Raw genomic sequence first — 55,611 nt, 5'->3', positions numbered from 1 at the left:
TCTCTTACGAGGTGAGCCGCTCGCTGTCTGCGTGCGAGGGCGCACTGCTCGTCGTTGACGCGTCGCAGGGTGTGGAAGCGCAGACCGTTGCCAACTGCTACACCGCGCTGGACCTCGGTGTGGAAGTGGTGCCTGTCCTCAACAAGATGGACCTGCCCAACGCCGATCCGGACAACGCGAAGGCCGAGGTCGAGGACGTGATCGGCATTGATGCGACCGATGCCATTCCCTGCTCGGCCAAGACCGGCATGGGCATCGACGAGATCCTCGAAGCCATCGTGGCCAAGGTGCCCGCTCCGCGCGGCAACGCCGATGGTCCGCTGCGCGCGATGATCATCGACAGCTGGTTCGACAGCTACGTCGGCGTGGTGATGCTGGTGCGCGTCGTCGATGGCCGCCTTCTCAAGGGCGAGCGCATCAAGATGATGGCCACGGGGGCTGTGTACAACGCGGACAACCTGGGTGTTTTCACCCCCGCCAACGAGCCGCGCAATTCGCTCGATGCAGGCCAGGTGGGCTACATCATCGCCGGCATCAAGGAGCTGCAGGCCGCCAAGGTGGGCGACACCATCACGCTCGAAAAGAAGCTGCCCAACAATGCCGGCCCTGCCGACGAAGCGCTGCCGGGCTTCAAGGAAATCCAGCCCCAGGTGTTCGCCGGCCTGTATCCGACGGAAGCCAGCGAGTACGACTCGCTGCGTGACGCGCTGGAAAAGCTCAAGCTCAACGATGCCTCGCTGCACTATGAGCCCGAGGTCAGCCAGGCGCTGGGCTTCGGCTTCCGCTGCGGCTTTCTGGGCCTTTTGCACATGGAGATCGTGCAGGAGCGGCTGGAGCGCGAGTTCGACCAGGACCTGATCACCACCGCGCCGAGCGTGGTCTACCAGGTGGTCCGGGCGGACGGCGAGATCCTCATGGTCGAGAACCCTTCGAAGATGCCCGACCAGGGCCGGCTGGAGGAAATCCGCGAGCCCATCGTCACGGTGCACCTGTACATGCCCCAGGACTACGTGGGCCCGGTGATGACGCTGGCCAACCAGAAGCGCGGCGTGCAGATCAACATGGCCTACCATGGCCGCCAGGTCATGCTGACCTATGAGATGCCGCTCGGCGAGATCGTGCTCGACTTCTTCGACAAGCTCAAGTCCGTCTCGCGCGGCTACGCCTCCATGGACTACGAGTTCAAGGAGTACCGTGCGTCCGACGTGGTCAAGGTGGACATCCTGCTCAATGGTGAGAAGGTCGACGCGCTGTCCATCATCGTGCACCGCTCGCAGTCGCAGTACCGCGGCCGGGCCGTGGTCGGCAAGATGCGCGAGATCATCAGCCGCCAGATGTACGACGTGGCCATCCAGGCCGCCATCGGTGCCAACATCATCGCGCGCGAGACCATCAAGGCGCTGCGCAAGAACGTGCTGGCCAAGTGCTATGGCGGCGACATCACGCGCAAGCGCAAGCTCCTGGAAAAGCAGAAGGCGGGCAAGAAGCGGATGAAGCAGATCGGTTCGGTCGAGGTGCCGCAGGAGGCTTTCCTCGCCATTTTGCAGGTGGAAGATTGATGCGGTTCATGGAAATTTTGACAGCTGCCGTCCTGGCGGCGTTCTTGGGCTATGTCGGTGCCTGGTACTTTGGTGCCATCGAGGGCAATTTCGCGCTGCTGATGTTCCTGGCCACCGTGGTCACGGGCGCTTACTGGCTCGCGGAACGCCTGTACTTTCTGCCCCGGCGCCGCCGCGCGGCCCAGGCCATCGAAGACGCGGCCGTGCAGCGGCGGGCCGAACTGGACCGCATGGGCATCCAGAAGGTGGATGTGGACGTGCAGGAGGCCCAGGGGCGCCTGCTGATGCAGCCCTGGTGGCTGGATTGGACGGCAGGGCTGTTTCCGGTGATTGCGGCGGTGTTCCTGCTGCGCTCCTTCCTGTTCGAGCCCTTCAAGATTCCTTCGGGCTCGATGATTCCGACGCTGCTGGTGGGCGACCTGATCCTGGTCAACAAATTCACCTATGGCGTGCGCCTGCCGGTGATCAACACGAAGATCATCGAGGGCAACAAGCCGGTGCGCGGCGATGTCATGGTGTTCCGCTACCCGCCCCAGCCCAACCTCGACTACATCAAGCGCGTGATCGGTGTGCCGGGCGACGAAGTGGCCTATTTGAACAAGCGCCTCACGATCAATGGACAGGCAGTGCCCACCACCAACGCCCCGGATTTCTTCGAGGAAGACACCATGCGCTACTTCAAGCAGCTGGAGGAGCAGGTGGACGGCAAGCCCCACCGGCTGTTGAACAATCCCGAGGTCCCCGCTTTCATCCAGGGTGCGAGCAATTTTGCCTACCGCGAGAACTGCCGCTACAGTGTCGAAGGGGTGGTCTGCAAGGTGCCCGAGGGCCACTATTTCATGATGGGGGACAACCGCGACAATTCGCTGGATTCCCGCTACTGGGGTTTTGTGCCGGACGCCAATATTGTCGGCAAGGCCTTTTTTGTCTGGATGAATTTCGGTAATCTCAAGCGCATCGGGCCTTTTCATTGACCGATAGCCCATTTCCATCAACACCGAGAGGGGAGAGCATGCATAACCATCGTTTCGCCAGCCGCTCGCGCCAGCGTGGCCTGTCGTTCATCGGCGTGATTTTCATCGGCCTGATCTGCGTGGCCGCGTTTGCCATCGGCGGCCAGTCCGTACCCATCTTCATCGAGTACCAGGCGATCAACAAGGCCGCCGCGAAGGCTGCCAGGGAAGAGACGACGGTTGCAGGCATCCGGGGTGCGTTTGACCGTGCCGGCGCCATCGACGACATCAGTTCCATCAAGGGCAAGGACCTGGAAATCACCAAGCGCGGCGACAAGAACATCGTGAGTTTCAAGTATTCGCGCGAGATCGCACTGGCGGGTCCGGCCTATCTTGTCTACCGCCTTGAGGGACAGACCAAGTAGTGCCTCCGAGTCTCCAAGCGCTGCAGGATCGCCTGCAGCACCCTTTTTCCGATGCTTCCCTGCTGCAACGCGCCGTCACGCACCGCAGCTTTTCGGCCGACCACAATGAGCGGCTGGAGTTTCTCGGGGACTCCGTCCTGAACCTGGCAGTGGCCAGCCTGCTGTACCAGCGCCTGGGGTCCCTGCCCGAGGGCGATCTCTCGCGCGTGCGGGCCAACCTGGTCAAGCAGGACACGCTGCACCAACTGGCGCTGCGCCTGCGCGTGTCCGAGGTGCTGCGCCTGGGTGAAGGCGAGTCCAAATCCGGCGGCCACCAGCGACCCTCGATCCTCGCCGATGCACTGGAGGCGCTGATCGGTGCGGTGTACCTCGATGCCGGGTATGGCAAGGCCGAGGCCCTGGTGCACCGCCTGTTCCAGGGAGTGGAGATCAACCCGCAGATGCAGGCCGCGTCCAAGGACGCCAAGACCGCGTTGCAGGAGTGGCTCCAGGGCCGCAAAATGAAGCTTCCGCAGTATGCCGTCGTGGCCACCGTGGGGGCGGCGCACCGCCAGACCTTTGACGTCGAGTGCGATATTCCCGAACTGGGCCTGACCGAGCGTGGCATCGGCGGTTCCCGCCGTGCCGGCGAGCAGGCCGCTGCGGCCGCCATGCTGGCTACACTGAAAGCAAAGAACCTATGAACGACGACGCCACCAACGAACCGGCCGGCGATGCCAGCCAGCCGCCAACGGGCGCCCAGTCGCCTGCCGACCTGGAGGCGATGCTGGCCGGGGCGCGCGTGCCGGCCGCCGTCGAGGGCCAGCGCTGTGGTGTGATCGCCATCGTCGGCAAGCCCAATGTGGGCAAGTCCACGTTGCTCAATGCCCTGGTGGGCCAGAAGATCAGCATCACCTCGCGCAAGGCGCAGACCACGCGCCACCGCATCACCGGTATCCGCACGCGCGAGCAGACCCAATTCGTCTTCGTCGATACCCCGGGTTTCCAGACCCGCCATGCCACGGCGCTCAACAAGTCGCTCAACAAGACCGTCATGGGCGCCATCGGCGACGTGGACCTGATCCTCTTTGTCGTCGAAGCCGGCAACTTCACGCTGGCAGACGCCAAGGTGCTGTCCCTGTTCAAGCCCGGCATTCCCACGCTGCTGGTGGCCAACAAGCTCGACATGGTCAACCGCCGCGCCGAACTCGCGCCCTGGCTCAAGAGCATGCAGGAGCGCCACCCATTTGCCGAGTTCGTGCCCATGTCGGCCAAGAACAAGGGCGACATCGACAGGCTGTTCGGCATCTGTGCCAAGTACCTGCCCGAGCAGGGCTGGTGGTACGGCGAGGATGAACTCACCGACCGCAGCGAGAAATTCCTGGCCGGCGAGACCGTGCGCGAAAAGCTGTTCCGCTTCACGGGCGACGAACTGCCTTACACCTCCACGGTGGTCATCGACAAGTTCGACGAAGAAGCCAGCAAGCAGCACAAACGCCTGGTCAAGATCGCCGCCACCATCGTGGTCGAGCGCGACAACCACAAGATGATGGTCATCGGCGACAAGGGCGAGCGCTTGAAGCGCATCGGCACCGAGGCGCGCCAGGAGCTCGAGAAGCTCATGGACGCCAAGGTCTTCCTGGAACTCTGGGTCAAGGTGCGCTCGGGCTGGGCCGACGACGAGGCGCGCGTGCGCTCGTTCGGCTACGAGTGAGGATGGCCGCCGCCCCGGTTCTCGGTGCGCCTGCGGCCTGACGAAAGCCGCCCGTGGCCGTTGCCAAGCGCGTTTCCGATGAACCCGCCTTCGTGCTGCACAGCTACGACTGGAGCGAGTCGAGCCTGATCCTGGAGGTGTTCTGCCGCCGCCAGGGCCGCGTGGCCCTGGTCGCCAAGGGTGCCAAGAAGCCGACCTCCAACTTCCGCCCGGTGCTGCTGCCCCTGCAGCCGCTCTTGCTCACCTACACGCTCTCGGGCGATGGCTCGGCCGACATCCACACCCTCAAGGGCGCCGAGTGGGTGGGCGGGCATGTCATGCCCACGGGCGATGCCCTGCTGTCGGGCATGTACCTCAACGAACTGCTGCTGCGCCTGCTTGCGCGGGCCGATGCGCATGCCGCGCTCTTTGACGCCTATGCCGGTGTGGTGCGCGTGCTGGCCAGCGAGCATGGCGATGCGCTCGAACCGGTGCTGCGCAGCTTCGAGCTGCTGCTGCTGCGCGAGATCGGCCTCTTGCCCAGCCTGGACGCTGAGACCATGACCTTCGAGCCCCTGCAGGCGGCCATGCGTTACACCCTGGTGGCCGAAGGCGGGCTGCGCAGGGCCTCGGCGGGCGATCGCGTTGCCTTGCCTGCAAGCCAGTGGACGGGCTTACAGGCCGCGCTCGACACCGGCTACACCGCCACCCTGCGCGCCTGCGCGCCCGTGGCCGCCGAGCTCAAACCCCAGCTCAGGGCGCTCTTGCAATACCATTGCGGCAGTCCCGTGCTGCGCACCCGCCAGCTCATGATGGATCTGCAGGCCCTCTGATCTCCCTTTGATCTCCACCTCCTCCATGGCACAACACCGCACCGCCCTGTCCGTCAACGTCAACAAGGTCGCCCTGGTGCGCAACACGCGCCACCTGGGCATTCCCAGCGTCACGCGTGCCGCGCAGCTGTGCCTTGAAGCGGGTGCCCGGGGCATCACCGTGCACCCCCGCCCGGACGAACGCCACATCCGCAGCCATGACGTCTACGAGCTGGCCGAGCTCATGAAGGCCTGGCCCGACCGCGAATACAACATCGAGGGCAACCCGTCGCAGAACCTCATGGACTTCATCCGCCAGGTGCGCCCGCACCAGGCGACCTTCGTGCCCGACAGCGAAGACCAGTTCACCAGCGACCACGGCTGGAGCTTTCCGCAGGACGCCGAGCGCCTGGCCCCTTTGATTGCCGAATGCAAGGCCCTGGGTGTGCGAGTCAGCCTGTTCATGGACCCGACACCCGAGGCCATGGCCGCTGCCAAGGCCGTGGGCGCCGACCGCATCGAGCTCTATACCGAGCCCTATGCCGCCGCCTGGGGCACTCCAGACCAGCCCGTGCAGCTGGAGCGCTACCGCGCTGCCGCCCAGTCTGCCCTGGATGCCGGGCTGGGCGTCAATGCCGGCCATGACCTCAACCGCGACAACCTCGGGGCCTTCGTGCGCGGTGTGCCCGGCGTGCTCGAGGTCTCCATCGGTCATGCCCTGATCGCCGATGCGCTGGAGCTGGGCTACGCCGCCACCGTGCAGGCGTACAACGCCTGCATCGATGCTGCTGCCTGAGCGCTGCACGCCATGATCTACGGTATCGGCACCGACATCTGCGACGTGCGCCGCATCAAGGCCAGCCTGGAGCGCCACGGCGACCGGTTTGCCGAGAAGGTGCTGTCCGAGGGCGAGCTCGCCACCTGGCGCGCCCGCACCGCCCGCTGGCCCGACCGCGGCCTGCGCTACCTGGCCACCCGCTTTTCCGCCAAGGAGGCCTTCAGCAAGGCCATCGGCCTGGGAATGCGCATGCCCATGACCTGGCGCCACTGCGAAGTCGCCAAGCTCGCCTCGGGCCAGCCCGTGATCGTGCTGCATGGCGCACTCAAGGTGTGGTTCGAGGAGCGCGGCCTGCAGGCCCACCTGAGCGTGACCGACGAGACGGACTATGCCGCCAGCTTCTGCGTGGTCGAAAAAACGCCTTGATCTGTGCGCGCATGCGTACCCTGCGCGTCTGCAACCCATCTTCTTTCTGATTTCCCCACGCCCATGACCGAACACGCACCCGTCATCCTCGATGTGGCCGGCACCTCCCTGAGTGCCGATGACCGCCGCCGCCTGGCCCACCCGCTCACCGGCGGCGTCATTCTGTTCGCCCGCAACTGGGAAAACCGGGCCCAGCTGCTGGGCCTGACCAGCGCCATCAAGGCCGTGCGCGACGACCTCCTGATCTGCGTGGACCACGAAGGTGGTCGCGTGCAGCGCTTTCGCACCGATGGCTTCACCCACCTGCCGCCCATGCGCGCCTTGGGCGCGATGTGGATGGACGATGGCAAGGGCGCCAAGGCCATGCCCGGCAGCGGTGCCCTGCGCGCCACCAATGCGGCTACAGCCGCGGGCTATGTGCTGGGCGCCGAACTGCGCGCCTGCGGCGTGGATTTCTCGTTCACCCCGGTGCTCGACCTCGACTGGCAGGACGTGGCCACTTCGCGCAGTGGCGTGATCGGCGACCGGGCCTTCCACCGCGACCCGCGCGTCGTGGCGCTGCTGGCCAAGGGCCTCATGCACGGCCTGCTCCAGGCCGGCATGGCCAACTGCGGCAAGCATTTTCCCGGCCATGGTTTCGTCAAGGCCGATTCGCACACCGAAGTCCCGGTGGACACGCGCAGCCTCAAGGCCATCCTGGCCGACGACGCTGCCCCGTACCCCTGGCTCAGCAGCACGCTCACCAGCGTCATGCCGGCCCATGTGATCTACCCCAAGGTGGACAGCCGCCCGGCAGGATTTTCAAGGCGCTGGCTGCAGGACATCCTGCGCCGCGAGATGCGCTTCGATGGCGCCATCTTCAGCGACGACCTGAGCATGGAAGGCGCACGCCGGCTCGACGGCCAACTGGTCAGTTACACCAAGGGGGCGCTGGCAGCCTTGGAGGCCGGTTGTGACCTGGTGCTGCTGTGCAACCAGAGCGTGGGTGATGGCAAGGCGGTGGACGAATTGCTCGACGGCCTGGCCGATGCCCTGGCCCAGGGCCGCTGGCAGCCCAGTGCGGACAGCGAGTCACGCCGAATTGCACTGCTGCCTGAGACCATCCCCCAGGCCTGGGACGATCTCATGTACCAGCCAGCCTACCTGCAGGCGCTCGATCTGCTGCCCTGATGGCTCGGCGCTGCCGCCCCGTCAGGGAGCGGTAGTGGTGAGGGGCGATTCCTGCACCGCCGCGGCAACTGCGGGCGGAGCAGGCGCCGCAGCCTCTGCGGGGGGCGGCCCCCGCCAGCGCCGCACCACGCGCTGAAAGATCAGTGCATTGGGTATTTGCAGCCAGGTGCCTTCGGGTCCCGCATGGTGGTGGTCCTCCAGGGTGGTGTACAGCAGGTTGATGTCCACCACCCGGCCCTTGGCGCCGGGCTTCTCGGCCGTGTCCAGCACCTCGATGTAGTCGCCCACGCGAAACGGCCGCACCGTGAAGATCAGCAGTGCGCAAAACAGGTTGGACAGCACGCTCCAGGCCGCGAAGAAGGCCACCGCGCCCACCGTGGCAAAGCCCGTCAGCGCCGTCCACAGCACCGTGGCCGACACCCCCATGCGCTCCAGCACCAGCAGGAAGGCGCTGGCCACGAGGATCCAGCGTATCAAGCCCTTGATGGGCACCAGCAGCTCGTCCGGCAGTTGGTAGTGGGCGGCGGCACGGGCGACCAGGCGGCGCAGCAAGCGCTGCAGCATCCAGGCGACGAAAATGATCAGCAGGATCTGCAGGCCGGGCACGATCACCTCCAGCCAGTCCTGCACCCAGGTGGGCAGATATGTCTTCAAAGCATGCAGACCAGTGGTGGCCATGGGAGAAGAGCGCAAGGCTCCAGAACAGAAAGAATCGCCATCAGCCGCGCAACTGCTCCACCGTGTCCATTTGCATCTCGAAGCTGAAGAAGCGGTTGCGGCCCTGGGCCTTGGCGGCGTACAGGGCCTGGTCGGCACGCATGATCATGCTTTCGGCATTGGTGCTGTCGTCGGGCACGCAGGTGGTGATGCCGCCCGAGAGCGTAAGCGCGTCGCCCAGGGGCGAATCCGGGTGTGCAATGCCGCGCACCTTGAGCAATTGGCCCAGGGCGCGCGCAAAGGTCATGGCGCCGGAGCGCGGGGTGTTGGGCAGGATGAGCGCGAATTCCTCGCCGCCATAGCGCGACGCCACGTCGCGCGGCCGCACGCACACCTCGCGCAGCAGCCGGCCCACTTCCTTGAGGCAGGCATCGCCCTGCACATGGCCGCTGGCATCGTTGAACAGCTTGAAATGGTCCAGGTCGCACAGCATCAGCGTGAGCGGTGTGCCATCGCGCCGCGCCGACAGGATCTCGTTGTGCAGCATGCGGTCGAAGCCCCGGCGGTTCACCAGGCCCGTGAGCGCGTCCACCTCCACCATCTCATTGAGGCGCTGGTTGGCCACATGCAGTTCGGCCGACACCGACACCAGCCGCCGGCGCATGTCCAAGAGGCGCTGCATGGCGCGCAGCTTGGCCATCAGCACGATGGGCCTGACCGGCTTGACCAGGTAGTCATCGCCCCCGACCTCGATGCCGCGCCACACGTCGAGCTCGTTGTCCAGACCCGACAGGAAGATGATGGGCGTCCAGTCGCCGGCTTCGCTCTCGCGCATCTGCTGCGCCACCCAGTAGCCGTCCTTGCCGGGCAGCTTGATGTCCAGCAGCACCAGGTCCGGACGCTGCGCCTTGAACAGGTGCAGCGCCGCCGTGCCCTCGGGGGCCTCGAAGATCTCCGCGATCCCAGCCTGGCGCAGTTCGGCCACGAGGGCCGCCCGCACGGAATTCTGGTCCTCTACCACCAGCACTGAAAAGCGGTTGCGGGACGAGGACCCGCTGGCCGTGGCGGGGTAGGGCGCGCTGCTGGGAGTGAATGGCACGGTGACTCCTTGGTGCGAAGCTCAGGAGGTGGGCAGCAGCCAGCCGCTCAGGATTCCCGTCGCAGTGCCGGGAACAGTATCACGTCGCGGATGCTGGGGCTATCGGTCAATAGCATCATCAGGCGGTCGATGCCGATACCGCAGCCACCCGTGGGAGGCATGCCGTACTCCAGGGCGCGCACGAAGTCGTGGTCGTAGAACATGGCCTCGTCGTCACCGCTGTCCTTGGCCGCTACCTGGGCATGGAAGCGCGCAGCCTGGTCCTCGGCGTCGTTGAGCTCGCTGAAACCATTGCCGAACTCGCGCCCGGTGATGTACAGCTCGAAGCGCTCGGTCACTTCGGGGCGGGTGTCGTTGGCGCGCGCCAGCGGCGAGATCTCGGTCGGGTGCTCCATGATGAAGGTGGGCAGCCACAGCTTGTCCTCCACCGTCTCCTCGAAGTACAGCACCTGCAGGCTGGCCAGCGAGCGCGTTGACAGCTTGTCCTTTTCTTCATTCAGGCCCAGCTTCTTCAAGGCGCTGGTCAGCCAGGCGGCGTCGTCCACATGGGCGCCGGCCTCGGTGTACTGGAAGATCGCTTCGCGGATGGTCAGGCGCGCGAACGGCTGCGACAGGTCCACGGCGCGGCCCTGGTAGCTCAGTTGCAGCGAGCCCGTGGCCTTGAGCGCCACCTCGCGGATCAGCGTCTCGGTGAAGTCCATCAGATCCAGGTAGTTCCAGTACGCCGCATAGAACTCCATCATGGTGAACTCGGGGTTGTGGCGCACCGAGATACCTTCATTGCGGTAGCTGCGATTGATTTCGAACACGCGCTCGAAGCCGCCCACGATCAGGCGCTTGAGGTACAGCTCCGGCGCGATGCGCAGGTACATCTCCTGCTCCAGCGCGTTGTGGTGCGTCACAAAAGGCTTGGCATTGGCGCCGCCCGGGATCGGGTGCAGCATGGGCGTCTCGACTTCGAGGAAGCCGTGCTCCACCATGAACTCGCGCAGGCCGCTCACGGCCTTGCTGCGCGCGATGAAGCGCTTGCGCGCCTGCTCGTCGGTGATCAGGTCCACATAGCGCTGGCGGTACTTCTGCTCCTGGTCGGCCATGCCGTGGAACTTGTCGGGCAGCGGGCGCAGGCTCTTGGTCAAGAGGCGCAGGCGCGTGACCTTGATCGAAAGCTCGCCGGTCTTGGTCTTGAAGGTCGTGCCCTCGGCACCCACGATGTCGCCCAGGTCCCAGTGCTTGAAAGCCGCGTAGGCTTCCTCGCCCAGCGCATCGCGGGTCACGTACAGCTGGATCTGGCCGCCGGTGTCGCCCAGCGAGCCGTCCTGCACCGTGGCGAAGCTGGCCTTGCCCATCACGCGCTTGAGCATCATGCGGCCGGCCACGCTCACCGTTGCGGGGCTGGCTTCCAGGGCCTCGGCGTCCACGGCGCCAAAAGTGGCGTGCAGCTCGGCCGCCTTGTTGGCCGGCTTGAAGTTGTTGGGGAAGGCCACGCCGCCGCCCTGGGCCTGAACTTCGCGCAAGGCGCGGAGCTTCTCACGGCGTTCGGCCATGAGCTTGTTGTCGTCCTGGGGCACTGGAGGGGTGTTCTGTTCAGACATAGGTGCGGTCAATGCGGTGCGCGCGTGTGCGTCGTGGTATGGGGGCTGCCGTGGCGGTCCACGGTGGCGAACCTGCCATTTTATCGGCTTGGCGCACGCTGCACGGTTTTTGCCCATGCAGCCGCGTATTCAATGCTTCAGCGGGGCTGGCCGGCGCCTCTGCCGGGCGCCCGGGACGGCCGCAGGACGGCGTCGACCGTGCGCGCGATGATCACCAGGTCCTGCCAGAGTCCATGGTTCTGCGCATAGCGGGCCGCATAGTCCAGTTTGGCGGGCAGGATCTCCTCCACATAGGTTCGCTCGGGGTCGGCGCTCTGCGCGAGCAGCGTGCTCTCGTTGCGGAAGGCGATGGAGGCCAGGTCCGTGATGCCCGGTCGCACGCTCAGCACCAGGTCATGCAGCTCCGGTGGGTACATCGCGACGTAGTACGGTACTTCGGGCCGCGGGCCCACCAGGCTCATGTCGCCCACGAGCACGTTGAACAGCTGCGGCAGCTCGTCGAGCTTGCTGTGGCGCAGCCAGTGCCCCGCGCGCGTGATGCGCGCATCCTCGCCCACCGTGATGGCCGGCCCCGAGCGGTCCGCGCCGGTGCGCATGGTGCGGAACTTGTAGATCGTGAAATGCCGCCCGTGCCGGCCCACCCGCTCCTGGCGGAAGAATGCGCCGCCCGCCGAATCGCAGCGCACCCACAGCGCAATGGCCAGCAGCGCCGGGCCCAGCACCAGCAGGGCGCTGCCCGCAACCACGATGTCCAGCAGGCGCTTGAGCATCAGCCGAGCAACTGGTGCAGGGCCGCGATCACGCGGTCCTGGTCGGCATCGCTCATTGCCGTGAACAGGGGAATGCTCACCATGGCCTGGTAGGCCGCGTCGGCTTGCGGGAACATCTGGGGCGTGAGTGCATAACGGTCGCGCCAGTAGGGGTGGCGGTGCAGCGGCACATAGTGCACGCTGGTGCCGATGCCCCTGTCCGACAGGCCCTGCACCAGCGCATCGCGCGACAGGCGTGCGCCTTCTGCGAGGCGGATGACGTACAAGTGCCAGGCGTGCACGTCGCCCGCAGGCGCTTCGGCCGGCAGCACCAGCGGCAAGTCTCTAAGGCCTGCGTGGTAGCGCTGCGCCAGGTACTGGCGCCGCTGCACGAAGGCGGGCAGGCGCGCGAGTTGCTGCACGCCCATGGCGGCCGCCACATCGGTCATGTTGTACTTGAAGCCCGGGGCCACCACCTCGTAGTACCAGGCCGGTGTCTTCGAGGTGAAGCGGTCGAAGGCATCGCGGTTCATGCCATGCAGGCGCATCACGCGCATGCGCTTGGCCAGCTCCGGGTCGCGCGTCACGGCCATGCCGCCTTCGCCCGTGGTGATGGTCTTGTTGGCATAGAAGCTGAACACCGTCACGTCGGACGCCAACTGCCCCACCAGCGTGCCCTTCCAGGTCGTGGGCAGGGCGTGTGCGGCGTCTTCCACCACCTTGAGCCCGTGCTCCTTCGCAATGACCAGGATGGCATCCATGTCGCAGGCCAGGCCGCCGTAGTGCACTGGCATGATGGCCTTGGTGCGCGGCGTGATCGCAGCGCGCACCCGGGCCGGGTCCATGTTCAGCGTCACCGGGTCCACGTCCACCAGCACCGGGTCGGCGCCCAGGTAGCGCACCACCTCGGTCGTGGCCGTAAAGGTCAGCGTGGGTGCGATCACTTCGTCGCCCGGGCCGATGCCCAGGGCTTCCAGGGCCAGGTGCAGGCCGGCGGTGGCCGAGTTCACGGCCAGGCTGTCCACGCCGCCGCCCAAGTAGTCGGTGAAGGCTTGCTCGAAGGACTTGGTCTGGGGTCCCGTGGTGACCCAGCCCGAGCGCATGGCTTCGGCGACGGCGCTCACTTCGGCATCGCCGATGTCGGGGCGCGCGAAGGGCAGAAAGGGCAGGGCGGCGGTGTCAGCGTTCGGCATGGTCAGGCGGCAAAGGGGTGGACGGGGCTGCGCCACGGCCTATGGCGTGGTATTGCAGCCCTGCGGCGTGCAGCTCGGCGGGCTCGAAAAGATTGCGGCCATCGAACACCACGCGTTCACGCAGCGTGGCGGCCAGGTGGGCAAAGTCCGGGCTGCGGAACTCCTTCCACTCGGTGGCGATGACGAGCGCGTCCGCCCCCACCAGCGCCGCGTCGGCCTGCTCCACGAAGGACAGGCCGGCGCGCCGGCCTAGCGCCAGGCGCGCCTGGTCCATGGCCTGCGGGTCGTAGGCCACCACATCGGCGCCCAGGGCCAGCAGCCGATCGATGATGGCCAGGCTCGGCGCCTCGCGCATGTCGTCGGTGCCGGGCTTGAAGGCCAGGCCCCACAGGGCGAAGCGCCGGCCCGTGAGGTCGGGGCCGAAGCGCGCGGTGATCTTGCCGGTCAGCACCTGCTTCTGGCGCTCGTTCACGGCCTGCACGGCGGGCAGGATATGGAACTCCTGCCCCGCGTCCTGCGCGGTCTTGATGAGCGCGCGCACGTCCTTGGGAAAGCACGACCCGCCATAGCCTGTGCCCGCGTACAGGAAATGCGTGCCGATGCGCGGGTCCATGCCGATGCCCGTTCGCACGTTCTCGATGTCGGCGCCCAGCTTCTCGGCCAGCAGCGCCAGCTCGTTCATGAAGCTGATGCGCGTGGCCAGCATGGCATTGGCCGCGTACTTGGTGAACTCGGCGCTGCGCACATCCATCACCACCAGCCGGTCGCGGTTGCGCATGAAGGGCGCGTACACGGTGCGCATGAGCTCGGTGGCACGCTCGTTGTCGCTGCCTACGATCACACGGTCCGGCCGCATGAAGTCCTGCACCGCGCTGCCTTCCTTGAGGAACTCGGGGTTGGACACCACGGCGAAGTCCGCCGGCAGGCTGCGCTCTGCCAGCACGCCGGCCACCGTATCGCGCACCCGGTCGGCCGTGCCCACGGGCACCGTGCTCTTGTTGACGATGAGCTTGTAGCCCGCCATGCGCTCGGCAATTGATCGCGCGGCAGCCAGCACATGCTGCAGATCAGCCGAACCATCTTCGTTCGGCGGCGTGCCCACGGAGATGAACTGCAGCAGGCCATGCGCCACGGCATGGTCGGTGTCGGTGGTGAACTCCAGGCGGCCGGCGCGCGCATTGCGCAGCACCACGTCGAGCAGGCCGGGCTCATGGATGGGCATGTGCCCCTGGTTCAGCGAGGCGATGCGGCGCACATCCAGGTCCAGGCACACCACGTGGTTGCCCATCTCCGAGAGACAGGCCCCGGTGACAAGGCCCACATAGCCGGTGCCGATGACGGTGATTTTCATGGAGCGAGATTCAGTGCGGCTTGGACAGCCAGGTCAGGCGGTGGGTGCGCAGCGGGTACAGCAGCGCGGATGCCGGCGCGAGGCAGGCGGCAGGCAGGCGGCGCGCCAGCGGGGGCGCCAGCGTGATCCGCCGCGACTGCACCTGCGCCTGGGGAAACAGCTGGTGCAGTTCAGCCAGCGGTATGCCACGCACATCCGGGTTGTTGGGATTGTCTACCACGAAGTCGTAGACCAGCACGCCGCCGCCCGGTGCCGCCCAGCGCCACAGGGTCTCTGCCATGTGGCGCCGGAAGGCCGGGTCCAGCAGCGAGCTGAACAGGGTGAAGGCCAGCACCGCCTGCTGGCTACCTTCAGCTACCGGCGCCAGCGTGGCATCGCCCTCCACAATGCGCACGGCAGCGGGCAGCGCGTCACGCGCCTGCACGGCACGCTCGGCGATCAGTTCCAGCCCCTGCAGGCGTGCGGGGCTGGCACCCAGGCGCAGCAGGTCCTGCAGGTTGCCGCCCGTGCCGCAGCCCACTTCGGTGATGGCCAGGTCCGCCAGGCTGCTCCAGCCATGGGCGTTCCACAATGTCACCAGGGCGCGCAGGCGCTCCTGCTGCGCCTGCAAGGCCGACGGGCTGGCCATCAGCTGGTAGCGCAGGGCATCCTGCGCGCCATCGCGGCGCGCGTAGCGCGCCTGCACCGCCTGGGGTTCGGTGCCATGGCTCATCGCGTGATCCGGGCGAATTGGCTGTCCGGTGCGCGCGCGCGCAGCACGTCCCACAGGCCACGCCAGGTGCCCAGGCCATAGGCCAGATGGTAGGCGGCAATCACCACCGGCAGGCGCACCAGCAGGCCCCACTGGCCCGCACCGTGCGCGGCCGAGACGGATGCCCAGCCCACATAGGCGGCATAGACCGCCACCAGCGCCGCCAGCGGCAGCACCGTCCAGGGCGTGCACAGCGCGAACAGCGCGAGCGCCGCGACGAAGGCCGCAGGAACCAGCTGGCGCACCGAACCGGGCTGCCCGTGCTTGCGCATCACGAAGGGGCGCCAGTAGCCGTACTGCCGCTGCTGCGCGAACAAATGGCGCAGCGAGTTGCGCGGGTGGTAGAGCGAGTGGATCTGCGGGCTCTGCCAGATGCGTCCGCCCGCCAGGCGCAGGCGCAGGTTGTGCTCGTCGTCCTGGTTGCGCACCAGGGCCTCGTCGAATCCACCGATGCGCTCGAACACGGCGCGCGGCCAGCAGCCCAGGTAGACCGTGTCCACTTCGCCGTCGTACCTGGTGTCGCGCGAACGTGCACCGCCCACCACCCAGCGGCATTGGAAGGCGGCCGCCACGGCGCAGCCCATGGGCCCCGTGCCCTCGGCCACCCAGGGGCCGCCCACGTTGTCGGCGCCAGTGCGTGCCAGCGTTTCGATACAGCGCGCCACGTAGTCGGGCGCAAAGCGGGTGTGGATATCCAGCCGCACGATGACCTCGCCGCGCGCGCGGGCGATGCAGGCATTGAGCCCGGTGGAGACGATGCGCCCCGGGTTGTCCACCCACTGCAGCCGAGTGTCCGCTGTGCTGCGCGCAACCAGCAGCTCGCGCGTGCCGTCGTCGCTGCAGCCATCGGCCACCAGCACTTCCATCTGCCAACCCGCAGGCAGCACCTGCGCCAGCGCACTGTCGCAGAAGGCGGCAATGTGCGCTGCCTCGTTGCGGCAGGGCGCGATCACGCTGACCCAGCGCAGGTCCTGTGCCGGGATGTCCTGGGGCACGTTCATGGGGTGCCCATCCGTTCTCGGTAAAGTCGGTCCATTGTGTCCATCTGCACGGCGCGGTCACCATCGCGCGCGATCCGCCGCACATTTTCCTGTCCATGGCGCTGCATGCGCGCATCGTCCGTGGCCAGTGCCTCCAGGCAGCGCGCCAGCGCGGCCGCATCGCGCGGGGGTACCAGTACGCTGGCATCGAGCCAGGCGCGGTTGGCGTCCAGGTCGCTGGCCACTACCGTGAGGCCGCAGGCCATGCTTTCGAGCACCGAGACCGAGGTCGCATCGCTCGTGGGTACCGAGACCGAGAGCTTGCACTGTGCCAGCACCCGTGCCATGCCCGCGTCGTCCAGGCGGCCGTGGAACAGCACGCGCTGCTGCAGGCCGCGAGCGGCTACCAGCGCGCGCAGCGCCGCCTCCATCGAGCCGCCACCCAGCAGGTGCAACTGCACGCCCGCCTCGGGCTGGCGTGCCGCCAGGGTGGCCACGGCCTCCACGATGGTGTCGATGTTGTAGTTGGGCTCCCACGACCGCAGGCTCACGATCTGCAGGCCGGTCTTGCCGGCCCAGGGGGCGGGCGCGAAGCGCGCGAGGTCCACGCCCCAGTGGATCTCCTGCACGGGGCAGGCGGGGCCGTAGCTGCGTGCGGCATCCAGCAGGCTTTGCGAATCCCCGGTGATGAGGTCGGCGCGGCGCAGGGTCCAGCCCGTGAGCCAGCGCATCAGCGCGCTTTGGTGCGGCGTCACCAGCAGGTCGCTGCCCCAGGCCGTCATCACCAGCGGGTGGCGCCCGCAGCGCGCGCCCAGGTAGCCGTACGAGGTGGTGTAGTGCGCATGCACGATGTCGGGCGCCAGGGCCTGCACATAGCGCCGGGCCTGCCCCGCGCGCAGCAGCCAGTCGGTCGAGCGGCGCACGGGCGCCAGCACCTTCTGCTCCACGCCCTCGACGGGAGCCGGGCGCGCCGTGACCAGCGACACGCGGTAGCCGCGCGCACGCATCTCCGCCGCCCAGCGCTGGATGTGCGGGCTGGTGGCGTCGCCCAGCAGGCACAGGTGTTTCGGTACCTCAGCCATGGGCACCGGCCTCCGTCGATTGCGGCAGATCGCCCGCCCAGGCACGGTAGTGCTCGGCCCATTCGGGGTACTGCGCCAGCAGGGCCGCATCGGCCGTGCGCACGTCGCCCACCTGGCGCGCCGGGGCACCGGCCATGATGGCGAAGTCGGGCACCTCGCCGCGCACCTGCGAATAGGCGCAGACCAGCGCGCCGCGGCCGATGCGCGTGCCGGCCTCGATCAGGCTGTGCGGCCCGACGAAGGTATAGGCGCCGATGTGCACAGCGCCCTTCACGTAGCCGGGCACCTCGTTGCCCGTGTGGGTGGCATAGCCGCGCCCCAACAGCCGGATGGAGCGGTGCGAGCTGTGCGTGACGATGCTCACGAAATTGGTGATCTGCACGCCTTCGCCGATGTGAAGGCCCGCAGTAGCGTCGAGAAAATTGAACTGCCCGATGAACACATGGTCGGCCAGCACAAGGCCTTGCTCGCCTTCGATGCAAGTGCTGGGTGCGATGCGTGTGTGCGCCAGCAGCGTACCGCCGGGCGCACGCTCGCCAAACACCATGCGGAACAGCAGCGCCCGCCAGAGCTTGCGCCGCACGCGGTTAAGCCAGGCTTTCATCGGGGATGTTTTTCCACTGGGCAAGGGTGAGAAAGTAGTAGGCGAAGTAAGGCAGCATGGAAGCCGAAATGCCCCAGGCTGCACCTTCCAGGCCCCCCAGGGCCAGGCCGGCCAGCAGCCCGGCAAAGAAGGCCAATTGTCCCACCAGCGCGAGCCGCAGGGCCCAGCCCTGCGCACGCCAGGCCAGCGTGGTCACCGACAGCGGCGAGGCGATGAAGTGCAGGGCGATATAGGGGGCAATGGCGCGCACCAGCGGACCGGCCTCGCTCCACTGCGGGCCGAACGCGGTGGTGAACAGCAAGGGCCCCCAGAGCATGAGCACCGCCATCATCGGCAGGGCGATGGCGGCCAGCGCCAGCATGCTCTTGCGCACCAGGGCGCGGGCCTCGCCTGCAGTGCGGGCCTGCAGCAACTGTGGGTACAGCGCCTGCGACAGCGCACCGCCCAGCAGGGTGGCCGGTGCCTTGAGGTAGCGCAGCGACAGGGCCCACAGGCCGGCCGCTGCACCGCCTGCCCAGGCCGCCACCGCCACCAGCGTCAGCGTGTCCTGCAGCGCCCCCATGAAGGCATGCGGTGTGTTGAGCAGTGGGAAGTCCCGGTGCTTCGCAGCCATGGACCGCAGCGATGCAAAGGGAGCGCGCCACAGCACCGCCCAGCCCCCGGCAGGTGCCGGCCGTGCCAGGGCGGCGGCGGCCACCAGCCCCGCCGCCACGGCACCGGCCAGCAGGCCCGTCGCGCCGATCTTGAGCAGGCCCAGCGCCAGTTGCAGAACCGCGCCGCCGCCGTGCTGTACCAGCCGCGCCAGGGACAACAGGCCAAAGCGCTGCGAGCGCGTGGCCCACAGCGTGAGCCACTGCGTTGCCGCGATGGACAGCACGGCCAGCGGCAGTGCCCAGGCCAGCGGCATGTCCTGCACAGCCGCGACCACGCTGCCTGCCACCACGGCGCAGGCCGTGACCGCCAGCAGCACGCGGGCACACAGGGCCATGAGTTCGGCAGCATCGGCGTCGTCCTTTTCCAGCGGCAGCGCGAATTCGTAGCGCGCGCAGCCGACCACGGCCAGGTTGGTGGCAATGGCCCACAGCAGGGCAAACTGGCCGAATTCGGCTGGCGTGTACAGGCGCGTCAGCGCCGGACCCAGCAGCAGGGGCAGCGCATGGGCCACCACGCTGCCGGTCAGCAGGGTGGCCGTGGCGCTCAGCAGCCTGGCGCTCATGGCAGGGCCTGGGGCTCCTGGTGGAACCCTGGCACCAGCTCGTGCAGCAAGGACATCATGGTCGCGATGTCGCCCTGGTGGATGGCCTGCTCCAGGGCCTGCAGCCGGCCTTGCAGCACGTCCCAGGCGAGGTACTCCTCATGGGCGCGCAGGATGCGCGGGTGCGCCGTGGGCTGTGCGCCATCGCCGATCAGCAGCTCCTCGTAGAGTTTTTCTCCGGGGCGCAGGCCGGTAAAGACGATCTCGATGTCCCCCTCGGGATGGTCCGGGGCCTTCACGCTCAGGCCCGACAGCGCAACCATGCGCTGGGCCAGGTCCAGGATGGGGATGGGCTCGCCCATGTCGAGCACGAAGACCTCGCCGCCCTGGGCCATGGCGCCGGCCTGCAGCACCAGTTGCGCGGCCTCCGGGATGGTCATGAAATAGCGCATCACCTCCGGGTGCGTCACCGTGATGGGACCGCCAGCAGCGATCTGGGCGCGGAACAGCGGGATCACGCTGCCGCTGGAGCCCAGCACATTGCCAAAGCGCACCATGGAAAAGCGGGTCTGCACCGCTCCGGGCTGGCTTGCGCACGATGCCACGGCCTGCAGCACCAGTTCGGCCACGCGCTTGCTCGCGCCCATCACATTCGTGGGGCGCACGGCCTTGTCGGTGGAGACGAGGACGAAGTTCTCCACGCCGCCCGCGATGGCGGCGCGCACCATGTGCAGGGTGCCGAAGGCATTGTTGCGGATGCCTTCGCCCGCATTGGCCTCCACCATGGGCACGTGCTTGTAGGCCGCCGCGTGGTAGATGGTGCGGGGACGCTGTGCCCGGCACAGGTCCAGCATGTGCTGCGCATGGGCCACGCTGGTCAGCAGCGGCACCAGCTCGCAGGCCAGGGCCTCTTGTTGCACGATGGACTGCAGCTCCTGGTGGATGCTGTAGAGCGCGAACTCGCTGTGGTCCACCAGCAGCAGGCGCGCTGCGCCCTGGCGTGTGATCTGGCGGCACAACTCGCTGCCGATGCTGCCGCCCGCGCCCGTGACCATCACCACCTGGCCGCGGATGTGGCGGCCCAGCAGCGCAGGGTCGGGGGCCACGGGGTCGCGGCCCAGCAGATCTTCGAGGTCCAGGTCCTGGAAATCGGTCACCGTGACACGGCCGCTGGCCAGGTCCGTGAGGCCCGGGATGGTGCGTATGCGCACCGGCAGGTCGCGCAGGTTCTGGATGATCTGGTTGCGGCGCTGGCGCGACACGCTGGGCAGCGCCAGCAGCACGTCGGTGATACGCAGGCGCCGGACCACCTCGGCCAGCGCGATCGGGGCATACACGCGCACGCCGTTGATGCTGCGGCCCACCTTGGCCCGGTCGTCGTCGGCAAAGGCCTCGAGCACATAGTTGCGTGCGCTCACCAGGCCGGCCGCCGTCTGGGCGCCCGCCGAGCCGGCGCCATAGATGAGCAGGCGGTGCGGGGCCTTGGTGTTCTGCCCTGCCAGCCACAGCCAGCCCAGCGAGCGGCTGGCGCCCACCAGCAGCAGAAAGATCACCGGCTGCAGGATGCCCACGCTGCGCGGGATGCCCGTCCACTTCCCCAGCATCAGGATGGCGAACAGCAGCGCGCCATAGATGGCCACTGCCTTGCCCGTGGTGATGAGCGCCGTGATGCCGGTGTAACGGAAGATGGCGCGGTACAGCCCCAGGTTCACGAAGATCGGGAAGGCCAGGGCCGGCGCCAGCACGTAGGCCAGCCACTGCATGCCTTCGTCGGGCCAGTGCAGGACATCCAGGCGCAGCGTGAAGGCCAGCCACATGGCGAACAGGCCCATGGCGATGTCCAGCGCCACCACCACCAGCCGCTTGACCGGGCGGGGCCACTCCAGGACGTTGTTCAGCACGTAAGCCCCACCTTCGGCAGGGCGCTCACTGCGCGATGCCCGTGCGCTCAAGCACGTCGCCCACGAGTTCCAGGCGCACCAGGGGGTTGTCGAGTTCCATCAGCCGCTGCTTGAGCTCCAGCGGCACCGGCAGCAGCTCGCACCAGCGGTTGGCCACCCAGCCGCAGTCGTCGAGCTGGGCCGCCGTGGGTACCAGGGCTGTGGGGCTGTCGGGGTCGCGCTGCTGCAAGGTGGTGAGTACCTGGGCCAGGGCCTGCGAGGCCTTCTTCAGGTCGTCGGGCACGGGCACCGGCATGTCGGGGGCAAGGTGATCCACGTCGGCTATCCACAGCCCGTGAACCAGGTGGCTGCGTTGCACGATGCGAAAACGCTGGCTGCCGCGGCACTGCAGGGTGATGAGCCCGGGCTGCGGCGTGTCCAGTTGCTCGATCACGGCCAGGGTGCCGATTTCGCTGAACTGTTCCTCGGGGGCTCCCGCCTGGCGCACTTCGTGGCCCTGGGTGAGCGACACCACGCCGAAGGGCGCGCCCATCTGGTGGCATTTGCGCACCATGTCCAGGTAGCGCACCTCGAACACGCGCAGCGCCAGCAGGCCTTCGGGAAAGAGGATGGAGCCCAGCGGAAACAGCGGCAGGGACGACAGGGAGAGGGGTTGAGTCATGGGAGAAGACCTTGGCCCGCTATCATCCCATGGCGCGGGCTGCTTTCGCACCGCCCGCTTTCCTTTTTGCCCCTCCCATGTTCTTCCAGATCGCTTCGTTCCTGCTTGATGTCGTCGGTGGCCTGCTCACGGGGGCCTGCCTGTTGCGCCTGTACATGCAATGGCAGCGCGTGCCGTTTGGCAACCCCATTGGCGGGCTGGTCTTTGCGCTCACGGACTGGCTCATCCTGCCGCTGCGCAAGCTGATCCCGCCCGTAGGCAAATGGGACCTGTCGAGCCTGGTGGCGGCCCTCCTGTTCCAGGTGCTGCAGTATGTGCTGCTGCTGGTGCTCATCGGCGCGGCGGCCGCCTGGGCTTGGCTGCCCTGGCTGGTGCTGTTCGGCCTGGCCAAGGTGGCGGTGTCGGGGCTCATGGGCCTGCTCATCGTGCATGCCGTGATGTCCTGGATTGCGGCCCGTTCCCCGCTGTCCGACGTGGTGTGGCGGCTGTGTGCCCCTGTGCTGCGGCCGTTCCAGAAAGTGATTCCGTTGCTCGGTGGGATAGATCTGTCGCCGCTGGTGGTGCTGGTGCTGCTGCAGGTGGTGATGATCGTGCTGGGTCACCTGCAGGCCGGTGTCATGCGCTGAAACACCGGGCCCCAAACAAAAGCGCCTGTCGGAGACAGGCGCTTTTTTGGATGGGCCAGCGTTCGTTCAGAGTACGGCGTCGGCCGGCAGGCGCTGCAGCATGGCCAGGCTGCTGGCCACGGTGTTGCGCAGCTCGCGGCGGTCGCAGATGAAGTCGACCGCGCCCTTGGTCTGCAGGAATTCGGCACGCTGGAAGCCTTCGGGCAGGGTCACGCGCACGGTGGACTCGATCACGCGCGGGCCGGCAAAGCCGATCAAGGCCTTGGGTTCGGCGATCACGATATCACCCACGAAGGCGAAGCCGGCGCTCACGCCGCCCATGGTCGGGTCGGTCAGCACGCTGATGTAGGGCAGGCCCTTCTTGGCCAGGCGCGTGAGCGCCGCATTGGTCTTGGCCATCTGCATCAGCGACAGCAGGCCTTCCTGCATGCGCGCACCGCCCGTGGCGGTAAAGCAGATGAAGGGCACCTTCTGCTCGATGGCGGTTTCCACGCCGCGCACGAAGCGCTCGCCCACCACGGAGCCCATGGAGCCGCCCATGAAGTCGAACTCGAAGCAGGCGACCACCACGTTGACGCTCTTGACCGCGCCACCCATCACGATCAGGGCATCGGTCTCGCCGGTGTTTTCCAGGGCTTCCTTGAGGCGCTCGGGGTACTTGCGGCTGTCCTTGAACTTCAGCGCGTCCACGGGCAGCACTTCCTGGCCGATCTCGTAGCGGCCTTCGGGGTCCAGGAAGGCGTCCAGGCGTGCCCGCGCACCGATGCGGTGGTGGTGGCTGCAGTGCGGGCAGACGTTCTGGTTGTGCTCCAGATCGGACTTGTAGAGCACCGTTTCGCAGCTCGGGCACTTGATCCACAGGCCTTCGGGCACCTGGCGGCGCTCGGTCGGGTCGGTTTGCTGGATTTTGGCGGGCAGGAGTTTTTCGAGCCAGGACATGGTGCTTTCCTCTTCAAAGACAGGGCCTTGGCGCATGGCAAAACCCTGTGTAAAACAGCAGTGGGCGCCCACCGGTGGGTGGGCGCCAGGGCTGCATTATGCGTCGAGTGCCTTGCGGATGCCGCGCAGGAAGTCGACCGTGATCGCAACCACCTTCTCGTGCGGCTGGTCCTCGATCAGCTGGATGATGCGCGTGCCGATCACCACGGCGTCGGCCACCTTGCCGATGGCCTGTGCCGTCGCCGCATCGCGGATGCCGAAGCCCACGCCCACGGGGATCTGCACATGCTGGCGGATGCGCGGCAGCATCTGCTCCACGGCCGAGGTGTCGAGCGCGCCCGAACCGGTCACGCCCTTGAGCGACACGTAGTACACGTAGCCGCTGGCCACGCGCGCCACCTGGGCCATGCGCTCATCGGTGCTGGTCGGGGCCAGCAGGAAGATCAGGTCCATGCCGTGCGCGCGCAGGCTGGCGGCAAAGGCCTCGCATTCCTCGGGCGGGTAGTCGACCACGAGCACGCCGTCCACGCCGGCCGCGGCCGCATCGCGCACGAAGGCGCCGGCGCCGTGCACCTGGTCATAGCGCTCCACCGGGTTGGCATAGCCCATGAGCACCACCGGGGTGGTGGTGTTGCGCTTGCGGAAGTCGCGCACATGGTCGAGCACCTGGGCCATGCCGATGCCGAGGGCCAGGGCCTTCTCGCCCGCCTTCTGGATCACCGGGCCGTCGGCCATGGGGTCGGAGAAGGGCACGCCCAGCTCGATCACGTCGGCGCCTGCTTCCACCATGCCGTGCATGAGGGCCGGGGTGATGTCGGCGAACGGGAAACCGGCGGTGACGTAGGGCACAAGGGCTTTGCGGCCCTGCGCCTTCAACTGGTCGAAAGTGGTGCTGATGCGGTTCATGCCTTGGTCTCCGCGCCTTTGACGGTCAGTCCGCGCATGGAAGGGCGGTCATAGAAATCCTCGCCCGACAGGTCGGCCACGGTGCCGATGTCCTTGTCGCCCCGGCCCGAGAGGTTGACCAGGATGGACTGGTCCGGGCGCATGGTTTGGGCGAGCTTCATGGCATAGGCCACGGCGTGGCTCGATTCGAGCGCGGGGATGATGCCCTCGGCGCGGCACAGGTGGTGGAAAGCCGCTAGGGCCTCCTTGTCGGTGATGCCGACGTACTCGGCGCGGCCGATCTCCTGCAACCAGGCGTGCTCGGGGCCCACGCCGGGGTAATCGAGGCCCGCGCTGATGCTGTGCGTCTCGGTGATCTGGCCATTGGCGTCCTGCAGGATGAAGGTGCGGTTGCCATGCAGCACACCCGAGCTGCCACGCTGCAGCGAGGCCGAGTGCTTGCCGCTATCGAGGCCCTCGCCGGCCGCCTCCACGCCGATCAGGCGCGTTTTCTCGAACGGGATGTAGGGGTGGAAGATGCCCATGGCATTGCTGCCGCCGCCCACGCAGGCGACCACGGCATCGGGCTGTTCGGCGGGCACCTTCTGCTCCACCAGCAGTGCGGGCATCTGTTCCAGGCACTCGTTGCCGATCACGCTCTGGAAGTCGCGCACCATCATCGGATAGGGGTGCGGGCCGGCCACCGTGCCGATGATGTAGAAGGTGTTGTCCACATTGGCCACCCAGTCGCGCATGGCCTCGTTGAGCGCGTCCTTCAGGGTTTTGCTGCCCGACTCCACGGGCACCACGGTGGCGCCCAGCAGCTTCATGCGGTAGACATTGGGGCTCTGGCGCTTGACGTCCTCCGAGCCCATGTAGACCACGCATTCCAGGCCATAGCGCGCACAGATCGTGGCCGTGGCCACGCCGTGCTGACCGGCGCCGGTCTCTGCAATGATGCGCGGCTTGCCCATGCGGCGCGCCAGCATGGCCTGGCCGATCACGTTGTTGATCTTGTGCGCGCCGGTGTGGTTGAGGTCCTCGCGCTTCAAGTAGATCTGCGCGCCGCCGAGCTCGCGGCTGGTGCGGGCTGCGTGGTACACGGGCGAGGGGCGGCCCACGAAGTGCTTGAGCTCGTACTCGAATTCGGCCAGGAACTCGGGGTCGTTCTGGTAGCGGGCGTAGGCCTCGCGCAGTTCGTTGATCGCGTGGGTCAGAGTTTCGCTGACGAAGCTGCCGCCATAGGAGCCGAAATGGCCCGAGGGATCAGGTTGCTGATAGGAATTCATGGGGGTTCTTTGCAAGTTGTGCATCGGCCGCGCGCACGGCGGCTACGAAGCGTTGGATCTTGTCGGCGTCCTTGGTGCCCCGCAGGGGCTTGCCATCGGGCCCCAGGGGCTCGACGCCGGAACTGACATCAACCGCCAGCGTGGTGCAACGCGGGCGCACTTGCAAAATGCCATCGGTCACGTTTGCAGGCGTGAGTCCACCAGACAAAACGAGGTGAGAGCCGACGCTTGGTGGAAGGAGTGACCAATTGAATGCCTTGCCGCCGCCGCCGTACCCCTCGACATGGGCGTCGAGCAGGATGGCCTGGGCGTTTGAAAAATCGTGTGCGTATTTTACGAGATCGAATTGTGCCGCATCCGGGCCCAGGGGTATCCGGGCCGCCCGCAGCCAGGGGCGGGCGCCGCCGCCGGTGGCATCCAGGCAGTCCTGCGGCGTCTCGTCTCCATGGAACTGCACGGTGGCGCCGGCGATCAGCGCGGTGGCAGCCATCACCTCTTGTGCGCTGGCGTTCACGAACAGCAGCACCGGCGTGACAAAGGGCGGCAGGCGGCGCGCCAGTTCGGCGGCGCGCTCGGCCGTCACTGCGCGCCCGCTGCTCTTGGCATAGAGCACAAAGCCGACGGCATCGGCCCCAGCGGCCACGGCGGCATCCACGTCCTGCTCGCGGGTCAGTCCGCAGATCTTGATGCGGGTGCGGCTGGCAGGGAACGGGGTGCGGGAGGAGGGGATGTTCGGGCTCATGGGAGCCAATCATACGCAGCCGTGCGCTGGGGCAGGCCCCACGCGGCGTCGTAGACCGGTCCCTGGAAGTACAGGCCATCGGGCGAGAAGGTGGGCGCCGCAGCGTCGCGCGAGCGCGCCTGCAGCACTTCCTGGATCCACTCGGGTGGGTGGTCACCCCGGCCGATCGCGATCAGGCAGCCCATGAGGTTGCGGATCATGTGGTGCAAGAACGCATTCGCCTCGAACTCGAAGCGCCAGTAGCACGGGCTCCAGCCGAGTTGGGGGTGGGGGTCACCCGGTGCGCTTCGATGGATGTCGATGCGCGTGAGTGTCTTGACCGGTGACTTGGCCTGGCAGGCCGAGGCGCGGAAGGACGTGAAGTCGTGCTCGCCCAGCAGGTGGTCGGCCGCCTGGCGCATGGCCGCATGGTCCAGGGGATGGTAGACCCAGCCCACGCGCCCGGCATCCACGCTCGGGCGCACGGGTGACTGCAGCAGCACATAGGCGTAGCGGCGCGCCACGGCGCTGGAGCGGCAGTGGAAGCTGTCCGGCACGGGCTGGGCCCATTGCACGGCGATGTCGGACGGCAGGAAGGTGTTGGTGCCGCGTACCCAGGAAGACGCGGGGCGGTTCAGCGGGGTATCGAAGTGAACCACCTGCATCAGGCCGTGCACCCCCGCATCCGTGCGGCCGGCGCACAGCGTGCTCACGGGGTGCGTGGCAAAGCGCTCCAGGGCCGTTTCCAGCTTGTCCTGGATGGTGTTGCCCGAGAGCTGGCTTTGCCAGCCGCTGTAGGGCTGGCCGTTGTAGCTGACACCCAGGGCCACCCTCATGGGCGGGCCTGGGCAAGGGTGGAGGACCGGGTTGCGGGAGCCGGCCGCATCAGCCCAGTTCGACCAGCATGCGCTGGGCGCGGGTCCTCAGGGCACCGCTCGATTCGGCCACGACCTCTTCGATCAGCGTGCGCGCACCATCGGTGTCGCCAATGGCGTTGAACTCTTCGGCCAGTGCCAGCTTGGTGGCCAGCGGGTCGTCCTGGGCAGCGGCCGATCCATCGTCATCCGAGATGGGCACGGCTGCCGTCGGGATTTCCACGGACGGTGCGGCACGGGCAGCCATGGGCTTGGGGGGGGCAGTCAGGTCCAGCGACAGCTCGCCCAGGTCGAAGTCCATGGGGCCGGAGTCCTGGGCTTCGGCCAATGGCATGGGGCCGGTGGGCGCCATGGTGAGTTCGTCGCTGGGAGCTGCCGCGCGGGCTGCCGGTGCCGGCGTGGGGGCCGGTGCCGGCGCCGGCGCGTTCCAGGCGGCGTCGGCCGTCAGGTCGGGCAGGTCGAAGTCTTCGCTGGACAGCACGGGCTCCGTGCGCTGCGGTGCGCGCGGTGCAGGTGCTGCCGCGGTGGCCGCTGCAGCCGCCGCTGCGAACCCGCCGGGAGGCGCGGGTGGCGCATCGGTCAGCGCGTCGTCGGGCAGATCGAGGTCCAGATCCAGGTCCAGGTCGGGCGGCAGGGCTGCGGAGGCCACAGGCGCACCCGAGAAGGTGCTCACGAAGGCGCCGGGAATCGAGGGGTTCTCGTCTTCCACCTGCTGGCCAGGGCGGCCACCGGGCTGGTACAGCGGATTTTCGGGATCGATGCCACGGCCCAGGTCGACGATGCGCGCCCAGTCGGGGCCTTCGCCCTGCGTGAGCTTGAAGACTTCGCCGGCCACGGCTTCCAGGGCCTTGCGGTCCTGGCGCTTTGCATAGATCTCGGCCAGCTTCACGTGCACGGACACGCGCGCCGGGTTGTGGCGGATGGCTTCCTTGAGGATTTCCTCGGCCTGCAGGTCGCGGCCATAGGCCAGGTACACATCGGCTTCGGCCACGGGGTCCACGTCACCGCCCGCATCGAGCTGGCTGGGCGAGTAGGCCATGGACGAACCGGTGGTCATCTCGCTGTTGGCGGTGTCCACGCGCTGGCCGCCGCTGGCGCCGAAGAACGAATCGGGCTGGATGCGGCTTTCGAGGAAGGAGCTGTCCACGCCGGCATTGTTGCGGCGGCGCTGGATCACCCGGTAGGCGCCATAGCCCAGCAGCAGGGCCAGCAGGCCGCCACCGGCCAGGGGGATCAGCGGGTCGTCCAGCAGGCCGTCGAAGAAGCCGGGCTCGGCCACGGGTGTGGGCGGTGGCAGGACGATGGGCTTGGAGGCCGGCGCTGCAGGCGGCGTGGCCGGTGCTGCGTCCGACGCGGGGGCCGCGCTGGCCTCGGCCGATGCGCCGCTGGTGGGTTCGGAAGCTACCGCGGCGGGTGGGGCTTCAGGGGCGGCCGGCGTGGCGGGCACGCCGGGCACGGCTACCTGGGCCGGGGTGCTGGCGGCGGGGGCTGCTGCGGCGGCTGGCGCGGGCGCCGGAGCGGCGGCTGGCGCTGCGGGCGTGGCAGGCGTCGAAGGGGCCGCAGCCGATGCGGCACCCAGCTTGTTCAGGTCGCTGATGTTCTTGGACAGCTCGGCCATGCGGGCCGATGCATCGCTGGCCTGCTTGTCCTTGGCCAACTGGTCTTCGGCCGCCTTCTGGCCCTTGACCGAACCCTTGGACAGCGTGAGCTTGTCGGGTGCGGTAGTGGCAGGCTTGCTGTCTTCCACGCGGGTCTGCACCGTGCCCTTGGCCGAACGCTCGGCCGATGCCACGGTGGTGGAGGGGGCGGATTCGGCCAGCTTGCGGCGGAAAGCGCCGAAGTCACGGCTTTGCGCGGCCAGGATCTGGCGCGCTTCGGGTGCAGGCGTGGACTGGGCCGTCGCCTGGTCGGGCATCTGCAGCACGGCACCGGCGCGGATGCGGTTGATGTTGCCGCCGATGAAGGCATCGGGGTTGGCGCGCTGCATGGCCACCAGCATCTGGTCGAGCGAGACGCCGCTTGGGCGGTTGGCATTGGCGATGCGGCCTGCCGTGTCGCCGGCCTGCACGGTCACGCTGCCTTCGGTGGTGGGGGCTGGACGGGGGGCGGCGGGCGTGCGTGCAGCAGCCGCAGGTGCCGGAGCCGAGGCGGACGATGGGCGGCCTGCCACGGCGGGCGGTACATCACTGCGTGCGGCAGGCGCAGGTGGTGTGATCTGGGGGGCTGCCGTGACCGCGGGCGCTGGGCGGCGCATTGCTGGTGGGTCGAACAGCATGGTGTAGCTGCGCACCAGGCGGCCGGAACCCCAGGAGGCATCGAGCACCAGATCGACGAAGGGGTCGTTCACCGGGCGGTCGCTGGACAGGCGCAGCACGGCCGTGCCATCGGCGCGCCTTTGCAATTGCACCTGCAGGCTGTTCATGGTGGGCGAGTACTCCATGCCCTGTGCGCGGAACACCTCCGGGGTGGCCGTGACGGCCTTCAGGGTTTCCGCTTCCGCAGGGGTGATCTGCGGCAGGTCGATCTCTGCACGCAGGGGTTCGCCCAGGGCGGATTGCACGGTGATGCGGCCCAGCGCGAGCGCGGACGCATCGGTGGCGTAGAGCCCGGCAGTTGCCACGGCCGCAGCCGCCAGCACAGAAAATTTCCAACGATGCATGTTTGCCATCAACTGATTGGGTTGTGCGGCTCGGTCGAGCGGTGCTGTTTTTCTCATGGTCTGGTCCCGCCCCGGCGCGTGAAAATATGTAAAAAGCACCATAGCATCAATGTTTTGCACTGACAAGCTGAGGTGGCGCGGAAGCTTTGCCCCTGGTGTTCATGCACCAAATTGGGGCAATCAGATGTTGCCAATTGCCAACGTCACGTAACCGGGTGTGTCAAGAGTTTGGGCGCAAAAAAGCGCGCGCAACAGGCATTGCGCGCGCTGGGGGCCTGGGCTCCTGCGAGCCCGGGCAAGCGGATTTTAAGCGGCCAGCAGGATGCGCAGCATGCGGCGCAGCGGTTCGGCCGCGCCCCACAGCAGTTGGTCGCCGATGGTGAAGGCGCCCACGTACTCGGGGCCCATGGCCAGCTTGCGCACGCGGCCCACGGGGATGGTCATGGTGCCGGTGACGGCCACGGGGGTCAGGTCCTTGATGGTGGCTTCACGCGTGTTGGGCACCACCTTCACCCACTCGTTGTCGGCGGCGATCATGGCTTCCAGGTCGGCCACGGGCACATCCTTCTTGAGCTTGAAGGTCAGCGCCTGGCTGTGGCAGCGCATGGCGCCCACGCGCACGCAGAAGCCGTCCACCGGGATGGCGGCGGAACCGAAGCCCTCGCCCTGGCCCAGGATCTTGTTGGTCTCGGCCATGCCCTTCCACTCTTCCTTGGACATGCCGTTGCCCAGATCCTTGTCGATCCAGGGGATCAGCGAGCCGCCCAGCGGCACGCCGAAGTTGGCCGTTTCGGCGCCGGAGAGGGCGCGCTGCTTGGCGATGACCTTGCGGTCGATCTCCAGGATGGCGCTCTTGGGGTCGTCCAGCAGGGACTTCACTTCGGCATTCAGCGTGCCGTACTGCGTGAGCAGCTCGCGCATGTGCTGGGCGCCGCCGCCGCTGGCCGCCTGGTAGGTCTGGGTGCTCATCCACTCGACGAGGCCGGCCTTGTACAACGCGCCCACGCCCATCAGCATGCAGCTCACCGTGCAGTTGCCGCCGACCCAGTTCTTGCCGCCCTTGGCCAGCGCGTCCTGGATGACGGGCAGGTTCACGGGGTCCAGGATGATCACGGCGTCCTGCTGCATGCGCAGCGTGGAGGCGGCGTCGATCCAGTGGCCGTTCCAGCCCGCGGCGCGCAGCTTGGGGAACACTTCGGTGGTGTAGTCGCCGCCCTGGGCGGTGATGATGATGTCGCAGCGCTTCAGGGCGTCGATGTTGAACGCGTCCTGCAGCGTGGTTTCATTCTTGGCCGCCCCAGGGGCCTTGCCGCCCGCGTTGGAGGTGGAGAAGAACAATGGCTCGATCAGGTCGAAATCCTTCTCTTCGGCCATGCGATCCATCAACACCGAGCCGACCATGCCGCGCCAGCCGACCAAACCTACCAACTTGTTGCTCATTTCAACGCCCCTTTTACAGATTAACAAACAGTGCCAGACCGGACTGCTCGCCTGGCTCGTCAGGCCAGGAAGGGCGCACGACGAACCAGGCTGATCAGCCCTTAATGGTCGTGGTTTTGGTGATGGTTGCGCGCGCAGCCACACCGGCCGTGGCGGCGGGTGCAATGTTCAGGGCGAACGTGTGGGCGGCAAACATAGAGCGCTGAGTATATCGCAAGCTCTGCGCGGCGCTCAAGGGCCCGTTGAGGTTGCGCTGCAACCAAAAAAGGGCGGTCCGAAGACCGCCCCTGAGCGATGCCGATGGCGGCACGCGGCTACTTCAGTGCTTGCACGACCGCATCACCCATTTGCGCCGTGCCGACCTTGGTCGTGCCTTCGCTCCAGATGTCGGGGGTGCGCAGGCCCTGGGCCAGCACCTTCTGCACGGCAGCCTCGATGCGCTGGGCGGCGGCTTCCTGGTTGAGCGAGAAGCGCAGCATCATCGCGGCCGACAGGATGGTGGCCAGCGGATTGGCCACGCCCTTGCCGGCGATGTCGGGGGCACTGCCGTGGCTGGGCTCGTACAGGCCCTGGTTGCTGCTGTTGAGCGAGGCCGAGGGCAGCATGCCGATAGAGCCGGTGAGCATGGAGGCCTCGTCCGACAGAATGTCGCCGAACATGTTGCCGGTGACCACCACGTCGAACTTCTTGGGTGCGCGCACCAGCTGCATGGCGGCGTTGTCCACGTACATGTGGTCCAGCTCCACGTCGGGGTATTCCTTGCCGACTTCGGTCACGATGTCCTTCCAGAACTGGAAGGTCTCGAGCACGTTGGCCTTGTCCACGCTGGTCACGCGCTTGCTGCGCTTGCGTGCGGCCTGGAAGGCCACGTGCGCGATGCGCTCCACCTCGGGGCGGCTGTAGCGCATGGTGTCGAAGGCTTCCTCGGCGCCGGGAAAGTGGCCGTCGGTGGCCACGCGGCGGCCGCGCGGCTGGCCGAAGTAGATGTCGCCCGTGAGCTCGCGGATGATGAGGATGTCCAGGCCCGAAATCAGCTCGGGCTTGAGGCTCGATGCGCCCACCAACTGCTCATAGCAGATCGCGGGGCGGAAGTTGGCGAACAGGCCCAGGTTCTTGCGCAGGCCCAGGATGGCCTGCTCGGGGCGCAGGGGGCGGTCGAGCTTGTCGTACTTCCAGTCGCCCACGGCACCGAACAGCACGGCATCGGCGTCCTTGGCCAGCTTGAGCGTGGCCTCGGGCAGAGGGTGGCCGTGCGCCTCATAGGCGGCGCCGCCCACCAGGGCCGACTCCATCTCGAACTTCAGGTCCAGCACTTCGAGGACCTTGACGGCCTCTGCGACGATTTCGGTGCCGATGCCGTCTCCCGGCAGAACTGCGATTTTCATGAAGAACTTCTTCTTAAAGTGAATGGCCGCGCCCCGGCGCCATTGCCGGGTGGACGGCCACTGGTCGATGAACTGGTGGTGTGGTCAGGAGACCATGCTGTGTGCCAGCCAGGGCTTGGTGGCCAGGCGCTGGGCTTCGAAGGCGCGGATCTTGTCGGACTGGCGCAGGGTCAGGCCGATGTCGTCGAAGCCGTTGAGCAGGCAGTACTTGCGGAAGGCCTGCACCTCGAACGGAATCTCTTGGCCCTGCGGTCGCACGATGACCTGGCGTTCCAGGTCGATGGTGAGCTGGTAGCCGGGGAAGGCCGCCACTTCGTCGAACAGCTGGGCCACGGTGGCCTCGGGCAGCACGATGGGCAAAAGGCCGTTCTTGAAGCAGTTGTTGAAGAAGATGTCGGCAAAGCTCGGCGCGATCACGGCGCGAAAGCCGAACTGGTCCAGCGCCCAGGGCGCGTGCTCGCGGCTCGAGCCGCAGCCGAAGTTCTTGCGCGCGATGAGCACGCTGGCGCCCTTGTAGCGCGGCTGGTTCAGCACGAAGTCGGGGTTGGGCTTGCGCGCGGACTCGGGGATGCCGGGCTCGCCATGGTCCAGGTAGCGCCATTCGTCGAACAGGTTCACGCCGAAACCGGTCTTCTTGATCGACTTGAGGAACTGCTTGGGGATGATGGCGTCGGTGTCGACGTTCTCGCGGTCCATCGGGGCCACGAGGCCCTTGTGCACGGTGAATTGCTGCATGGTGGGGATGCCTTACTTGTTGGCGGCGCGCTCGAGGGCGCCGCCGGCCCGCTGGACGTCCTGCCCCACGCCCTTGACGGTGTTGCAGCCGGCCAGCAGGAAGGCCAGCGAAAGGGCGATGAAAGTGGCGGTCTTCTTCATGACAGAACTCCTTGGGGACAGTGGATGGGCCAACGGGTGTTGGATGGGATGGATGGGGGTGAAGTTCAGGTGAACTGGCGGATGTCCACGAAGTGGCCGTGCACGGCAGCGGCTGCGGCCATGGCGGGGCTCACCAGGTGGGTGCGGCCGCCGGCGCCCTGGCGCCCTTCGAAGTTGCGGTTGCTGGTGCTGGCGCAGCGCTCGCCGGGCTCCAGGCGGTCGGCGTTCATGGCCAGGCACATGGAGCAGCCGGGTTCACGCCACTCGAAGCCTGCAGCCTTGAAGATCTCGTGCAGGCCTTCGCGCTCGGCCTGTTCCTTGACCAGGCCCGAGCCGGGCACCACCATGGCCAGCTTCACGTTGCTGGCCACCTTGCGGCCCAGGTTCTTGACCACGGCAGCGGCTTCGCGCATGTCCTCGATGCGGCTGTTGGTGCACGAGCCGATGAACACCTTGTCGATGGTGATGTCGCTGATCGGCTTGCCCGGTGTGAGGCCCATGTAGGTCAGTGCGCGCTCGATGGCGCCGCGCTTGTTGGCGTCCTTTTCCTTGTCCGGGTCGGGCACGCGGGCGTCGATGCCCAGAACCATCTCGGGCGAGGTGCCCCAGGTGACCTGGGGCTGGATCTGGGCGGCGTCAAGCTTGACCACGGTGTCGAAGTGCGCATCGGCATCGGAGTGCAGCGTCTTCCAGTAGGCGACGGCCTGGTCCCATTCCACGCCCGTGGGCGACAGGGGGCGGCCGCGCACGTACTCGATGGTCTTGTCGTCCACGGCCACCAGGCCGGCGCGTGCACCGCCTTCGATGGCCATGTTGCACACGGTCATGCGGCCTTCCATGGACAGGCTGCGGATCGCCGAGCCCGCGAACTCGATGGTGTAGCCCGTGCCGCCGGCCGTGCCGATCTTGCCGATGATGGCCAGCACGATGTCCTTGGCAGTGATGCCCTTGGCGAGCTGGCCGTCCACCTGCACCAGCATGTTCTTGGCCTTCTTGGCCAGGAGGGTCTGGGTGGCCATCACGTGCTCGACTTCCGAAGTGCCGATGCCGTGCGCCAGCGCGCCGAAGGCGCCGTGCGTGCTGGTGTGGCTGTCGCCGCACACCACGGTCATGCCGGGCAGGGTGGCGCCATTCTCGGGGCCGATCACGTGCACGATGCCCTGGCGCTTGTGCATGAACGGGAAGAACGCCGCCGCATGGATCTGCGCCATGTTGTCGTTCAGCGTGGTGATCTGTTCCTTGCTGATCGGGTCGGTGATGCCGTCATAGCCTGCCTCCCAGCCCGTGGTCGGCGTGTTGTGGTCGGCCGTGGCGACGATGGAGCTGGTGCGCCACACCTTGCGGCCGGCCTCGCGCAGGCCTTCGAAGGCCTGGGGGCTGGTGACCTCGTGCACCAGATGCCGGTCGATGTAGAGGATGGAGGTGCCGTCCTCTTCGGTATGGACGACGTGCTCGTCCCAGATCTTGTCGTACAGGGTGCGTCCCATGGTGCGTCTCTTTCAGGTGGGTGGGGTGATTTTAGGGGTGCGTGCCTGCAGTCACGGAAGCTGCTGGCGGATGGGATGCCAGGTGTTCCGCCAGCAGCCTGGCGGTGACCGGAAGGGCGTCGAAATCGCGGGCCACCACTAGCAGTTCGCGGTGGGCCCAGGCCTCGGTGAGGGGGATGGCGCGCAGGTGGCCCACGCCGCGCATCAGTTCGAAGGCGCGGTCGGGCAGCAGGCCCACGCCCAAACCGTTGTCGATCATGCGGCACATGGCATCCAGGCCCGTGACCTGGATGCGCTGGCGCAGCGGGCGCCCGGCCGCCGCAGCCGCCGCGCGCATGGCCAGGCTGATGCTGCTGTTGGCGTGCAGGCCCACGATGTCCCAGTCCAGCACTTCCTCGAAGCCGATGGCGGTGTGCTGGGCCAGGGCGTGCGCCTCGGGCACCACCAGCACCAGGTGGTCGGCGCGGTAGGGGCGGCTTTGCAGTTCGGTGCCGCCATTGCCGGTGGCCATGCCGACATTGCAGATGCCCAGGTCGGCGGCGCCCTCCTGCACGGCACTCAGCACATCGCTGCTCAGGTGCTCCTGCAGGTCGATCTTGATCTGGCTGTGCTCGCGCGCAAAGGCGCCCAGGTCCTCCGGCAGGAACTGGAAGATGGCCGAGATGTTGGCGTGCATGCGCACATGGCCGCGCACGCCATCGGCGTATTCGCTGAGCTCGCCCTGCATGCGCTCCAGGCCGAAGAGCACGGTGCGCGCATGGTGCAGCAGGCTCTCGCCTGCAGGGGTCAGCGTCACGCCGCGGCTGTGGCGGTAGAGCAGGGCCGTGTCCACGGCGGTCTCCAGGTCCGACAGGCGCTTGCTCACGGCCGAGGCCGCGATGAATTCGCGCTCCGCCGCGCGGCCGATGCTGCCGAGCTCGCACACCGCCACGAACAGCTGCAGCGAGGTCAGGTCAATGCGGCGCGCAAAACTGCGCTCGGAGCTTTTCATCGGTACGATTTCTTTTCTTGCTTCTCGTTTGGAGAAGGCGCTTGCGTATTTTCCTTTAAATGACAGCATTGTGTCATCGCGAAACACGATGTCGTCCATCGCGTGAGCGCTCTTCTCCGCGTACGCAGGCCCATGAAAAAGCCGCACGGGCCGAGTGGCGCCGTGCGGCTTCCTTGGGGGGAGGGGTGATCAGCTGAAGAAATTCTTCAGCCGGTCCGTCCAGCTCTCGCCGCTGGGGGAATGGCGGGCGCCGCCCTTCTTGAGCGAGTCTTCCAGTTCGCGCAGCAGCTTGCGCTGGTGCTCGGTCAGCTTCACGGGCGTCTCGACCGCGATGTGGCAGTACAGGTCGCCCGGGTAGCTGGCGCGCACGCCCTTGATGCCCTTGCCGCGCAGGCGGAACTGCTTGCCCGCCTGCGTGCCTTCGGGAATGTCGATGGCCGCCTTGCCGGCCAGCGTGGGCACCTCGATCTCGCCGCCGAGGGCAGCGGTGATGAAGCTCACCGGCACCTGGCAGTGCAGGTCGTCGCCATCGCGCTCGAAGATGTCGTGCTTCTTCAGGCGGATCTCGATGTACAGGTCGCCCGGCGGGCCGCCGTTGGTGCCCGGTTCGCCGTTGCCGGTGCTGCGGATGCGCATGCCGTCGTCGATGCCCGAGGGAATTTTCACTTCCAGCGTTTTTTGCTTCTTGAGCTTGCCCTGGCCGTGGCAGGTGGTGCAGGGCTCGGGGATGATCTTGCCCGTGCCGCGGCAGTGCGGGCAGGTCTGCTGCACGCTGAAGAAGCCCTGGCGCATCTGCACCGTGCCACTGCCCGAGCAGGTGGCACAGGTCTTGGCGCTGGTGCCGGGCTTGGCGCCGCTGCCGTGGCAGGTGTCGCAGCTCTCCCACGAGGGGATGCGGATCTGCGCATCCTTGCCGCGCGCGGCTTCCTCCAGGGTGATCTCCATGGCGTAGCTCAGGTCGCTGCCGCGGTAGACCTGGCGGCCACCGGCACCACGCCCACGCCCGCCCTGCTGGCCGAACATGTCGCCGAAGATGTCGCCGAACGCCTCGGCGAAGCCGCCAAAGCCTTCTGCACCCGCACCGCCGGGTCCGCGCATGTTCGGGTCCACCCCGGCGTGGCCGTACTGGTCGTAGGCCGCGCGCTTTTGCGGGTCGGAGAGCATCTCGTAGGCCTCCTTGGCCTCCTTGAATTTCTCTTCGGCAGGCTTGGCTGCATCACCCTGGTTGCGGTCGGGGTGGTGCTTCATCGCCAGCTTGCGATAAGCCTTCTTGATTTCTTCGTCCGAGGCGTTCTTGGGAACGCCCAGAACCTCGTAAAAGTCTCGTTTGGACATGGTCTTTCTGGGCCCGGTTGGAACAGGAACGCCGCGCAAGCTCCCTGTGGCAGGAGACTCGCGCGGCGGCTCGGGTCAAACGGGGCGTGCTCAGCCCTTCTTGACTTCCTTCACCTCGGCATCGACCACGTTGTCGTCGTCGGGCTTGCTGCCGCCAGCGGATGCCTGCTGGGCGCCGGCTGCGCCTTCCGCGCCGGCACCGGCGGCTGCCTGTGCGGCTTGCGCGTCGGCGTACATCTTCTCGCCCAGCTTCTGGCTGGCGGCCATCAGGGCCGTCGTCTTTTCCTCGATGGCGGCCTTGTCCTCGCCCTTGAGCACGTCTTCCAGGGCCTTCACGGCCGCGGTGATCGCGTCCTTCTCACCGGCGTCGAGCTTGTCGCCATGCTCGGTCATGCTCTTGTTCACGCTGTGCACGGCGGCTTCGCCCTGGTTGCGCGCCTGGATCAGCTCCAGCTTCTTCTTGTCGTCCGCGGCGTTGAGCTCGGCGTCCTTCACCATCTTCTGGATTTCTTCTTCCGACAGGCCGGAGCTGGCCTTGATGGTGATCTTGTTTTCCTTGCCCGTGCCCTTGTCCTTGGCGCCCACATGCAGGATGCCGTTGGCGTCGATGTCGAACGACACCTCGATCTGCGGCGTGCCGCGCGATGCGGGTGGAATGCCTTCGAGGTTGAATTCGCCCAGGAGCTTGTTGCCCGAAGCCATTTCGCGCTCGCCCTGGAACACCTTGATCGTCACGGCCGGCTGGTTGTCGTCGGCGGTCGAGAAGGTCTGTGCGAACTTCGTCGGGATCGTGGTGTTCTTGGTGATCATCTTGGTCATGACGCCGCCCAGGGTCTCGATGCCCAGGGACAGGGGGGTCACGTCCAGCAACAGCACGTCCTTGCGGTCACCCGAGAGCACCTGGCCCTGGATGGCAGCGCCCACGGCGACGGCTTCGTCGGGGTTCACGTCCTTGCGGGGGTCCTTGCCGAAGAACTCCTTGACCTTCTCCTGCACCTTGGGCATGCGCGTCATGCCGCCCACCAGGATCACGTCGTGGATGTCGGACACGGACACGCCGGCGTCCTTGATGGCCGTGCGGCAAGGAGCGATGGTGCGCTCGATCAGCTCGTCCACCAGCGACTCCAGCTTGGCGCGGGTCAGCTTGATGTTCAGGTGCTTGGGGCCCGAAGCGTCGGCCGTGATGTAGGGCAGGTTGATGTCGGTCGCAGCCGAGTTGGACAGCTCGATCTTGGACTTCTCGGCCGCTTCCTTCAGGCGCTGCAGGGCCAGCACGTCCTTGGACAGGTCGACGCCTTGCTCTTTCTTGAACTCGGTGATGATGTAGTCGATGATGCGCTGGTCGAAGTCTTCGCCGCCCAGGAAGGTGTCGCCGTTGGTCGACAGCACTTCGAACTGCTTTTCGCCGTCCACGTCGGCGATCTCGATGATCGACACGTCGAACGTGCCGCCACCCAGGTCATACACGGCGATCTTGCGGTCGCCCTTTTCCTGCTTGTCCAGGCCGAAGGCCAGGGCGGCAGCGGTGGGTTCGTTGATGATGCGCTTGACGTCCAGGCCGGCAATGCGGCCGGCGTCCTTGGTGGCCTGGCGCTGGGCGTCGTTGAAGTACGCTGGCACCGTGATCACGGCTTCCGTCACGGGCTCGCCAAGATAGTCTTCAGCCGTCTTCTTCATCTTGCGCAGGATGTCGGCGGACACCTGCTGGGCCGACAGCTTGTTGCCACGCACTTCGATCCAGGCATCGCCATTGTCGGCGGCCACGATCTTGTAGGGCATCAGGTCGATGTCCTTTTGCACTTCCTTCTCGGTGAACTTGCGGCCGATCAGGCGCTTCACGGCATACAGCGTGTTCTTGGGGTTGGTGACGGCCTGGCGCTTGGCCGAAGCGCCGACGAGGATCTCGCCGTCTTCCTGGTAGGCGACGATGGAAGGCGTGGTGCGGGCGCCTTCGCTGTTCTCGATCACGCGGGTCGAGTTGCCCTCCATGATGGAAACGCAGCTGTTCGTGGTGCCCAGGTCAATACCGATGATTTTTCCCATTTTCTTCTCCGCGATGTTTGATTGATTTGGATGATTGGTAACTTGTGGATAACCTGGCTGGCTTCAAGCCGTTGTCCACCAAATTTATTTATTTCGGGGCGGTGACGGTCACCAGGGCCGGGCGCAGCACGCGGTCGGCGATCTTGTAGCCCTTTTGCAGCACGGCGACCACGGTGTTGGGTTCCTGGTCGGCCGGCGCCACGCTGATGGCCTGGTGCTGGTGGGGGTCGAACTTCTCGCCGGCGGGCGGGTTGATGGCCAGCACCTTGTTGCGCTCCAGGGCCGAGGTCAGCTGGCGCAGGGTGGCATCGGCGCCCTCGCGCAGCTGCTGGGGCGTGGCTTCCTTGATGCCCAGGGCGGCATCCAGGCTGTCGGCCACGGGCAGCAGGCTCTCGGCAAAGCTCTCGATGCCGAACTTGCGGGCCTTGGCCACTTCATCGTCGGCACGGCGGCGGGCGTTCTCGGCCTCGGCCTTGGCTCGCAGGAACTGGTCGGCCAGATCGGCGCTCTTGGCCTTGAGATCGGCCAGCTCGCCTTGCAGGCGCGACAGCTCGTCAGAGGCATTGGCGGCCATGGCGGCTTCAATTTCTTCGGGGGAGGGGGCGTCTTGGGAAGGGTTTTGCTGGCTGTTGTCGGACATGTCGGTCTTCGTAAATAAACAGTACGCGCACAAGGTTGGGCGTGTATGTGGTATTTCAAGCGCTGCGCGCCGCGTGGCGTGCATTTGCCGTGGCCAGGCCCTTCCATGGGGTCCTGCGGCAGGCTTGTAACAGGGTGGAGTGTACAAGCTCAATGTTGCGGGCTATAATCTACGGCTTTGCCCTTGCCACACCGCTTCTGGACGCAGCGGGTGGTCTCATCCAAAAGGAGTCTGCATGCGTCATTACGAAATCATTTTGTTGATCCACCCGGATCAAAGCGAACAAGTTCCAGCCATGCTGGAGCGCTACAAGGGCATGATCACCGCTGGCGGTGGCAAGGTGCACCGCGTGGAAGACTGGGGCCGCCGTCAACTGGCGTACCTGATCAACAAGCTGGCCAAGGCCCACTACCTGTGCGTGAACATCGAAGCCGACCAGGCCGTGATGGCTGAACTGGAGCACGCCTTCAAGTTCAACGACGCCGTGCTGCGCCACCTGACGGTTCAGAAGAAGAAGGCCGACACGGGCCCATCTTCGATGATGAAGACCGTCGAGCGCGAAGAAGCCCGCAAGGCCAGTCAGGCGGAATACGCTGCTGCCAACGGCGGCGAGCGCTGATCGCCCACAGTCCCTGAGGGAGTGGAGAACCGCGTCGTCTTGACGGCCTGTATCGCCGAGGCTGAGGCCCTGCGCTACACACCCGCCGGTCTGCCCGCCATTGCCTTGCGGCTCGAACACGAGTCCAGGCAGAACGAGGCAGGGGAGCCGCGCGATGTCAAGGCAGCCATGAAGGCAGTCGCATTCGGTGCGATGGCCGAGCGGTTGGCAAGGCAGCAGATTGGGAGTCGATGGACTTTCAGCGGCTTCCTCGCCACCCCGCGCAACGGCCGCAACGCTGTGCTCCACATCCAGGATATTCAACAAAATTAATTTTCAAGGGGTCCGCAATGGCCACGTTCAAGAAGTTCAACAAAGACAAGCGCCCAAAGCGCAACACCCAGTCCCTGCTGTTCAAGCGCAAGCGCTTCTGCCGCTTCACGGTGACCGGTGTTGAAGAAATCGACTACAAGGATGTCGACACGCTGCGCGATTTCATCGCCGAAAACGGCAAGATCATCCCCGCGCGCCTGACCGGCACGCGCGCCATCTTCCAGCGCCAGCTGAACACCGCCATCAAGCGCGCCCGCTTCCTGGCCCTGGTGCCTTACAGCGACCAGCACAAGATCTAAGGAGCACAACCCATGCAAATCATTCTGCTCGACAAGGTTGTGAACCTCGGCAACCTGGGCGAAATCGTCAAGGTCAAGGACGGCTACGCACGCAACTTCCTGATCCCTTCGGGCCGCGCACGCCGTGCCACCGAATCGGCCAAGGCCGAGTTCGAAGCCAAGCGCGCCGAACTGGAAAAGGCTGCTGCCGCCAAGCTGGCACAAGCCCAGGCTGAAGGCGAAAAGCTGGCCGGCACCACGGTCAAGCTGACGCAAAAGGCCGGTGTGGATGGCCGTCTGTTCGGTTCCGTGACGAACCACGACATTGCCGAAGAGCTGAACAAGCAAGGCTACAAGGTCGCCAAGGCCCAGGTTCGCCTGCCCAACGGCCCGATCAAGGTCGTGAGCGAAAGCGTCGTCAGCGTGGCTCTGCACACCGACGTGGTGGTGGACGTCAACGTCTCGGTCTACGGCGAAACCGCCTGATCGCCAGCACGTAGCAACTGCGTGACTTGCCGCAAAAGCCGCCCTCGGGCGGCTTTTGTCTTTGCGATGCCGCCATCTGTACAGGATTGCCCACCGGTAATCCACAGATTGCCCCAAGGCTTATCCCCGGATGCCAGATCGTGCTGGTGAGGGGATGTGCACCATCAGGCCCCTGCCCGGAGAAATTCCATGTCCGCTGCTGTCTTTCCCCCGCTCGACGAACAGGGTTTTGTGCCGCCTTCCGGTTCCGGTGAGGACCAGGAGATCGCCAAGCTGCGCACGCCGCCGCATTCCATCGAGGCCGAATCCAGCGTGCTCGGTGGCCTGCTGCTCGACAACAACGCCTGGGACCGCGTGGGCGACCTGCTGGTGGAGAGCCATTTCTACCGGCACGAGCACCAGATGATCTACTCGGCCATCGGCGCGCTGATCAATGCCAGCAAGCCGGCCGACGTGATCACCGTGTTCGAGCACCTGAAGAACCTGGGCAATGCCCAGGACGCAGGCGGGCTGGCCTACCTGAACAACCTGGCGCAGTACGTTCCGAGCGCGAGCAACATCCGCCGCTATGCGGAAATCGTGCGCGAGCGCGCCATCCTGCGCAAGCTGGTCACGGCCAGCGACGAAATCTCCACCAATGCCTTCAACCCCCAGGGCAAGACGGTGGAGCGCATCCTGGACGAGGCCGAGGCCAAGATCTTTGCGATCGGTGAAGAGGGCTCGCGCACCAAGCAGGGCTTCCAGTCGCTCGACAACCTCGTGATCGACCTGCTCGACAAGGTGCAGGAGATGGCCGACAACCCGGTCGACGTGACCGGCGTGCCCACCGGATTCGCCGACCTGGACCGCATGACCTCGGGCCTGCAGGCCGGCGACATGGTGGTGCTGGCGGCGCGCCCCTCCATGGGCAAGACCTCGTTCGCGGTGAACATCGCCGAGCACGTGGCCCTCAACGAAGGCCTGCCGGTCGCCATCTTCTCCATGGAAATGGGCGCCGCCCAGCTGGCCGTGCGTATCGTGGGCTCCATCGGCCGCGTGAACCAGGGCAACCTGCGCACCGGCAAGCTCACCGACGAGGAATGGCCGCGCCTGACCGAGGCCATCGAGCGCCTGCGCACCGTTTCGCTGCACATCGACGAAACCCCGGGCCTGACCCCCGGCGAACTGCGTGCCAACGCCCGGCGGCTGGCGCGCCAGTGCGGCAAGCTCGGCCTGATCGTGGTCGACTACCTGCAGCTCATGAGCGGCTCGGGCGCCGGCAGCGCCGACAACCGCGCCACCGAGCTGGGAGAGATCTCCCGGGGCCTGAAGATGCTGGCCAAGGAACTGCAGTGCCCGGTGATCGCGCTGTCGCAGCTCAACCGCTCGGTCGAGCAGCGCACCGACAAGCGCCCCATGATGTCCGACCTGCGCGAATCAGGCGCCATCGAGCAGGACGCGGACATCATCATGTTCATCTACCGCGACGACTACTACAACAAGGACAGCAAGGAGCCCAACGTGGCCGAGGTCATTATCGGCAAGCAGCGTAACGGCCCGACCGGCACGGTGAAGCTGTTCTTCCAGAAGAACCAGACCCGCTTTGAAAACCTCGCCATGGGCAGCGGTGGTGATGATTATTGAACCCCCCTGAGGCGCTTCGCGCCATCTCCCCCCAGGGGGACGCTCCCAGTGCGGCGGCGCGGCCCTTGCACGGGAGCGCTGGCGGGGCCGCGCCCACTTCACAGGTCGGAAATGAAAAGGCCCCTGCCATCGGCAGGGGCCTTTTCATTGTGGAGCAGTGCAGTTCGTCAGAGTACCTCGCTGGCGAAGTCTGCGAGGCGTGAGCGCTCACCCCGCGCCAGCGTGATATGCCCGCTGTGCGGCCAGCCCTTGAAGCGGTCCACCGCATAGGTCAGGCCCGAGGAGCCTTCGGTCAGGTAGGGGGTGTCGATCTGCGCCAGGTTGCCCATGCAGATGATCTTGGTGCCCGGGCCGGCGCGCGTGATCAGCGTCTTCATCTGCTTGGGCGTCAGGTTCTGCGCCTCGTCGATGATCACGTACTTGTTCAGGAAGGTGCGCCCGCGCATGAAGTTCATGCTCTTGATCTTGATGCGGCTCCTGATCAGCTCGTTGGTGGCGGCGCGGCCCCACTCGCCGGCATTGCCGCCGTCGCCCTTGGCCAGGAACTCGAGGTTGTCGTCCAGCGCGCCCATCCAGGGGCCCATCTTCTCCTCTTCCGTGCCGGGCAGAAAGCCGATGTCCTCGCCCACGCTCACAGTGGCGCGGGTCATGATGATCTCGGTGTAGCGGCGGTCGTCCAGCACCTGGGTCAGGCCTGCGGCCAGGGCCAGCAGGGTCTTGCCGGTGCCGGCCGTGCCGGTCAGGGTCACGAAGTCGATTTCGGGGTCCATGAGCAGGTTCATGGCGTAGTTCTGCTCGCGGTTGCGCGTGGTCACGCCCCACACCGCGTGCTTGGCCGAACCGTAGTCCTTGAGCGTCTGCAGCACCGCCGTTTTTTCGCGGATCTCGCTCACGCGGGCGAACAGGCTGGGCTCGCCGGGGGCTTCGAAGTACACGAACTGGTTGATCATCAGCTGCGGCACGATGGGCCCGCCGATGCGGTAGTAAGTGTGCACTCCGCTCTGCCAGCTTTCGACATTCTTGCCGCTCTTGACCCAGAAGTCCGGCGGCAGGGCCAGCACGCCTGAGTACAGCAGGTCACCGTCTTCCAGCGTCTTGTCGTTCTGGTAGTCCTCGGCGGCCAGGCCCAGGGCGCGTGCCTTGACGCGCATGTTGATGTCCTTGGACACCAGCACCACCTCGCGCGGGGCGTGCAGATTGCGCAGGGCCTCCACCACACCCAGGATCTGGTTGTCGGCCTTGCCCGGGGGCAGGCTGGTGGGCAGGCTGTAATCCAGCGGAGCGGTCTGGAAGAACAGGTGGCCGCCGGCTGCGCGCTGGCCGGTGGAATCGAGCTTGAGGCCGTGGGCGATGTCGGCGCCCGTGACGCCCGCCAGGGCATCCAGGGTGCGGCTGGTCTGGCGGCCGTTGCGGGCCACTTCGGTCATGCCCTTCTTGTGGCCGTCGAGCTCTTCCAGCACGATCATGGGCAGGAAGATGTCGTGCTCTTCGAAGCGGAACAGGCTGGTCGGGTCGTGCAGCAGCACATTGGTGTCCAGCACGAACAGCTTGGACGGGCCGCTCGGGCGCGCGCGCTTGGTGGTACGGGAGGCCGGGGTGGCTGCTGCCGGCGCCGTTGCGGCCGTGCTGGCGGGGGGCTTTTTGGCGCTGCTGCGTGCGGTCGCGGGTGCGGCCGGTGCCTTCGCGCGGCTGCCTGCCGCCACGGGTTCCGCCTGCGCAGCGGCTGTCATGGTTGCTGCGGGGGCGGGTACGGCCTGCAGGGTGGCGCGACCGGAGGTGGCCTTGCGGGCGGGCGTGCGGGCTGCAGGGGGTTCCAGGGCTTCTGCGGCTGCGGGCTGCGCTGTGGCGCGGCCGGGTTTGGCCACCACGTCATAGGCATCGGGGGAGAGCAGGGCGGCGCGGCGGCTGGGAGCGGGGGGAAGGGGCATGGTGTGCGGGGCCTCGGTCTGTGGTGGGATCAGAAAGCAAAAAGCCGCCTGGAGGCCAAGGCGGCTTTGTCGGGGAGGGCGGTCGTTGCAGAATCCAGAAGCATTGGCCCCATTATGCCTATTCCGCGTGGCGCGCCCGCAGTGGGCACGCAAGGCTGTTGCGGGCAGGCCCGCAGCCCGGTTTCAGGCGGCTTTCTTCAGGGCCTTGATGCCCTTGACGGCCTTGAGCACCTCGTCCACATGGCCGGGCACCTTCAGTCCGCGCCATTCCTGCACCAGGAGGCCATCGGGGCCGATCAGGAAGGTGCTGCGCTCGATGCCCTTGACCTTCTTGCCGTACATGATCTTGTTCTTGACCACGCCGAACATGTGGCACATCTTCTCTTCGGTGTCGGCGATCAGTTCGAACGGGAGTTCCAGCTTTTCCTTGAAGTCATCATGCGACTTCATGTTGTCGCGCGACACGCCGAACACGGCAGCGCCGGCCTTCACGAAGTCCTTGTACTTGTCGCGGAACTGCATGGCCTCCGTCGTGCAGCCCGGGGTGTTGTCCTTGGGATAGAAGTACAGCACCAGAATCTGGCCAAGGTGGGAGGTGTTGGAGACCTTGATTCCACCGGTTGCGTTGGCTTCAAATTCAGGGAGGGGTTTGTTGACAACGATCGCCATATCACTTCAATCTCTCAGGATGTAGTCGTTGATAAGCCAGGGGAGTGGGGGTGTCCAAAGCGGCTAACAAAACTCTTCTGGCGTTGTCGCTGCGTCTTGTCGTACTACCGTACTGCCTGCGACGCAGCGCCTAGCCAGAACCGCTTCGCTGAATTTTGTTAGCCGCTCTTATTGCTTTTGAAAGGCCCCTGGCCGCAACCGTAGATTTTACCCTGAAACGGACTCTTTCGCGAATCGCATTCTGTAACCAAAGTACACAGGCCGGAGCCTGTTCGGTACCTGGGCCGCACCAAAGCCCGGGTCAGGGCGCTGCCTCCAGCAGCAGGGCCGCGACCACGTTGCGCCCCTCGCCTGCCAGGATGTTGTAGGTGCGGCAGGCCGCGGCCGTGTCCATGGTTTCCAGGCCCAGGCGGCGCGCCATCAACGGCTGCAGCCAGGCTGGGGGCGGAAAACGGTTGCGCTGCCCGCTGCCGAAGATGACCAGCTCGGCCTCGAGTTTCGCCAGTTCGGCGAAATGCTCGGCCGTCAGGTCCTCGAAGCGGGTGCAGGGCCAGGCCTGGCGCAGCCCGTCCGAGCCGACGATCACGCTGTGGGTGATCTTCTCGCCGTCCACCCCGATCCAGCCAGGACCGTAGCCCGTGACGGTTTGGACGTTGGCTTTGTCGGGCTGGAATTTCATGGTGTGTGTCGGGTGCGCGGCGCGGGCCCCGGGGCCCGCCTCGCTGGTGATCTGTGGTCAAATTATAGGTTTCGCCCATGGGCCGGTCCCTTTGGCCGACCCTGGTGCGAACCGCACTTTTTGTCCACCGCACCTTCCAGCGCATGAAAACCGTCCAGAAATCCGCCAAGCTTGCCAACGTCTGCTACGACATCCGGGGCCCGATCATGGATGCGGCCAAGAAGATGGAAGAGGACGGCCACAAGATCATCAAGCTCAACATCGGCAACCTGGCGGTGTTCGGCTTCGACGCGCCCGAAGAGATCCAGCAGGACATGATCCGCAACCTGCCCAATTCGGCCGGCTATTCGGACAGCAAGGGCATCTTCGCGGCCCGCAAGGCCGTGATGCACGAAACGCAAAAGCAGGGCATCAAGGGCGTGGCCCTCGATGATATCTACCTGGGCAACGGCGCCAGCGAGCTGATCGTGATGGCCACCAACGCCCTGCTGGACGATGGCGACGAGCTGCTGCTGCCCTCGCCCGACTACCCGCTGTGGACCGCCGCGGCCAGCCTCTCGGGCGGCACGCCCGTGCACTACCTGTGCGAAGAGGCCAACGGCTGGATGCCCGACCTGGCCGACATCCGCGCCAAGATCACGCCGCGCACCAAGGGCATCGTGGTCATCAACCCGAATAACCCGACGGGCGCGCTGTATTCGGACGAACTGCTGCGCGGCATCGTCGCCATCGCGCGCGAGCATGGCCTGGTGATCTTTGCCGACGAGGTCTACGACAAGGTGCTTTACGACGGCGCCACGCACACCGCCATCGGCTCGCTCAGCGAGGACGTGCTCACCCTGACCTTCAACTCCCTGTCCAAGAGCTACCGCTCCTGCGGCTACCGCGCAGGCTGGCTGGTGGTCTCGGGCGACAAGAAGCCCGCGCGCGACTACATCGAGGGCCTGAACATGCTCTCCAACATGCGCCTGTGCGCCAACGTGCCGGGGCAGTGGGCCATCCAGACCGCGCTGGGCGGCCACCAGAGCATCAACGAGCTGGTGTGCGAGGGCGGGCGCCTGCGCAAGCAGCGCGACCTGGCCTATGAGCTGATCACCGCCATTCCGGGCGTCACCTGCGTCAAGCCCCGCGCTGCGCTCTACATGTTCCCGCGCCTGGACCCGGCCGTCTATCCGATCAAGGACGACCAGCAGTTCTTCCTGGAATTGCTGCAGGAGACCAAGGTCATGCTGGTGCAGGGCACGGGCTTCAACTGGGCTGCGCCCGACCATTTCCGCATCGTGTTCCTGCCCCACGAGGACGACCTGCGCGACGCCATCGGCCGCGTGGCGCGCTTCCTGGAGCAGTACCGCAAGCGCAAGCAGACGGCGGCCGCCTGAGGCGATTGCGCACCGGAGACCATCTGCCCATGCGCCACCACCATGCCGCCCATGCCCTGTTGCCTTGCGTGTGCCTGCTGGCCCTGGCGCTGCCAGCGCAGGCTGCGGACAAGGAGCCTGTGCGCTTCACCCACAAGGACTGGGGCCTGCAGTGCGACAACACCCGCGCCTGCAGCGCCGTGGGCTACCAGCCGGAGGCGGGCGACTCAGGGCCCGTGTCCATCCGCCTGACCCGCGAAGCCGGTCCCGGCACGCCGGTGCTGGTGGACCTGCAGGTATCCACCGAGGACGCCACGCCGGCGTCGCTGAACCTCAAGGTGGGCAAGCTCTCCCTTTCCGGCCTGAAGGGTGACATTCCGCGCGTTCCGGCCGGCCAGGTGGCTGCACTGCTGCAGGAGCTGCAGAAGAACGACGAGGCCACCGTCACCGCGGGCAAGGAACAATGGGTGCTGTCGCTGGCTGGCGCCAGCGCCGTGCTGCTCAAGATGGACGAGGCCCAGGGCCGCGTGGGCACGCCCGGCGCGCTGGTGCGGCGCGGCAGCAAGTCCGAATCCTCGGTGTTGGCTGCGGTGCCCGCGCCGGTGGTCAACGCCGTGCGGCCCCTGCCCGAGCGCAAGGGCGACGATGCCCTCGCCAAGCCACTGCTGGCCGCCATCGATCTCAAGGAGGTCGACGACCGCTGCAACGGCGACCCGCCCAAGCCGGCCGAAGTGCAGGTGCATCGCCTCACGGAGCGCAAGGTACTGCTGTCCATCCCCTGCGCCATGGGCGCCTACAATTTCGGTGGCCTGAACTGGCTGGCCAACGACCGCCCGCCCTACCAGCCGCAGCAACTCGACGCCGAAGGCGAATTCGATGCGGCCGACGGCTCGATCCGCTCCTCCATGAAGGGACGCGGCATCGGAGACTGCTGGTCCATGCAGGAATGGCATTTCGACGGCAAGGGCTTCGTGCTCACCGGCCAGTCCGGCGACAGCATGTGCCGCGGCTTTGCCGGCGGCGCCTGGCAACTGCCCTCCTACACCGCCAAGGTGGTCCTGCCCACCAACCCCGCTTCCAAGAAACCCTGATTTTTATGACCATGAAACCCATCCAAGTAGGCCTGCTGGGCATCGGCACCGTCGGCAGCGGCGTGTTCAACGTGCTGCAGCGCAACCAGGAAGAAATCCGCCGCCGTGCCGGCCGCGGCATCGAGATCACCATGGTGGCCGACCTGGACGTGGCGCGCGCCCGCTCGGTCGTGGGTGAGGGCGTGCAGGTCGTCAACGACGCCCGTGCCATCATCGCCAACCCCGACATCGACATCGTCATCGAGCTCATCGGCGGCTACGGCATCGCCCGTGCGCTGGTGCTGGAGGCCATCGCGGCCGGCAAGCATGTGGTCACCGCCAACAAGGCGCTGCTGGCCGTGCACGGCACCGAGATCTTCGCTGCCGCATCGGCCAAGGGCGTGATGGTGGCATTCGAGGCCGCCGTGGCCGGTGGCATCCCCATCATCAAGGCGCTGCGCGAAGGCCTCACGGCCAACCGCATCCAGTGGATCGCCGGCATCATCAACGGCACCACCAACTTCATCCTGTCCGAGATGCGCGACAAGGGCCTCGATTTCGACGTGGTTCTCAAGGAAGCCCAGCGCCTGGGCTACGCCGAGGCCGACCCCACCTTCGACATCGAAGGCGTGGACGCCGCCCACAAGGTCACGCTGATGAGCGCCATCGCCTTCGGCATCCCGGTGCAGTTCGACAAGGCCTACGTCGAAGGCATCACCAAGCTGGGTGCGGCCGACATCAAGTACGCAGAGCAACTGGGCTACCGCATCAAGCTGCTGGGCATCACCAAGCGCGCCGACAAGGGCATCGAGCTGCGCGTGCACCCGAGCCTGGTGCCCGCCAAGCGCCTCATCGCCAACGTCGAGGGCGCCATGAACGCCGTGGTGGTGCAGGGCGATGCCGTGGGCTCCACGCTGTACTACGGCAAGGGCGCGGGCAGCGAGCCCACGGCCAGTGCCGTGATCGCCGACCTGGTGGACATCACCCGCCTGCACACGGCCGACCCCGAGCACCGCGTGCCGCACCTGGCCTTCCAGGCGAACACCCTGGCCGACGCCATGGGCACGCTGCCCCTGCTGCCCATGAGCGAAGTGGTCACCAGCTACTACCTGCGCCTGCGCGTGGCCGACCAGGCCGGCGTGCTGGCCAAGGTCACCGGCCTGCTGGCCGAGGCCGGCATCAGCATCGACGCCATGCTGCAGCGCGAAGCCGACGAAGTCGGCGGAGAAGGTTCCACGCAGACCGACCTCATCATCCTCACGCACGAGACGCGCGAAGGCACCATGGACGCCGTGATCGCCCAGATGCAGGCCCTGCCCACCGTGCTGGCGCCGATCACGCGCATCCGCAAGGAAGAGCTCAACTGACGCCTCTGGCGTGCGCGCCCTGAGCGCAACGGAACACCCATGAAATACCTCAGCACCCGCGGCCATGCAGACCGCAAGCAGTTCTGCGACATCCTGCTCGAAGGCCTGGCCCCCGATGGCGGCCTGTACCTGCCCGAGCACTATCCGCAGGTCAACGACGCCATGCTCACGCGCCTGCGCAAGGCCTACCATGAGCAGGGCTACGCCGAACTGGCCTTCCAGATCCTGTCGCTGTACATCGACGACATCCCGGCAGCCGACCTCAAGGCCCTGTGCGAGAAGACGTACACGGCCGAGGTCTTCGGCACCGGCGAGATCGTGCCCCTGCGCCACCTGGAGAACAGCCTCTGGCTCGAAGCCCTGTCCAACGGCCCCACGCTGGCCTTCAAGGACATGGCCATGCAGCTCCTGGGCAACCTGTTCGAGTACGAGCTGGGCCGCCGCGGCGAAGAACTGAACATCCTCGGGGCCACCAGCGGCGACACCGGCAGCGCGGCCGAGTACGCCATGCGCGGCAAGAAGGGCGTGCGCGTCTTCATGACCAGCCCGCATGGCCGCATGAGCGCCTTCCAGCAGGCGCAGATGTTCAGCCTGCAGGACGAGAACATCCACAACATCGCCATCGAAGGCGTGTTCGACGACTGCCAGGACATCGTCAAGGCCGTGAGCAACGACCTGGCGTTCAAGCGCAAGTACAAGATCGGCACCGTCAACTCCATCAACTGGGCGCGCCTGCTGGCGCAGGTGGTCTACTACTTCGCCGGCTATGTGCAGGCCACCGAGACCAACGACCAGAAGGTCAGCTTCACTGTGCCCAGCGGCAACTTCGGCAACGTCTGTGCCGGCCATGTGGCGCGCATGATGGGCCTGCCCATCGCGAAGCTGGTGGTGGCCACCAACGAGAACGACGTGCTCGACGAGTTCTTCCGCACCGGCGTGTACCGCGTGCGCGGCAGCGCCGATACGCACGAGACCTCCAGCCCCTCGATGGACATCAGCAAGGCCAGCAACTTCGAGCGTTTCGTGTTCGACCTGCTGGGCCGCGACGGTGCGCGCACCAAGGCCTTGTTCGGCGATGCGCTGTCCCAGGACGGCCGGTTTGATCTGAGCCGTGATCCGAAGTTTGCCGACGCGGCCAGCCGCTACGGCTTCGAGAGCGGCAAGAGCACGCATGCCGACCGCCTGGCCACCATCAAGGGCAACTTCCAGCGCCATGGCGTGACCATCGACACCCACACCGCCGATGGCGTGAAGGTGGCTTTGGAGCACCACAGCGACCCGGCCGTGCCCATGATCGTGCTGGAGACGGCGCTGCCGATCAAGTTCGCCGAAACCATCATCGAAGCCCTGGGCCAGCCGCCCGAGCGGCCGGCGAAGTTTGCCGGCATCGAAGACCTGCCCAAGCGCGTGCAGGTGATGCCGGCCGATGTGCAGCTGGTCAAGGCCTACATCGAACGCCATTGCCATTGAGGCGGGCGGGGCCGGTGGAGCGGATCGAACACAGCAGGGCCGGGCCGAGCCGCGGTTCCATGCAGGAGGTGGGATGAAGGTTGTCTGTTTTGCAGGCTTTTCCGGCAGTGGCAAGACCACCCTGGTCGAGCAATTGATCCAGGAACTGCGGGCAAGGGGCCAGCGGGTGTCCGTGGTCAAGCATGCGCACCACAATTTCGATGTGGACCATCCGGGCAAGGACACCTGGCGCCACCGCCAGGCGGGTGCCTTCGAGGTGGTAGCCGCCTCCGACCGGCGCCTGGCGCTGATGCGCGAATTCGAGCGGCCTGCCGAACTCACCGTGCACCACCTGCTGGCCGAGCTCTACCAGGGGGTGGACTGGGTGCTGGTGGAGGGTTTCAAGAACAGCGACCTGCTCAAGATCGAGATCTGGCGTGCTCCCGGCGAGGGCGAAGAACCCCGTGGCGTGCTGTTTCCCGAGGACGATTTCGTGGCGGCCGTGGCCACCGACGCCCCAGGGCAGTTGCCCGTGCCCACAGGGCTGCCGCTGCTCGACCTCAATGCCCCGGCCCAGGTCGTGGACTGGCTGGAGCAGTATGCCCACCGCTTCGAGTACGACTGGGAACTGCACCAATGAAACCCCCTGGCAAGCCCCTCAAGCCCTTTGACGCCGCCCTGGCAGACCTGCTCGCCGCCGCTGCGCCGCTGGCGGGCACCGATCTCGTTTCAACCTTCGATGCCGATGGCCGGGTGCTCGCGCAGGACGCCATTTCGTCCCTGCAGGTGCCGCCCCAGGACAACAGCGCCATGGATGGCTATGCCGTGCGCAGCGCCGACGTGCCAGCCCCCGGCACGGTGCTGCCGGTATCGCAGCGCATCGCTGCAGGCAGTGCCGGTACCCCTTTGGCCGCCGGCACGGCAGCGCGCATCTTTACGGGCGCACCGGTGCCCGAAGGCGCCGACGCGGTGTTGATGCAGGAGGACTGCGAGGCGCTGCAGGATGGCAGCGTGCGCATCCAGGCCGTGCCCTCCGCCGGGCAATGGATACGCCGTGCCGGTGAGGACATCCGCCTGGGCGCGACCATCCTGGCCGCAGGCATGCGCCTGTCGCCGGCCGAGCTGGGCTTGGCCGCCAGCATTGGCCTGCATGAACTGCAGGTGGCGCGCCGCCCGCGCGTGGCGCTGTTTTCTACCGGTGATGAGCTGGTGATGCCGGGCGAGGTGCCGCCCGAGCAGATGCGCCCCGGCGCCATCTACAACAGCAACCGCTTTTTCCTGCGCGCCATGCTGCTGCGCCTGGGCTGCGACGTGACGGACTTCGGCATCGTGCCTGACCGGCGCGAGGCCACCGTCGAGGCCCTGCGCAAGGCCAGCGAGGCCCATGACCTGATCCTCACCAGTGGCGGGGTCTCGGTGGGCGAAGAGGACCATGTCAAGCCTGCCGTGGAGTCGCTGGGTTCGCTGGATCTGTGGCAGATCGGCATGAAACCGGGCAAGCCCTTCGCCTACGGCCGGGTGGGGGCTGCGCACTTCATCGGCCTGCCGGGCAACCCGGTGTCGAGCTACATGACCTTTGCCCTGCTGGTGCGGCCCTTCGTGCTGCGACTGCAGGGCGTGCAGGACGTGGCGCCCCGGCCACTGCCAGCGGTGGCCCGCTTTGCCTGGCCCAAGGCCGACAAGCGCCGCGAGTTCCTGCGCGTGCGCCGCCATCCCGAGGGCGGGCTCGACCTGTTTTCCAACCAGAGCTCGGGCGTGCTCACCTCTGCCGCCTGGGGCGATGGCGTGGTGGACAACCCGGCGGGCCAGACCATTGCGCCGGGTGACACTGTGCAGTTCATCGCCTTTTCGGATTTGCTGTCATGAAGCTCACGGTGCGCTACTTCGCCTCTATCCGCGAAGCCATCGGCCAGGGCAGCGAGGCCGTGGAGACCTCTGCCGCCACGCTGGGCGCACTGCGCGATGAACTCATCGCGCGTGGCGGCGCCCACGCAGACAGCCTGGCCCGCGGCCGGGCCGTGCGCATGGCGCTGGACCAGGTGATGAGTGGCGAGGCCGCCATCCTGCGCGAAGGCGCCGAGGTGGCGTTCTTCCCGCCTGTCACGGGCGGCTGACCCTTCGCTGGTTACAGGGCCCGCAGGCGCTCTACCAGGGCCGGAGAGGCCACCATCATCGGCGCACGCAGCTCGTTGCGCACCTCGCCCGCGTGCGCGAGCATGGCCTTGAGCGGGGCGGGGTTGGGCTCGGCAAAGCAGGCTTCGATCCAGGGTTGCAGGGCCTGCCATGCGCGGCGGGCCCCGGGCAGGTCGCCCCCGCGCAGCAGGTCCATCAGTTCCACGAAGCGTGGCGTCTGCCACTGCGCGCTGGCGGAGATGGCGCCGGCACCGCCCAGTGCCAGCGTGTGGAAGATCTGCGCGTCTTCGCCGGTCAGTACCTGGAGGCGGCCGTCCGCGATCAGGGCCTGCGTCTTGGCGGTGCTGCCACCGCAGTCCTTGATGGCCTGGATGCGCGGGTGTGCCGCCAGCGCCAGCAGCGTCTCGGTGGTGAGCGTGGCGCCCGTGCGGTAGGGAATGTCGTAGAGGACCACGGGCACGGTGCTGGCGTCGGCGATGGCGCAAAACCAGTGCAGCAGGCCCTCCTGCGACGGGCGGATGTAGTGCGGCGCGGACACCAGCAGGCCCGCCAGCGGGTAGCGTGCCAGGGCCTGCACCTGGTCCAGCACCTGGCCCTGGTGGCAGCCCGAGACACCCATCACCACAGGGCTGTCACCGGCCGCCTCGAGCACGGTCTCCAGGACTTGCAGCTGCTCGGCCCTGTCCAGGGCCGCCGCTTCACCGGTGGAGCCGCAGGCGACGAAGCCCGCGACGCCCTGGCCGCGCAGCCGGACGGTCAGGGCGGTGAGGGCCGGGTGGTCCACCGCGCCGTCCTTGAACGGTGTGACCAGGGCGATCCAGAGCCCGCTGAAGAGGGGGCGGGTGGGGGTGGCATACGATGGCATGCGAAAACATCCTTTCAGGGTTCGACCAGGGGAAGAACCGCCGGGCTGCGCGCGCGGAATACCGGGAAAGAAAGGAAGGGGAGAGGGAAAAGGGAGCTGTCTTTCTGCCAGGGGTTCCGTCGCTCATCCGGACGGAACCACAGCTCCGGTCAGATGAGCTCTGGTTTTTTGGCTTTGGCCACGCGCTGCACAGCGACCGCCGATGCGGTGTTCTGGGTCAGGGTGCTGCGGGTGGCCATGGCGTGCAGTATAGCGTCAGCCGGCCAGCGGGGCGGGCTCGGCCGGGGGCAGCAGCTCGGGGCACTGCCAGACCAGCAGTTCGGCCAGGCGCGTCACGATCCAGGTCGCCTCGGGCACGGAGACGCCGGACTCGCCCGTGCACAGCCCGGCATGGATGCGCCGCAGGATCTCGGCCTCGGACGGGGCCTGCACGTGGTAGAGCGTCTGCGCATGCTCCACCAGGTGGCCGGCGAGGTCCTCGCACAGCTCGTAGCGCGTGCGCACCACGCTGGCGGGTTCGCGCAGGCGCTGGCGCGCGTCGCTGTACACGGCCATGAAGGACGGGGGAACGTGGATCTGGTTGTCGTCGTCGTGCATTGCAGGAAAAAGCGGGAGAGAAGGCGAGGCGAGGTCAGATCGCGGCGGCGGCAGTGCCGCTGCGCCGTGTGCTGCGAAAGCGCTTGCCATATTCGATCATGGGTTGCTCCACCACGTAGTAGAGCAGCGTGGCCAGCAGGAACGTGACGATGATCACGGTGAGGTGACCGGCTGCGCTCGACCAGTGGAGCTGGGTGTAGACCACCACCATGACCTTGGCGTGCACGAGGTAGAGCGAATACGAGATCTTGCCGATGTAGCGCGACAGCGTGTCCTGCAGCGGGGGGAGCCTGAGGAACAGGATGAATACGCAGGCCAGGCCCACGGCCGACAGGGGTTGCGGCGCAAGGTCCATAACGGCCTGCCATTTCGCCCAC

The 55,611-nt window shown here is 66.8% G+C and carries 55 protein-coding genes and 1 pseudogene (2 of these 56 cut by a window edge); 22 read left to right on the top strand and 34 right to left on the bottom strand.

The genetic code is table 11. From position 1 onward, the window contains the following. The 9 genes from lepA to nagZ all read left to right on the top strand — a co-directional run. Positions 1–1,559, top strand: partial view of a translation elongation factor 4 gene (lepA, locus tag AC07X5_RS20235; RefSeq protein WP_409964358.1) — the 3' portion only. The gene continues 250 nt to the left of window position 1, outside the view; 1,559 of the gene's 1,809 nt are visible here — the last part of the coding sequence; the start codon falls outside the window, past its left edge; its stop codon occupies positions 1,557–1,559. Then, a complete protein-coding gene (lepB, locus tag AC07X5_RS20230) occupies positions 1,559–2,533 on the top strand; it encodes a signal peptidase I (RefSeq protein WP_494771575.1) in 975 nt (324 codons plus the stop codon). Before lepA ends, lepB begins: the two co-directional genes overlap by 1 nt. Before the next feature lie 38 nt (positions 2,534–2,571). Further along, the gene (locus AC07X5_RS20225; RefSeq protein ID WP_494771574.1) at positions 2,572–2,937 is read left to right on the top strand and encodes a DUF4845 domain-containing protein; all 366 of its coding nucleotides are present in this window, start codon (positions 2,572–2,574) and stop codon (positions 2,935–2,937) included. Further along, positions 2,937–3,620: a ribonuclease III gene (gene rnc / locus AC07X5_RS20220; RefSeq protein ID WP_494771573.1), complete on the top strand. Its 684-nt coding sequence runs from the start codon at positions 2,937–2,939 to the stop codon at positions 3,618–3,620. The genes AC07X5_RS20225 and rnc overlap by 1 nt, the downstream gene beginning before the upstream one ends. Further along, the gene (gene era, locus AC07X5_RS20215; RefSeq protein ID WP_494771572.1) at positions 3,617–4,630 is read left to right on the top strand and encodes a GTPase Era; all 1,014 of its coding nucleotides are present in this window, start codon (positions 3,617–3,619) and stop codon (positions 4,628–4,630) included. Before rnc ends, era begins: the two co-directional genes overlap by 4 nt. Positions 4,631–4,683: 53 nt before the next feature. Beyond that, complete coding sequence (recO, locus tag AC07X5_RS20210; RefSeq protein ID WP_494771571.1) at positions 4,684–5,442, top strand: DNA repair protein RecO; 759 nt, start codon at positions 4,684–4,686, stop codon at positions 5,440–5,442. A gap of 25 nt (positions 5,443–5,467) precedes the next feature. Beyond that, complete coding sequence (locus AC07X5_RS20205; RefSeq protein ID WP_494771570.1) at positions 5,468–6,217, top strand: pyridoxine 5'-phosphate synthase; 750 nt, start codon at positions 5,468–5,470, stop codon at positions 6,215–6,217. A gap of 12 nt (positions 6,218–6,229) precedes the next feature. After that, positions 6,230–6,625: a holo-ACP synthase gene (acpS, locus tag AC07X5_RS20200; protein ID WP_409964365.1), complete on the top strand. Its 396-nt coding sequence runs from the start codon at positions 6,230–6,232 to the stop codon at positions 6,623–6,625. Between the two features lie 63 nt (positions 6,626–6,688). Continuing rightward, the gene (gene nagZ / locus AC07X5_RS20195; protein WP_494771569.1) at positions 6,689–7,795 is read left to right on the top strand and encodes a beta-N-acetylhexosaminidase; all 1,107 of its coding nucleotides are present in this window, start codon (positions 6,689–6,691) and stop codon (positions 7,793–7,795) included. A gap of 21 nt (positions 7,796–7,816) precedes the next feature. Here nagZ and AC07X5_RS20190 read toward each other — a convergent pair whose 3' ends face one another. From AC07X5_RS20190 to AC07X5_RS20130, 13 genes are all read right to left on the bottom strand, one after another. Continuing rightward, a complete protein-coding gene (locus AC07X5_RS20190; RefSeq protein WP_409964367.1) occupies positions 7,817–8,473 on the bottom strand; it encodes a mechanosensitive ion channel family protein in 657 nt (218 codons plus the stop codon). A 40-nt stretch (positions 8,474–8,513) separates the two neighbouring features. Further along, on the bottom strand, positions 8,514–9,551 hold the full coding sequence (locus AC07X5_RS20185; RefSeq protein ID WP_409964368.1) for a GGDEF domain-containing response regulator: 1,038 nt from the start codon (positions 9,549–9,551) through the stop codon (positions 8,514–8,516). 47 nt (positions 9,552–9,598) lie between these two features. After that, positions 9,599–11,143: a lysine--tRNA ligase gene (gene lysS, locus AC07X5_RS20180; RefSeq protein ID WP_409964369.1), complete on the bottom strand. Its 1,545-nt coding sequence runs from the start codon at positions 11,141–11,143 to the stop codon at positions 9,599–9,601. Positions 11,144–11,280: 137 nt separating this feature from the next. Then, a complete protein-coding gene (locus AC07X5_RS20175) occupies positions 11,281–11,913 on the bottom strand; it encodes a sugar transferase (RefSeq protein WP_409964370.1) in 633 nt (210 codons plus the stop codon). Next, positions 11,913–13,085 carry a DegT/DnrJ/EryC1/StrS family aminotransferase gene (locus tag AC07X5_RS20170; RefSeq protein WP_494771568.1) on the bottom strand — a complete coding sequence of 391 codons (1,173 nt, stop codon included), beginning with the start codon at positions 13,083–13,085 and terminating at the stop codon, positions 11,913–11,915. Before AC07X5_RS20170 ends, AC07X5_RS20175 begins: the two co-directional genes overlap by 1 nt. Next, a complete protein-coding gene (locus AC07X5_RS20165; protein ID WP_494771567.1) occupies positions 13,072–14,436 on the bottom strand; it encodes a UDP-glucose dehydrogenase family protein in 1,365 nt (454 codons plus the stop codon). Before AC07X5_RS20165 ends, AC07X5_RS20170 begins: the two co-directional genes overlap by 14 nt. Before the next feature lie 10 nt (positions 14,437–14,446). Further along, positions 14,447–15,148, bottom strand: coding sequence for a class I SAM-dependent methyltransferase (locus AC07X5_RS20160; RefSeq protein ID WP_494771566.1), 702 nt, complete (start codon positions 15,146–15,148; stop codon positions 14,447–14,449). Further along, positions 15,145–16,188, bottom strand: coding sequence for a glycosyltransferase family 2 protein (locus AC07X5_RS20155; protein WP_494771565.1), 1,044 nt, complete (start codon positions 16,186–16,188; stop codon positions 15,145–15,147). Before AC07X5_RS20155 ends, AC07X5_RS20160 begins: the two co-directional genes overlap by 4 nt. Then, on the bottom strand, positions 16,185–17,249 hold the full coding sequence (locus AC07X5_RS20150; protein WP_494771564.1) for a glycosyltransferase family 4 protein: 1,065 nt from the start codon (positions 17,247–17,249) through the stop codon (positions 16,185–16,187). The genes AC07X5_RS20155 and AC07X5_RS20150 overlap by 4 nt, the downstream gene beginning before the upstream one ends. Beyond that, entirely contained in the window at positions 17,242–17,853 is a 612-nt protein-coding gene (locus tag AC07X5_RS20145; RefSeq protein ID WP_494771563.1) for an acyltransferase, read from the bottom strand. Before AC07X5_RS20145 ends, AC07X5_RS20150 begins: the two co-directional genes overlap by 8 nt. Further along, positions 17,837–19,069: a lipopolysaccharide biosynthesis protein gene (locus AC07X5_RS20140; protein WP_494771562.1), complete on the bottom strand. Its 1,233-nt coding sequence runs from the start codon at positions 19,067–19,069 to the stop codon at positions 17,837–17,839. The genes AC07X5_RS20145 and AC07X5_RS20140 overlap by 17 nt, the downstream gene beginning before the upstream one ends. Further along, positions 19,066–20,949 carry a polysaccharide biosynthesis protein gene (locus AC07X5_RS20135; RefSeq protein WP_494771561.1) on the bottom strand — a complete coding sequence of 628 codons (1,884 nt, stop codon included), beginning with the start codon at positions 20,947–20,949 and terminating at the stop codon, positions 19,066–19,068. The genes AC07X5_RS20140 and AC07X5_RS20135 overlap by 4 nt, the downstream gene beginning before the upstream one ends. A 25-nt stretch (positions 20,950–20,974) precedes the next feature. Further along, a complete protein-coding gene (locus tag AC07X5_RS20130) occupies positions 20,975–21,610 on the bottom strand; it encodes an LON peptidase substrate-binding domain-containing protein (RefSeq protein ID WP_494771560.1) in 636 nt (211 codons plus the stop codon). Between the two features lie 77 nt (positions 21,611–21,687). On the opposite strand from AC07X5_RS20130, the gene AC07X5_RS20125 reads away from it, so the two are divergent. After that, positions 21,688–22,236, top strand: a complete 549-nt coding sequence (locus AC07X5_RS20125; RefSeq protein WP_494771559.1) for a YggT family protein — start codon at positions 21,688–21,690, stop codon at positions 22,234–22,236. A gap of 66 nt (positions 22,237–22,302) precedes the next feature. Here the strand turns inward: AC07X5_RS20125 and accD are convergent, their stop codons facing one another. The 15 genes and pseudogenes from accD to grpE all read right to left on the bottom strand — a co-directional run bounded on the left by accD (position 22,303) and on the right by grpE (position 39,801). Beyond that, positions 22,303–23,175: an acetyl-CoA carboxylase, carboxyltransferase subunit beta gene (gene accD / locus AC07X5_RS20120; protein WP_184858185.1), complete on the bottom strand. Its 873-nt coding sequence runs from the start codon at positions 23,173–23,175 to the stop codon at positions 22,303–22,305. Positions 23,176–23,271: 96 nt separating this feature from the next. Then, the gene (trpA, locus tag AC07X5_RS20115; RefSeq protein ID WP_494771558.1) at positions 23,272–24,081 is read right to left on the bottom strand and encodes a tryptophan synthase subunit alpha; all 810 of its coding nucleotides are present in this window, start codon (positions 24,079–24,081) and stop codon (positions 23,272–23,274) included. After that, complete coding sequence (gene trpB / locus AC07X5_RS20110) at positions 24,078–25,349, bottom strand: tryptophan synthase subunit beta (protein WP_409964383.1); 1,272 nt, start codon at positions 25,347–25,349, stop codon at positions 24,078–24,080. The genes trpA and trpB overlap by 4 nt, the downstream gene beginning before the upstream one ends. Beyond that, positions 25,327–26,091 carry a phosphoribosylanthranilate isomerase gene (locus tag AC07X5_RS20105; protein WP_494771557.1) on the bottom strand — a complete coding sequence of 255 codons (765 nt, stop codon included), beginning with the start codon at positions 26,089–26,091 and terminating at the stop codon, positions 25,327–25,329. The genes trpB and AC07X5_RS20105 overlap by 23 nt, the downstream gene beginning before the upstream one ends. Further along, a complete protein-coding gene (gene truA, locus AC07X5_RS20100) occupies positions 26,088–26,906 on the bottom strand; it encodes a tRNA pseudouridine(38-40) synthase TruA (protein WP_494771556.1) in 819 nt (272 codons plus the stop codon). The genes AC07X5_RS20105 and truA overlap by 4 nt, the downstream gene beginning before the upstream one ends. A 49-nt stretch (positions 26,907–26,955) precedes the next feature. Further along, positions 26,956–29,604, bottom strand: a complete 2,649-nt coding sequence (locus tag AC07X5_RS20095) for a motility hub landmark protein FimV (protein WP_494771555.1) — start codon at positions 29,602–29,604, stop codon at positions 26,956–26,958. 306 nt (positions 29,605–29,910) lie between these two features. After that, entirely contained in the window at positions 29,911–31,044 is a 1,134-nt protein-coding gene (asd, locus tag AC07X5_RS20090; protein ID WP_494771554.1) for an aspartate-semialdehyde dehydrogenase, read from the bottom strand. Between the two features lie 314 nt (positions 31,045–31,358). Next, positions 31,359–32,429, bottom strand: coding sequence for a 3-isopropylmalate dehydrogenase (gene leuB, locus AC07X5_RS20085; protein WP_409962692.1), 1,071 nt, complete (start codon positions 32,427–32,429; stop codon positions 31,359–31,361). 84 nt (positions 32,430–32,513) lie between these two features. Beyond that, positions 32,514–33,164 (bottom strand): 3-isopropylmalate dehydratase small subunit, encoded by a 651-nt coding sequence (gene leuD / locus AC07X5_RS20080; RefSeq protein ID WP_494771553.1) that lies wholly within the window; start codon positions 33,162–33,164, stop codon positions 32,514–32,516. A 12-nt stretch (positions 33,165–33,176) separates the two neighbouring features. Beyond that, positions 33,177–33,305 (bottom strand): entericidin A/B family lipoprotein, encoded by a 129-nt coding sequence (locus tag AC07X5_RS20075; protein WP_007850089.1) that lies wholly within the window; start codon positions 33,303–33,305, stop codon positions 33,177–33,179. 65 nt (positions 33,306–33,370) lie between these two features. After that, on the bottom strand, positions 33,371–34,792 hold the full coding sequence (leuC, locus tag AC07X5_RS20070; RefSeq protein ID WP_494771552.1) for a 3-isopropylmalate dehydratase large subunit: 1,422 nt from the start codon (positions 34,790–34,792) through the stop codon (positions 33,371–33,373). Positions 34,793–34,823: 31 nt separating this feature from the next. Then, entirely contained in the window at positions 34,824–35,783 is a 960-nt protein-coding gene (locus AC07X5_RS20065; RefSeq protein ID WP_409962686.1) for a LysR family transcriptional regulator, read from the bottom strand. 189 nt (positions 35,784–35,972) lie between these two features. Then, positions 35,973–37,118: a molecular chaperone DnaJ gene (dnaJ, locus tag AC07X5_RS20060; protein WP_409962684.1), complete on the bottom strand. Its 1,146-nt coding sequence runs from the start codon at positions 37,116–37,118 to the stop codon at positions 35,973–35,975. Between the two features lie 90 nt (positions 37,119–37,208). Next, positions 37,209–39,179: pseudogene (gene dnaK, locus AC07X5_RS20055) on the bottom strand (molecular chaperone DnaK); the annotation flags it as partial. A gap of 70 nt (positions 39,180–39,249) precedes the next feature. Beyond that, positions 39,250–39,801 carry a nucleotide exchange factor GrpE gene (gene grpE / locus AC07X5_RS20050; protein WP_494771551.1) on the bottom strand — a complete coding sequence of 184 codons (552 nt, stop codon included), beginning with the start codon at positions 39,799–39,801 and terminating at the stop codon, positions 39,250–39,252. Positions 39,802–40,036: 235 nt separating this feature from the next. On the opposite strand from grpE, the gene rpsF reads away from it, so the two are divergent. The 5 genes from rpsF to dnaB all read left to right on the top strand — a co-directional run bounded on the left by rpsF (position 40,037) and on the right by dnaB (position 43,119). Further along, on the top strand, positions 40,037–40,420 hold the full coding sequence (gene rpsF, locus AC07X5_RS20045) for a 30S ribosomal protein S6 (protein ID WP_494771550.1): 384 nt from the start codon (positions 40,037–40,039) through the stop codon (positions 40,418–40,420). A 21-nt stretch (positions 40,421–40,441) separates the two neighbouring features. Then, entirely contained in the window at positions 40,442–40,732 is a 291-nt protein-coding gene (priB, locus tag AC07X5_RS20040) for a primosomal replication protein N (RefSeq protein WP_035202281.1), read from the top strand. Between the two features lie 17 nt (positions 40,733–40,749). Next, on the top strand, positions 40,750–41,031 hold the full coding sequence (gene rpsR, locus AC07X5_RS20035) for a 30S ribosomal protein S18 (RefSeq protein WP_005795932.1): 282 nt from the start codon (positions 40,750–40,752) through the stop codon (positions 41,029–41,031). Positions 41,032–41,043: 12 nt separating this feature from the next. Next, on the top strand, positions 41,044–41,496 hold the full coding sequence (gene rplI, locus AC07X5_RS20030; RefSeq protein ID WP_494771549.1) for a 50S ribosomal protein L9: 453 nt from the start codon (positions 41,044–41,046) through the stop codon (positions 41,494–41,496). 189 nt (positions 41,497–41,685) lie between these two features. After that, positions 41,686–43,119: a replicative DNA helicase gene (dnaB, locus tag AC07X5_RS20025; RefSeq protein WP_494771548.1), complete on the top strand. Its 1,434-nt coding sequence runs from the start codon at positions 41,686–41,688 to the stop codon at positions 43,117–43,119. A 167-nt stretch (positions 43,120–43,286) separates the two neighbouring features. Here dnaB and AC07X5_RS20020 read toward each other — a convergent pair whose 3' ends face one another. The 3 genes from AC07X5_RS20020 to AC07X5_RS20010 form a co-directional block, all read right to left on the bottom strand. Continuing rightward, positions 43,287–45,047 (bottom strand): PhoH family protein, encoded by a 1,761-nt coding sequence (locus AC07X5_RS20020; protein ID WP_494771547.1) that lies wholly within the window; start codon positions 45,045–45,047, stop codon positions 43,287–43,289. 183 nt (positions 45,048–45,230) lie between these two features. After that, positions 45,231–45,716, bottom strand: a complete 486-nt coding sequence (locus AC07X5_RS20015; RefSeq protein WP_322596052.1) for a peroxiredoxin — start codon at positions 45,714–45,716, stop codon at positions 45,231–45,233. Between the two features lie 301 nt (positions 45,717–46,017). Beyond that, on the bottom strand, positions 46,018–46,395 hold the full coding sequence (locus AC07X5_RS20010) for an Mth938-like domain-containing protein (protein WP_494771546.1): 378 nt from the start codon (positions 46,393–46,395) through the stop codon (positions 46,018–46,020). 143 nt (positions 46,396–46,538) lie between these two features. Here AC07X5_RS20010 and AC07X5_RS20005 point away from each other — a divergent pair, with 143 nt between their 5' ends. The 7 genes from AC07X5_RS20005 to AC07X5_RS19975 all read left to right on the top strand — a co-directional run bounded on the left by AC07X5_RS20005 (position 46,539) and on the right by AC07X5_RS19975 (position 53,753). Next, positions 46,539–47,774 (top strand): pyridoxal phosphate-dependent aminotransferase, encoded by a 1,236-nt coding sequence (locus tag AC07X5_RS20005; RefSeq protein WP_494771545.1) that lies wholly within the window; start codon positions 46,539–46,541, stop codon positions 47,772–47,774. Between the two features lie 29 nt (positions 47,775–47,803). Further along, complete coding sequence (locus tag AC07X5_RS20000) at positions 47,804–48,844, top strand: DUF1176 domain-containing protein (RefSeq protein WP_494771544.1); 1,041 nt, start codon at positions 47,804–47,806, stop codon at positions 48,842–48,844. A gap of 11 nt (positions 48,845–48,855) precedes the next feature. Beyond that, positions 48,856–50,190: a homoserine dehydrogenase gene (locus AC07X5_RS19995; RefSeq protein WP_494771543.1), complete on the top strand. Its 1,335-nt coding sequence runs from the start codon at positions 48,856–48,858 to the stop codon at positions 50,188–50,190. A gap of 39 nt (positions 50,191–50,229) precedes the next feature. Next, positions 50,230–51,660: a threonine synthase gene (gene thrC / locus AC07X5_RS19990; protein WP_494771542.1), complete on the top strand. Its 1,431-nt coding sequence runs from the start codon at positions 50,230–50,232 to the stop codon at positions 51,658–51,660. A gap of 73 nt (positions 51,661–51,733) precedes the next feature. Beyond that, positions 51,734–52,279 (top strand): molybdopterin-guanine dinucleotide biosynthesis protein B, encoded by a 546-nt coding sequence (mobB, locus tag AC07X5_RS19985; protein WP_494771541.1) that lies wholly within the window; start codon positions 51,734–51,736, stop codon positions 52,277–52,279. Next, positions 52,276–53,505 (top strand): molybdopterin molybdotransferase MoeA, encoded by a 1,230-nt coding sequence (locus AC07X5_RS19980; RefSeq protein WP_494771540.1) that lies wholly within the window; start codon positions 52,276–52,278, stop codon positions 53,503–53,505. The genes mobB and AC07X5_RS19980 overlap by 4 nt, the downstream gene beginning before the upstream one ends. Then, complete coding sequence (locus AC07X5_RS19975) at positions 53,502–53,753, top strand: MoaD/ThiS family protein (protein ID WP_409954456.1); 252 nt, start codon at positions 53,502–53,504, stop codon at positions 53,751–53,753. The genes AC07X5_RS19980 and AC07X5_RS19975 overlap by 4 nt, the downstream gene beginning before the upstream one ends. Before the next feature lie 11 nt (positions 53,754–53,764). On the opposite strand, the gene dapA is transcribed toward AC07X5_RS19975, so the two are convergent. From dapA to AC07X5_RS19960, 3 genes are all read right to left on the bottom strand, one after another. Beyond that, the gene (dapA, locus tag AC07X5_RS19970) at positions 53,765–54,637 is read right to left on the bottom strand and encodes a 4-hydroxy-tetrahydrodipicolinate synthase (RefSeq protein ID WP_494771539.1); all 873 of its coding nucleotides are present in this window, start codon (positions 54,635–54,637) and stop codon (positions 53,765–53,767) included. Between the two features lie 255 nt (positions 54,638–54,892). After that, positions 54,893–55,234: a hypothetical protein gene (locus AC07X5_RS19965; RefSeq protein WP_494771538.1), complete on the bottom strand. Its 342-nt coding sequence runs from the start codon at positions 55,232–55,234 to the stop codon at positions 54,893–54,895. 34 nt (positions 55,235–55,268) lie between these two features. Beyond that, a protein-coding gene (locus tag AC07X5_RS19960; protein WP_494771537.1) for an acyltransferase family protein crosses the window boundary here: on the bottom strand, positions 55,269–55,611 show its final stretch. 782 nt of this gene lie beyond the right edge of the window; only the last 343 of its 1,125 coding nucleotides appear in the window; its start codon lies beyond the right edge, outside the window; it ends in the stop codon at positions 55,269–55,271.

The organism is Acidovorax sp. GW458-11-26-14-TSB4 (genome assembly GCF_059423865.1).
The sequence above is the reverse complement of the archived record's forward strand: the minus strand, read 5'-3'. Positions and strand labels throughout refer to the sequence as shown.

Excerpts from the sequence above, each read along its gene's own strand:
- thrC (WP_494771542.1), top strand. The coding sequence starts at position 50,230 with ATGAAATACCTCAGCACCCGCGGCCATGCAGACCGCAAGCAGTTCTGC.
- rpsF (WP_494771550.1), top strand. The coding sequence starts at position 40,037 with ATGCGTCATTACGAAATCATTTTGTTGATCCACCCGGATCAAAGCGAA.
- trpB (WP_409964383.1), bottom strand. The coding sequence starts at position 25,349 with ATGAATTCCTATCAGCAACCTGATCCCTCGGGCCATTTCGGCTCCTAT.
- accD (WP_184858185.1), bottom strand. The coding sequence starts at position 23,175 with ATGTCCTGGCTCGAAAAACTCCTGCCCGCCAAAATCCAGCAAACCGAC.
- grpE (WP_494771551.1), bottom strand. The coding sequence starts at position 39,801 with ATGTCCGACAACAGCCAGCAAAACCCTTCCCAAGACGCCCCCTCCCCC.
- leuD (WP_494771553.1), bottom strand. The coding sequence starts at position 33,164 with ATGCAGCAATTCACCGTGCACAAGGGCCTCGTGGCCCCGATGGACCGC.
- AC07X5_RS20170 (WP_494771568.1), bottom strand. The coding sequence starts at position 13,085 with ATGCCGAACGCTGACACCGCCGCCCTGCCCTTTCTGCCCTTCGCGCGC.
- lepB (WP_494771575.1), top strand. The coding sequence starts at position 1,559 with ATGCGGTTCATGGAAATTTTGACAGCTGCCGTCCTGGCGGCGTTCTTG.
- nagZ (WP_494771569.1), top strand. The coding sequence starts at position 6,689 with ATGACCGAACACGCACCCGTCATCCTCGATGTGGCCGGCACCTCCCTG.
- AC07X5_RS20165 (WP_494771567.1), bottom strand. The coding sequence starts at position 14,436 with ATGAAAATCACCGTCATCGGCACCGGCTATGTGGGCCTTGTCACCGGG.
- leuB (WP_409962692.1), bottom strand. The coding sequence starts at position 32,429 with ATGAAAATCGCAGTTCTGCCGGGAGACGGCATCGGCACCGAAATCGTC.
- AC07X5_RS20015 (WP_322596052.1), bottom strand. The coding sequence starts at position 45,716 with ATGGCGATCGTTGTCAACAAACCCCTCCCTGAATTTGAAGCCAACGCA.
- AC07X5_RS20205 (WP_494771570.1), top strand. The coding sequence starts at position 5,468 with ATGGCACAACACCGCACCGCCCTGTCCGTCAACGTCAACAAGGTCGCC.
- era (WP_494771572.1), top strand. The coding sequence starts at position 3,617 with ATGAACGACGACGCCACCAACGAACCGGCCGGCGATGCCAGCCAGCCG.
- AC07X5_RS20140 (WP_494771562.1), bottom strand. The coding sequence starts at position 19,069 with ATGAGCGCCAGGCTGCTGAGCGCCACGGCCACCCTGCTGACCGGCAGC.
- leuC (WP_494771552.1), bottom strand. The coding sequence starts at position 34,792 with ATGGGACGCACCCTGTACGACAAGATCTGGGACGAGCACGTCGTCCAT.
- AC07X5_RS19975 (WP_409954456.1), top strand. The coding sequence starts at position 53,502 with ATGAAGCTCACGGTGCGCTACTTCGCCTCTATCCGCGAAGCCATCGGC.
- asd (WP_494771554.1), bottom strand. The coding sequence starts at position 31,044 with ATGAGCAACAAGTTGGTAGGTTTGGTCGGCTGGCGCGGCATGGTCGGC.
- AC07X5_RS20010 (WP_494771546.1), bottom strand. The coding sequence starts at position 46,395 with ATGAAATTCCAGCCCGACAAAGCCAACGTCCAAACCGTCACGGGCTAC.
- AC07X5_RS20005 (WP_494771545.1), top strand. The coding sequence starts at position 46,539 with ATGAAAACCGTCCAGAAATCCGCCAAGCTTGCCAACGTCTGCTACGAC.
- AC07X5_RS20160 (WP_494771566.1), bottom strand. The coding sequence starts at position 15,148 with ATGAGCCATGGCACCGAACCCCAGGCGGTGCAGGCGCGCTACGCGCGC.
- dnaB (WP_494771548.1), top strand. The coding sequence starts at position 41,686 with ATGTCCGCTGCTGTCTTTCCCCCGCTCGACGAACAGGGTTTTGTGCCG.
- AC07X5_RS20145 (WP_494771563.1), bottom strand. The coding sequence starts at position 17,853 with ATGAAAGCCTGGCTTAACCGCGTGCGGCGCAAGCTCTGGCGGGCGCTG.
- rpsR (WP_005795932.1), top strand. The coding sequence starts at position 40,750 with ATGGCCACGTTCAAGAAGTTCAACAAAGACAAGCGCCCAAAGCGCAAC.
- acpS (WP_409964365.1), top strand. The coding sequence starts at position 6,230 with ATGATCTACGGTATCGGCACCGACATCTGCGACGTGCGCCGCATCAAG.
- AC07X5_RS20125 (WP_494771559.1), top strand. The coding sequence starts at position 21,688 with ATGTTCTTCCAGATCGCTTCGTTCCTGCTTGATGTCGTCGGTGGCCTG.
- AC07X5_RS20065 (WP_409962686.1), bottom strand. The coding sequence starts at position 35,783 with ATGAAAAGCTCCGAGCGCAGTTTTGCGCGCCGCATTGACCTGACCTCG.
- AC07X5_RS20150 (WP_494771564.1), bottom strand. The coding sequence starts at position 17,249 with ATGGCTGAGGTACCGAAACACCTGTGCCTGCTGGGCGACGCCACCAGC.
- truA (WP_494771556.1), bottom strand. The coding sequence starts at position 26,906 with ATGAGGGTGGCCCTGGGTGTCAGCTACAACGGCCAGCCCTACAGCGGC.
- AC07X5_RS20105 (WP_494771557.1), bottom strand. The coding sequence starts at position 26,091 with ATGAGCCCGAACATCCCCTCCTCCCGCACCCCGTTCCCTGCCAGCCGC.
- AC07X5_RS19995 (WP_494771543.1), top strand. The coding sequence starts at position 48,856 with ATGAAACCCATCCAAGTAGGCCTGCTGGGCATCGGCACCGTCGGCAGC.
- AC07X5_RS20175 (WP_409964370.1), bottom strand. The coding sequence starts at position 11,913 with ATGCTCAAGCGCCTGCTGGACATCGTGGTTGCGGGCAGCGCCCTGCTG.
- AC07X5_RS20155 (WP_494771565.1), bottom strand. The coding sequence starts at position 16,188 with ATGAACGTGCCCCAGGACATCCCGGCACAGGACCTGCGCTGGGTCAGC.
- trpA (WP_494771558.1), bottom strand. The coding sequence starts at position 24,081 with ATGAACCGCATCAGCACCACTTTCGACCAGTTGAAGGCGCAGGGCCGC.
- AC07X5_RS19965 (WP_494771538.1), bottom strand. The coding sequence starts at position 55,234 with ATGCACGACGACGACAACCAGATCCACGTTCCCCCGTCCTTCATGGCC.
- AC07X5_RS19980 (WP_494771540.1), top strand. The coding sequence starts at position 52,276 with ATGAAACCCCCTGGCAAGCCCCTCAAGCCCTTTGACGCCGCCCTGGCA.
- AC07X5_RS20020 (WP_494771547.1), bottom strand. The coding sequence starts at position 45,047 with ATGCCCCTTCCCCCCGCTCCCAGCCGCCGCGCCGCCCTGCTCTCCCCC.
- AC07X5_RS20095 (WP_494771555.1), bottom strand. The coding sequence starts at position 29,604 with ATGCATCGTTGGAAATTTTCTGTGCTGGCGGCTGCGGCCGTGGCAACT.
- AC07X5_RS20075 (WP_007850089.1), bottom strand. The coding sequence starts at position 33,305 with ATGAAGAAGACCGCCACTTTCATCGCCCTTTCGCTGGCCTTCCTGCTG.
- rplI (WP_494771549.1), top strand. The coding sequence starts at position 41,044 with ATGCAAATCATTCTGCTCGACAAGGTTGTGAACCTCGGCAACCTGGGC.
- mobB (WP_494771541.1), top strand. The coding sequence starts at position 51,734 with ATGAAGGTTGTCTGTTTTGCAGGCTTTTCCGGCAGTGGCAAGACCACC.
- AC07X5_RS20190 (WP_409964367.1), bottom strand. The coding sequence starts at position 8,473 with ATGGCCACCACTGGTCTGCATGCTTTGAAGACATATCTGCCCACCTGG.
- dapA (WP_494771539.1), bottom strand. The coding sequence starts at position 54,637 with ATGCCATCGTATGCCACCCCCACCCGCCCCCTCTTCAGCGGGCTCTGG.
- lysS (WP_409964369.1), bottom strand. The coding sequence starts at position 11,143 with ATGTCTGAACAGAACACCCCTCCAGTGCCCCAGGACGACAACAAGCTC.
- AC07X5_RS20130 (WP_494771560.1), bottom strand. The coding sequence starts at position 21,610 with ATGACTCAACCCCTCTCCCTGTCGTCCCTGCCGCTGTTTCCGCTGGGC.
- dnaJ (WP_409962684.1), bottom strand. The coding sequence starts at position 37,118 with ATGTCCAAACGAGACTTTTACGAGGTTCTGGGCGTTCCCAAGAACGCC.
- AC07X5_RS20225 (WP_494771574.1), top strand. The coding sequence starts at position 2,572 with ATGCATAACCATCGTTTCGCCAGCCGCTCGCGCCAGCGTGGCCTGTCG.
- AC07X5_RS20000 (WP_494771544.1), top strand. The coding sequence starts at position 47,804 with ATGCGCCACCACCATGCCGCCCATGCCCTGTTGCCTTGCGTGTGCCTG.